This is a genomic window from Amycolatopsis sp., assembly GCF_036008905.1.
Lineage (GTDB): Bacteria > Actinomycetota > Actinomycetes > Mycobacteriales > Pseudonocardiaceae > Amycolatopsis.
Map to the genome: position 1 here is coordinate 1 of NZ_DASYMU010000143.1, position 57,671 is coordinate 57,671.

A 57,671-nucleotide genomic window follows, 5' to 3' on the forward strand; every position below is an offset into this window, starting at 1 on the left:
CGCCATCTGTCGACAGATGGCGGTAGTCGCGCACGCCGGGTAGCGAGGTTACCTGGCGACGAGTTTCCCCACTCGGGTGCGGATTTCTTCGGCGGTGCCCCGCATCAGGGACGAGCCGATCCCGCACGCGACGGCTCCGGCGGCGAGCCACTCCGGGACGTCTTCGGCGTCGATACCGCCGGTCGGGACCAGCGGCGCCTGGGGGAGCGCGGCGCGGACGTCGGAGATCCAGCGCGGGGTCAGGGCGGAGCCGGGGAACAGCTTGACGGCGTCCGCACCGGCTTCCAGGGCGTGCATGATCTCGGTGACGGTCCCGGCCGCGGGCAGTGACGCGGCGCCGTAGCGGTTGGCGGCGCGGACGACCTCGACGTTCAGGTTGGGGGACACCAGGAAGCGCGCCCCGGCCCGGATAGCGGCGACCGCGGAGGCTTCGTCCAGGACGGTCCCGGCGCCGATGGTCGCGGCCGGGTACTCGGCGACGAGTTGCTCGATGGCGCGCAGCGCGCCCGGGTTGGTCAGCGGGACCTCCACCGACAGGAGTCCGGCGTCGAGGAGCGTGCGCGCCCCGGCGACGGCGGTTTCGGCGGTCGGCGTCCGCACGATGCCGACGACACCCTGCCGCAGCATGGCTTGCGCGATTTCCCAGCGGTAGGTCACGAAATCTCCTTGTCGGTCAGCGGGCCACGGTTTCGTGGTCGCCGGTGAGTGAACGTAGTGCCCGTTCCTGTTCCGCGCTGTCGGGCAGGCCTTCGGTGTCGGTGACCGTGCCGACCACGAGGGCCGCGGACACCGCTCCGGCGCGCAGGGCGTCTTCCGGGGATGCGCCGCGTAGCCACGCCGAAAGGTAACCCGAGGTCAGCGCGTCGCCCGCGCCCACGGGGTCCAAAACGGTCCGCGCCAAGGTTTCCTGGCGCCAGCGGCCTTCCCGGGTGATGACTTCGGCGCTCTTGTCCGGGTGCTTCACCACCACGACGCGAGCCCGGCCGTCCAGCAGCGCGGCGCCGTCGGAGTGCCCGGTGACGAGCTCGAGTTCGTCGGTCCCGGTGAAGATCAGGTCGGCGTGGGCCAGCAAGGGCCCGACGGTGTCACGCCAGCGTTCGGGGGAGCCGAGCTTGTGCCGCACGTTCGGATCGAACGAGACGAGCGCGCCCTCGCGGTGCGCGAGTTCCATGAACTCCAGCACGGCCTCACGGGCGGACTCGGACAGCATCGCCGTGATCCCGGTGACGTGGACCAGCCGTGCGCCCGACAATCCGGTTCTGCGCACGTAGTCGGCCGAGAGCGCGGAAGCCGCCGACCCCACCCGGTGGTACTGGACGTCGATGGCCCGGCTCGCATGACAGTCCCGCATCAGCAACCCGGTGAAACCCGCCGGATCCACCTCGACCGCCGACACGTCGACGCCGTCGGCGCGCAGCAGCGCCAGCACCGCGGCACCGGAGGGATCCGCGCCGACTCGGCTGAGCCACCGAGTCCGATGACCCAGCCTGCTCAAGCCCACCGCGACGTTCGTTTCCGCCCCGGCGATCGAACTGCGGAACGTACCGGCGCGGCGCAGCGCGACGCCGTACTCGGCGAGCAGCAGGTGCATCGTTTCGCCGAGGGTCACGACTTCTGGGGTGTCCATGGCCGGGGTTCGTCTCCGTGCGGGTCGGCGTCGGGGCGGTTTTACCCTACACCTAAATGATAATTTAGTATTTATTATTGACAGGGAGATCTCCGGCCCGGCATGCTGCGGCGAGTCCGACGACGAAAGGTGAGCACTGATGCTCGACCGACCCGTACCGTCCACGCCGACGCGCACCCGTGGGCGAAGACTCCTCATCGCCGTACTCGCCGTGACGGCGACCGTGGCCTCCCTCTTCGTAGCCGCGGGCCCGGCCTCCGCCGGAGACGACCAAGGCGCCCCCGACTACTACTCCAGCGGCATCTCCGACACCCCGTACATGGGCTGGAACACCTACTTCGGCATCGGCGCGCCGAACGAGGCCGCGATCAAGTCCATCGCCGACCACCTGGTCGACACCGGCCTGCGCGACGCGGGCTACAAGTACGTCTGGATCGACGGCGGCTGGACCGCGCCGACGCCGCGTGACGCGCAGGGCAACCTCCTGGCCGACCCGGCGAAGTTCCCGTCCGGTATCCCCGCGCTGGTCAGCTACCTGCACAGCCGCAAGCTGCTCGCGGGTATCTACACCGACGCCGGTGCCTCCGACGGCAAGAACTGCGCGGCGGGCAGCGGCGGCGGGTACTACGACGCCGACGCGAAACGGTTCGCCAACTGGAAGTTCGACGCGATCAAGATCGACTTCCTGTGCGGTATCGCGCAGAACCTCAAGCCGGCCGAAGCGTTCGGCGCGTTCAGCAAGGCGGTCCAGAAGGCGGGCCGCCCGATGCTGCTCAACGTCTGCAACCCGGTGACCGGCGCGTGGGGCAACTATCCGGCGGATCAGCAGGCCGGGTTCTCCTACACCTTCGGCCCGACGACCGCCGACTCGTGGCGCACCGACACCGACGTCGCGTTCGGCACGCCGTACGAGGGCATCTGGAAGGACATGCTCCGGAACATGGACGACAACGCCGCCCATTCCGAAGCACACGGCCCCGGGCACTTCAACGACCCGGACTACCTGATCCCGATGCGCAAGGCGGAGAACGGGAACTACGAGCTCAACGAAGAGGAATCGACCACACAATTCGTCATGTGGTCGGAGATGGCCTCACCGCTGATCATCGGTTCGGACCCGCGCACGCTGCCGGCGTCGATGATCAACACGCTGAAGAACCCGGAAATCCTCGCCGTCAACCAGGATCCGCTGGTGATCCAGGGCGTGCGTGTCGCGAACTCCGGCAGCACCGACGTCTACAGCAAGGTGTTGTCCGGTAAGGGACAACGCGCGGTGGTCCTGCTCAACCGCGGCGAGACGGCCGCCCCGATGACGGTCACCTTCGCCGACGCCGGGCTGCAGGGTTCGGTATCCGTCCGTGACCTCCGGGCGCGGGCCGACCGTGGCACCGCGTCGGATTCCTACACCACCACGGTTCCCGCGCACGGCACCGCGTTCCTCCGCTTGCGTGGCACCGATCTGGTGCCCGGCGCCGACCTCGGCGGCAACGTCTCGGCGAGCCCGGCACTGGCGCGGATCGACGACACCCACGCGTCGGCGTTCGTCCGTGGCGCCAACGGGTCCCTGCAGCAGCAGGCCCTCGACGGCACGACCTGGTCGCAGCGCTGGAACGACCTCGGCGGCCCGACCCACGGCAAGATCCTCGGCCAGCCCTCGGCGTTCGCGAGTGCGGACGGCAGGTTGGACGTCTTCGTCCGTGGTCTGGACAACGCGGCGTACCAGCGCACGTTCCGCGACGGCCGCTGGGGCCAGTGGGTGAACCTCGGCGGACGGCTCACGGATTCGCCGTCGGTCGCCTTTACCAGCCCCGAATCGTGGTCGCTGTTCACCCGGGGTCAGGACGGCCTGGTGTGGACCCGCGCGCAGAGCGGTGACTGGTCCAGTGTGAGCGCGCCGGACGGCAAGGCGATCTACGGCAGGCCGGGCGCGGCCGACGACGGCACGGCGACGCATATCGCGATCCGCGCTGCTGACGACAGCGTGTGGACGCGGTCCAGGGACAACGCCACCGGTGTCTGGTCCGAGTGGTCGGGCATCGGTGGCGTGATCAGCGGCAGTCCGACGCTGGTCGCGACGCTCGGCCGGGTGTACCTCTTCGCCCGCGCCGGTGACTACACGCTGTGGCAGGTCAACCACACCGGCGGAGCCTGGCAGGGCTGGTTCAAGCGCGGCGAGTACGCCAGCAACAGCATGGTCGGCGCGGTCGGTGCCGCGGCGGGCGACAACGGTTCGGCCTGGCTGGCTGTCCGCGGTCCGGACAACCGGATCCACCAGGCCAAGTTGTAGTACGCAAGCTTTACTACTGTTCAACGTAACAACGGGAGGTACGGGTATGGCGTCGCGGTGCGCAGTGGTGTCCGGAGCCGCAGCGGGCATCGGTGCCGCGACGGCCCTCCGGCTCGCGGAAGACGGGTACGAGGTGATCGCCGTCGACGTCTCGGCGGCGGTCACCGAACTCCCCGGGGTCCACGCGGTCGTGGGGGACGTGACGGCCGACGCGACCTGGGCCGAGGTGCTGGCCACGGCCGAGCGGCTGGCCGGCGGGGTCGACGCGCTGGTCAGCAACGCCTACGCGGCCACGGTCAAGAAGCTGCACGAAACGAGCCGGGACGAGTGGTCCCGTCAGCTCGACGTCAATCTCACCGGGGCGTACCTCGGTCTCCGGGCGTGCCTGCCGACGATGACGAGCCGCGGCGGGTCCGTCGTGCTCGTCTCGTCGGTGCACGCGAAGTTCGGACTTCCCGGACATCCGGGGTACGCCGCGACCAAGGGCGGGCTCGTCTCGCTCTCGCGGCAGCTCGCCGTGGAGTACGGTCCGGCCGTGCGGGTCAACGCCGTGCTGCCGGGGCCGGTGCTCACCCGGGCCTGGGACAGGGTGAGCGAAGAAGATCGTCAACGCAGCGCGCGGGCCACGCCGGCGGGGCGGCTCGGCGAGCCCGGCGAGGTGGCCTCGGTGATCTCGTTCCTGCTGTCACCGGCGGCGTCCTTCGTCTCGGGCGCCGAGCTGGTGGTCGACGGCGGCTGGTCCGCCGCCAAGGATTCGGCATGAGGGGGCGCAGGTGAAGATCACCGGGATTGAAACGTTTCTGGTCGCGCCACGCTGGCTGTTCTTGAAGGTCAGCACGGACGAGGGCATCAGCGGCTGGGGTGAGCCGGTGGTCGAGGGGCGCGCCGAGACCGTCCGTGCCGCCGTGCACGAACTGGCCGACCTGGTGATCGGCCAGGACCCGTTGCGCATCGAGGACCACTGGCAGGTGCTGCGGCGCGGCGGTTTCTACCGCGGCGGCCCGGTGCTGTCCAGCGCGCTCGCCGGGTTCGACCACGCTTTTTGGGACATAGCCGGGAAAGCGCGGTCCGCTCCGGTGCACGAACTGCTCGGCGGGCCGGTCCGCGACAAGGTGCGGGTGTACTCGTGGGTCGGCGGAGACCGGCCGGCCGCCATCCGCGAAGCCGTGACCGCCCAGGTCGAAGCCGGGTTCACCGCGGTGAAGATGAACGTGTCCGGCCCGATGACCGCGATCGCGTCGCCCGCCGAGGCGGACGCGGCGCTCGCGCGGGCTTGGGAGGCGCGTGAGGCGCTGGGGCCGGATCGGGACCTGGCGATCGACTTCCACGGCCGCGCGTCCCCGGCGATGGCCAGGAGACTCGTAAGGATGCTCGAAGAGGTCCGCCCGATGTTCATCGAAGAACCGGTTCTGCCTGAGACACAAGGAAACGCGCTCGCCTCGGTGGTCGAAGCCAGTACCGCGCCGATCGCGATGGGGGAGCGGCTGTACTCACGTTGGGAGTTCAAACCGGTGCTGGACGCCGGAGTCGCGGTGGTGCAGCCCGATCCGTCGCACGCCGGTGGGATCTCCGAGGTCCGGCGGATCGCGTCGCTCGCCGAGATCTACGGCGCGAGCCTGGCACCGCATTGTCCGCTGGGCCCGATCTCGCTCGCCGCGAGCCTGCAGCTGGCGTTCGCGACACCGAACTTCCTTATCCAGGAACAAAGTGTGCGCCTGCATTACAACGGTGGCGCTGAGCTGACGAACTACCTCGTCGACACCTCTCCGTTCGATTTCGTCGACGGGTACGCGAACCGGCCGATGGGTCCCGGTCTCGGCATCGAGGTCGACGAGGACGCGGTGCGGCGCGCGGCGGAGATCGGGCACAGCTGGCGGAGCCCGATCTGGCGGCACGAAGACGGTGGTTTCGCCGAATGGTGAGCGCGGTCGTGGTAGACCGAGACCCTGCGGGGCCACTGTGGCTGGACAACGGGCTGCTGCGCCTGGGACTGGTCCCGGCGCTCGGCGGCCGGTTGCTGTCCGTGCGAGCCGGATCGGTGGAACTGTTGTGGCGCAACGCGTCGCTGCTGGACGAGTGGCTGCGGCCGGTGAACGGGCACGTGCCCTCGCCGGTCGCGGGCGCGATGGGGGACTGGGTCAACTACGGCGGTGACAAGACTTGGCCCGCGCCCCAGGGCTGGGACACCGACGCCCAGTGGGCGGGCCCGCCCGATCCGGTGCTCGACTCCGGCCCGTACACCGCGGCCGTCGAGTCCACATCGGACGGTGTCACCGTCACGATGACCAGTGGTGACGATCCGCGGACCGGGCTGCGGCTCACCCGCGCGATCACGCTGATGCCCGGTGAGACGTCGTATCGCCTCACGCTCACCGCGACCAACGTCAGCGAGCGCCCGGTGCGATGGGCGCTGTGGAACGTCACCCAACTGCCCGGCGGCGGCGATGTCCACATCGGACTCGATCCGGCGCTGGATCCGCGGGTCATCGGCCTGGTCGTGGGCACCGGAACGCCCGAATACCGTTACAACGCACCAGATCTGGTCGTCGTGCCGCGACAGGATGTCGTCGGCAAACTCGGTTTCCCGGGGAGCGTGGGCTGGGTGTCTTACGTGGGCTCCGAAGCCATGATGACCCAGGTCTTCACCGTCGACCCCGCGGCCGAGTATCCCGACTCGGGCTCGCCGCTCGAGGTCTGGCTGGAACATCCCCTTCCCGAGCCGCTCGCCGACCTGGGCGGCCTGAACCCGCCCGCGCACATCGTCGAGTGCGAGGTACTCGGCCCGCTGACCGACCTCGCCCCAGGCACCTCGACCTCCCTGCTCATCGACGTCGACGTCACCTAATACCCCGCGTCGAGCGCGACGCGAGATGTCGACATGTCGTGACGTCTCGCGCGCAAGAGATCGCCATCTGTCGACAGATGGCGTGGGTTTTTTGTCCGGCGGACAGTCCGTTGTTGTCTGTTGACAGGAGACGTCTGCGTCGTAACAATCAAGTTTCCAATATCCTATAGGATCTGTGGGGATGGCGATGAAGCCAAGTTCACGCGGTGCGTCTGTCCGCAAGGCCGACGCGTTCCTGGTGAACTTGGCCGTGGAGCAGGTCCGCAAGGACGCCGTCCAGCAGTTCCTGTCGCAGGAGACGATTTTCGTCGAGGTGACCACCGACGACGGCGCGGTCGGCCTCGGGTACTCCTACACGATCGGCACGGGCGGCACCGCCGTGCTGGCGCTGCTACGTGATCACCTGCTTCCCCGGCTCATTGGCCTCGACGCAGGGCTGATCGAGGCCGTCTGGCGCGATCTCTTCGCCTCCACCAGGTCGACCACGGTCGGGGCGATCACCTCACTCGCGCTGGCAGCGGTCGACACCGCGCTGTGGGACCTGAAATGCCTTCGCGCCGGCGAACCACTGTGGCGCGTCGCGGGCGGGTTCGCGCCCAAGGTCCCGTTGTACGACACCGAAGGCGGCTGGCTGCAGCTGTCCACCGAGGAGCTCGTCGCCGGGGCGGTGAAGGCGGTCGACGCCGGCTGGTGCGGTATCAAGCTCAAAGTGGGCAAGCCGACCGCGGTAGAGGACTTCGAACGCCTGCTCGCGGTCCGCGAAGCCGTCGGGCCGCGGTTCCCGATCATGGTCGACGCCAACCAGTCCATGACCTGCGCGGAAGCGATCCACCGCGCGGAGACCTTCAAACCGCTCGCGCTGACCTGGCTGGAGGAACCGCTGCCCGCCGACGACGTCAGCGGCCACGTCCGGCTTTCGCGCTCCACCACCATTCCCATCGCCGTCGGCGAATCGATGTACTCGGCCGGCCAGTTCCGCGAGTACCTCGAACGCGGCGCGGCGTCGATCGTCCAGGTCGACGTGGCGCGCATCGGCGGGATCACGCCGTGGCTGAAGGTCGCGCATCTCGCGGAAACGTTCAATGTGGACGTCTGCCCGCATTTCCTGATGGAGCTGCACGTCGGCCTGGCCGCGGCGATCCCGAACGGCCGCTACGTCGAACACATCCCGCAGCTGCGGGCGATCACCACCCGGGAGATGACCGTGGAGGACGGGCACGCCATCGCCCCGGAAAGCCCCGGCCTCGGTATCGCCTGGGATCGCGACGCCATGGACAACCTCCGCGTCGCCTGAAGTTTCCGCAAGCCATCACCAGGTCCCCACTAGAGATGGAGTAACCGTGGCAAGTTCCGCCAGATCCACCCGATGGAAAGCGCTTACCGCGCTTTTGGTCCCCCTGACCGCGCTCGCCGTCACGCAGGTGCCCGCGGCCGCGGCCGCCCCCGAGCAGACCCCCGCCGCGGTCGACGCGCACGCCGCACTGGCGCAGAAGCCTTACCTGGGCTGGAGCAGCTGGAGCCTGCAGTCGACGAACTTCCCCGGGGTCAACCCGGACGGTCCCGCGAGCTGGCTCAACCAGAAGAACGTGATCGCGCAGGCCGACGTCATGGCCGCGAAGCTGAAGAACCACGGCTACGAGTACGTCAACGTCGACGCGGGCTGGCTCGGTGGCTTCGACGAGTTCGGCCGTCCGCTGCCGGACCTCAAGAAGTTCCCGGACGGCATGAAGTTCCTCGCGGACTACGTGCACGGCAAGGGCCTCAAGTTCGGTGCGTACCTCGCCGTCGGCCTCGACCCGCTGGCCTACCGCGACGGCTCCACGCCGATCTTCGGCGCCGCGAACTGCACCACCAAGGACATCGTCTACCCGGACCTGCGCAAGACCAACGGCTGGGACAGCTCCTATAAGATCGACTACGCCAACCCGTGCGCGCAGTCGTATGCCAATTCCCTGGCGAACACCCTCGCGAGCTGGGGTGTCGACTTCCTCAAGATGGACGGCGTCGGCCCGGGTTCGTTCAAGGGCGGCGCGAACTACGACAACACCGCCGACGTCGCCGCGTGGTCGAAGGCACTCAAGGAGACCGGCAGGCCCATCCAGTACGTGATCTCCTGGGGCCTGAGCCACAAGCAGGCCGACGTCTGGAAGGCCAACACCAACGGCTGGCGGATCGACACCGACGTCGAGTGCTACTGCGACACCATCGTCACCTGGAACAACTCGGTGAAGCAGCGCTGGAACGACGTCGTGCAGTGGATCCCCGACGCGGGTCCCGGTCACTGGAACAACCTCGACTCGATCGTCGTCGGCAACGGCGTGATGGACGGCATCAACGAAGCCGAGCGCCAGAGCAAGATGACGCTGTGGGCGATTTCGGCCGCACCGCTGTACTCCGGTGACGATCTGACCAAATTGGACGCTTACGGTCTTTCGCTCCTGACCAACGACGAGGTCATCGCGATCGACCAGGCCGGCATCCCCGCCAGGCCGGTCAGCCAGGCGACCGAGCAGCAGACCTGGTTCGCCCGCAACGCCGACGGCAGCACCACGGTGGCGCTGTTCAACCTCGGTTCCGCGCCGGCGAAGGTCACCGCGGACTGGGCCGACGTCGGCCTGTCCGGCATGGCCGGCGTGCGGGACGTCTGGGGCCGCAAGGACCTGGGCACCTCGAACGGCAGCTTCGGCGCCGACCTGCCAGCCCACGGCTCGCGGCTGCTGCGCATCACCCCGAAGGACAACGCCACCGCCCCGGCCATGCCGGTGAGCGTGCACGGCATCGGCGCGACGCCGAACACCCTGTCGCTGGCTTGGGACGTCTCGCCCAGCAAGAAGCCGGTCAGCTGGTACGACGTCTACGACGGCTCCAAGAAGGTCGCTTCCGTGCGGGGGACCGCCGCGACCGTCTCCGGGCTCGCTCCGGCTTCGGCGCACAGCTTCTCGGTCGTCGCGGTGGACTCGTCCGGTAAGGGTTCGGCGCCCAGCAAGAGGATCCCGCTGAACACCCCGGCCAACAGTGGCCAGTCGATCTACGAGGCCGAGGCTTCGGGCAACACCCTTGTCGGCGGCGCGTCGGTGGGTGGCTGCTCGGGTTGCTCCGGTGGTCAGAAGGTCGGCAACGTCGGTGGCAGCGGCTCGCTGACCATCAACGGCGTCACCGCCCCCAAGGCCGGGACGTACGTGATGACCGTCGGCTACGTCGACGCGGACTCCAGCCGGACCGCCGTGGTCACGGTGAACGGCAAGTCGTTCAACCTGCCCTTCGCCGGATCCAACAACAACGACTGGGACACCGCCCAGACCGTGACGATCTCGGTGCCGCTCAACGCGGGGACCAACACCGTCCAGTTCGGCAACGCGAACGACTCCGTGGCGGACATCGACAAGCTCATCGTCTGAGTAACCGGCCCGCAACGGGCCACTATCCACAAAGGAGAGTGCCGTGGTGGCGATCTCGCACACCGAACATCGCAGCGGAACCGTCACCACGGCCCCTTCTGCCCGTACCACCAAGAAAAAGAGCGCGCATCGGGGTTCGGCCGCGGCCCACCGCGACGACGGCCGGATCGCCCTGCTGCTCATCGCCCCCGCCGTCGCCGGATTCCTCGTCTTCTTCGCCTATCCGACGCTGCGGGGCATCTACCTCAGCTTCACCGACTTCCACGTGCTGAGCGCGCCCAACTGGGTGGGCCTGGCCAACATCACGCAGATGCTGAACGACGAAGTGTTCTGGGGCTCGCTCTGGGCCACGCTCTACTTCGTCGTGCTGGCCGTGGTCATCGGGATCCTGATCTCGCTGGCGACAGCGGTCGTCCTGCACCGGCTCACGAAGTCGACGGTCATCCGCGGCCTGATCCTGGTGCCGTTCCTCATTTCCGCCGTTGTCGCCGCGGTCGTCTGGTCCTGGATGCTGGACCCGCAGCTCGGCATCGTCAACGTCCTGATCAGCAAGCTCACCGGCGACTCGATCAAGTTCTTCGGCTCGAGCGACTGGGCCATCCCGTCACTCGCGCTGATCAGCGTGTGGAAGTCCATGGGCTACAACGCGGTGCTCATCTTCGCCGGGCTCCAGACGATCCCGGTCACGGTGTACGAAGCCGGCCGGATCGACGGCGCCACGGAGTTCCAGATGTTCCGGCGGCTCACCCTCCCGTTGCTGCGGCCGATCCTGGTGATGGTGGTGATCCTGACGATCATCAGCTCCTTCCAGGTCTTCGACATCGTCGCGGTGACCACCCAGGGCGGCCCGGCGAACGCGTCGAACGTGCTGCAGATGTACATCTACAACAAGGCCTTCCGGCAGTTCGACTTCGGGTACGCCGCGACGATGTCGCTGGCCCTGTTCGTCATGTTGATCGCGATTACTTTTACCCAGCTGCGGCTCGCGAGGGCCAACGAATCCGACACCAACTGAGGAGGAGGCCTGTCATGAAGAAGATCCCCCTCGGCCGGATCGTCGCCTGGATCTACATCGCGCTCATCCTGCTCGTCACGCTGTTCCCGTTCTACTGGATCCTGCGGACGGCACTGTCCAACAACTTCGCCATGTCCACGGACCCGTCGTCGTTCCTGCCGGTCGATTTCACCCTCGGCGCGTTCAAACGCGCGCTCGGCCTGGCGACGACGGCGGAAGCGCAGGCCGAAGGCGGCTCGGGTGCCGCGCTCGACACCCCGCTGTTCCTCCGCAACTCGATCATCTACTCCTCGGTGCTCACCGCGCTGGTCGTGTTCTTCTCCGCGACGGCCGCGTATGCCTTCTCCCGCTTGCAGTGGAAGGGCCGCAACGTCGTCTTCTCGGTCCTGCTGACCGCGTTGATGGTGCCGACGATCCTGACCCTGCTGCCGAACTTCGTACTGGTGAAGGATCTCGGGCTGACGAACACCTTCGCCGGGATGATCCTGCCGGGCGCGTTCTTCTCCGCGTTCAACATCTTCTTCCTGCGGCAGTTCATGCTGGGCCTGAGTACGGAGATCGAGGAAGCCGCGATCATCGACGGCGCCGGCCCGCTGCGGATCTTCTTCCGGATCATCCTGCCGATGACCGCGGCGCCGATGGCCACGCTGTCCCTGCTGACGTTCATCAACAGCTGGAACGACTACTTCTGGCCGCTCTTGGTGACCAGTGACGAGACCGTGCGGCCGCTGACGCTCGCGCTCGCGGTGTTCAAACAGTCCTCGCCGCAGCAGTCGCCCGACTGGGCCGGGCTGATGGCGGCCACGCTCGTCTCCGCGCTGCCGATGCTCCTGCTGTTCATGGTCTTCGGCCGGCGCATCGTCAACTCCATCGGCTTCACGGGGCTCAAATGACACAGGATCTTCTGCTCGGCTGGGCCGAACCCGCGTCGGCGTGGGTCGAGGCGGCACCGGTCGGCAACGGCCGCCTCGGCGCCATGGTCTTCGGCGGCGTGCGGCGCAGCCGGTTCCAGCTCAACGACTCCACGGTGTGGTCGGGCACCCCGGACGGTCCCGCCGAGGGCCTCGCCGGAGTGCTCGCCGCCGGTGCGGGACCGGACCGGCTCGCCGAGGTCCGCGCGGCCATCCGGAACGAGGACTACCGGCGCGCCGAGTCGCTGCTGATGTCCTTCGAAGGCCCGTACAGCCAGGAATACCTGCCCTACGCGGATCTGTGGATGACGCTGAGCGCCGACGGTGAGGACGCCTACCACGGCCGGACGCTCAACCTCGACAACGGCGTCGTCCGCGAGGAACTGACCGTGGGTGGCCGCCGTGTCGAGCGGCTCACCTGGGTCAGCCGTCCCGCGCAGGCGATCTGCATCGCGCTGACGGTCGAGGACGGGACTGTCGACTTAGGACTGGAGCTGTCGTCGCCACTGCGGGTGGTCCACAAGACCGCGCTGTCGCTCGGCATCGAGATCCCGGTCGACGGCGCGCCCCGGCACGAGGAAGCCGTCGCCGAGCCGCTGCGGTACGCCGACGGGACGCCGGGGGAGTACGACCCGTTCGGCGCGCTGGTGGCGAAAGTCGAGACGGACGGCCGCCTCCTCACGAACGGCGTGGCGACCGTGCTGGGCATGACCCGCGCGCTCGTCACGCTTTCCAGCTCGACCACCGCGGCCGACGTCTGGTCCGGAGGCACGGCAGTGAACCGTCAGTCCCATGTGGACAGAGCGGCGGATACCGCGACGCAAGCGCTTGCGACCGGCCGGGACGAGCTGTTGCGAGAGCACGAAACCGATCTGCGCGGACTGCTCGGCTCGATGTCCCTCACGATCGGCTCCCGGCGCGGCGGCACGTACGACGTCGAGACCGAAATCCTGTCCGGAAAGGACGAACTCCTCACCGCCACGGTCATCTTCCAGCTGGGGCGGTACCTCCTGGCCTCGGCGTCCCGGCCCGACTCCGGCCCGCCCGCCAACCTCCAGGGCCTGTGGAACGAAGAGCTCCGCCCGGCCTGGTCGTCGAACTACACGACCAACATCAACGTCGAGATGAACTACTGGGCCGCCGAGACGGCCGGGCTGAGCGAGTGTCACACCCCGCTGTTCGATCTCTTGGACAAACTCGCGGTGACCGGTGGCCAAGTCGCCAAGGAGCTCTACGGCGCCCGTGGCTGGGTCACGCACCACAACACCGACGCCTGGGGCTGGTCGCTGCCGGTCGGTATGGGCCACGGCAACCCGTCGTGGGCGATCTGGATGATGGGTGGCGTCTGGCTGGCCCAGCACGTCTGGGACCACTACGAGTTCACCGTGGACACCGAGTTCCTCCGCGAGCGAGGCTGGCCGTTGCTCCGCGGCTGCGCGGAGTTCTGCCTCGACTGGCTCACCGAGGGCCCGGACGGCAGGCTCGACACGATCCCCGCCACCTCACCGGAAAACCTCTTCCTCTCCGCCGAGGGCAGGCCCGAGTCGCTCACTCACTCGCCGACCATGGACATGTCCCTGATCCGAGCGCTGTTCACCCACTGCCTCGCCGCCGCCGACGCACTCGGCATCGACGATCAAGTCTGCGCCGAGATCCGCGCCGCGCTGCCCCGGTTGCGCCCGCCGAAGGTGACGGCCGGTGGCTGGCTCCAGGAGTGGGCCGAGGACCTGACCGAAGAGGACCCGTCCCATCGGCACATGTCGCAGATGGTCGCGGTCTACCCGCTCGGCGAGATCGACCCGGCGCGGACACCGGAGCTGGCGGCGGCCGCGACCAAGTTGCTCAACCGCCGTGGCCCCGGAGCCATGGGCTGGTCGTGGGCGTGGAAGATCGCGCTGCGGGCCCGGCTTGGCGACGGCGAGACGGCCCGCGAACTGTTCCTCGAATCCAGCCGCCCGCTCACCGGCGACCTCACCCGGGACGCGCCGGTCGACGGTTCGGAGTGGGGCGGCCTGCTGCCCAACCTCTTCAGCTCGCACCCGCCGTTCCAGATCGACGGCAACTACGGTTTCACCGCCGCACTGCTGGAAATGGTGGTGCAGAGCCACAACGGCGTCGTCTCCCTGCTGCCGGCCTTGCCGAAGGCGTGGCCAGACGGCTCCGCGCTCGGCGTCCGGTGCCGGGGCGGGCTGTCGGTCGACCTGTACTGGGCCGAAGGGCGGCTGACCGACGCGATCATCCGGCGGATCACCGGCGATGAAAGGCTGCCGGTGAGGATCGACTACCGCGGGCGGGCCACCCAAGTCCGGCTCGCCGCGGGCCAGGAGATCCGGTTGGAGATCGAACGGATGGAGACGTCTTGCTGACCGACATGGACCGGACCGCCCTCTGGGAGTACCGCAGCGCGTACCGGAAGCCCGCTGATTTCGCCGAGTTCTGGACGTCCACACTGGACACCGCCCGCGAACACGAGCTCGCGGTACACCTGGAGCCGGTCGAGACCCCGCTGGCGACCCTCGACGTGTTCGACGTGACCTTCTCCGGGTTCGGCGGGCACCCGATCCGCGCCTGGCTGAAGCTGCCGCGTCACCGCACCGGCCCGCTGCCCGCGGTCGTGCAGTTCCACGGCTACTCGGCCGGGCGCGGTACCCCGCTCGACGAGCTGGTGTGGTCGTCCGCCGGGTTCGCGCATCTGCTGATGGACACCCGCGGCCAGGGCGGGAACACCTTCCCCGGCGCCACCGCGGACCCGGTCGGCGCCGGTCCGTCCTACCCGGGCTTCATGACCCGCGGTATCGAGAACAAGGACGACTACTACTACCGCCGGGTCTACACCGACGCCGTCCGCGCGGTGGAAGCCGTCCGCACGCTCGACTTCGTCGACCCGGCCCGCGTCGGCGTGGCCGGGGGAAGCCAGGGCGGCGGTATCGCGCTGGCGGTGGCCGGGCTGGTGCCGGACCTTGCCGCGGTGTACGCGCAGGCACCGTTCATGACCGACATCCGCCGCGCGACGCTCATCGCGGGCACCCGGCCGTACACGGAGATCGTCGGCTACCTCGCCGCGCGGCGAGGCGAGGTGGAGCAGGTCTTCGACACCCTGTCCTATTTCGACGGTGTCGGCTTTTCCGGCCAGGCCAACGCTCCCGCCTGGTTCTCCGCCGGGCTGATGGACGACATCTGCCCGCCGTCCACCGCGTTCGGCGCCTTCCACAACTACGGCGGGAAGAAACAGATCAACGTCTGGGACTACAACGCCCACGAAGCGGGCGGCTCGGCGGATCTGGCTGTCGTGCTGCCTGAATTCCGCACGCTGCTCGGCTTACAGATATAGAACCACGGAGGAACAATGAAGATCCGACGTTCAGTGAAGAGACTGTCCTTACTGGCCTTGGTTTCGGGCATGGTGGCGATCGTCTCGGGTTGCTCGGGCACCGACGCCGCCGCTTCGAGCACGGTCAACTGGTGGACCTGGGACGACAAACAGGCCGCCGCGTACAAGAGCTGCGCGACCGACTTCGAAAAGGCCAACCCCGGCACGACGGTGAAGATCTCGCAGTACGCCGTCGAGGACTACTTCACCAAGCTCACCGCGAGTTTCGTGGCGGGCAACGGCCCGGACGCCTTCCAGAACAGCGTCCAGTACTTCCAGGCGTACACCGCGCAGCACCAGCTGCTGGCGATGGACGACCTCATCGCGAAGAACAACTTCGACCTGAAGAAGTACTCGGTCGGGGTCGACGCGTGGAAGTACACCGACGGCAAGCAGTACGGCCTGCCGCTGGACTGGGCCGCGTCGGCGATCTACTACAACGCCGACGCGCTGGCCAAAGCCGGGTACAGCAAGGACGACGTCGACAAGCTGAACTGGAACCCCGAGGACGGCGGCACCTTCGACAAGATGGTCGCGCGGCTGACCATCGACAAGAAGGGCGTTCGCGGGGACGAACCGGGCTTCGACAAGTCCCAGGTCGCCACCTACGGCATGGGCGTGATGGCCACCGGTGACTTCATCGGGCAGACGACGTGGAGTTCCTTCGCCTCCACCCTCGGCTGGCGCCAGGGCGACAAACCGTCGTGGCCGACCAAGTTCGAGTACGCCGACCCGCGGTTCGTGAAGACACTGACCTATATGCGCGGCCTTTCCGACCGCGGTTTCGCGCCGAACTTCGGTGAGTTCACCAGCGGCAGCGGCAAGGCCACCGTCAGCACCACCGACCTCATCGGCTCGGGCAAGGTCGCCATGGCCACCGGTGGTTCGTGGGACGCGTCGACGTTCGCGAAGCTGCCTAACGTCAAGGTCGGGATCGCGCCGACCGTGCTCGGACCGGACAACAAGACCCGCGCGGTGCTGAGCAACTCCAACGGCAACAACATCTGGGCCGGTACCAAGAACCCGGAGCTGGCCTGGAAGTGGGTGTCCTACATGGGCACCGAGGCGTGCCAGTCGGTGGCGTCGGCCACGGGCTCGTTCTTCCCGTCGATCCCGGCTTCGATGGACGCCTCCGCGAAGGCGATGTCCGGCGAGGGCGTCGATCTCGCGGTGTTCACCGACGCGCTGAAGAACGGCGTGCTCTACCCGTCGGTGGTCTACGGCGGCGGCGCGGCGATCGAATCCGCGGTCAAACCGCTTCTCGAGGGGTACTTCTCGCACGCCAGGAACGACGATGTCTTCCCGGAAATGCAGCAGAAGACCCAAGAGATCTTCGCGAAGAAGTAGGAAGGGAATTCCATGACCGGCCCCAGGGTGGTCCAGTTGCGCGCGGCCGGGACGAGCCTGGTCGTGGAACTGACCGAACCCGTACCCCGGGTGCTGCATTGGGGCAAGGATCTCGGTGAGCTGTCCGGCGCGGAGCTGGCCGCGCTGGGCCTCACCGCCGAAGCGGCGGTGCTGAAGAACTCGCTCGACACACCGCGCCGGTTTTCGATCTGGCCGGCCGAAGCCGAGGGCTGGTCCGGAACCCCGGCGCTGCAAGGACATCAGGGCGGCACGGCGACCACACCGCGTCCGCGTCTGGTAGGCACCGAGGAGCGTGACCTGCCGGACGGTGGCGGCGAGCTCGTCGTCGAGCTCGAGGATTCGTTGTCGGGTCTCGACGTCGTCGTCGCGTACCGGCTGAGCGGTTCCGGAATCCTCGCCGTACAAGCGAAAGTGACTCGGCGGGACGAGAACGCCGAGCCGTATGACCTGGCCGACGTGTCCACGTTCCTGCCGTTGCCGTCCCGCGCCACCGAGGTGCTCGATTTCACCGGGAAGTGGTGCCGGGAACGGAGTCCGCAGCGCGGGACGCTCGGTTTCGGCGGCTATGTCAGGGAAGTACGCCGGGGCAAGCCGGGTCTCGACTCGCCGTACCTGGTGACGGTCGGGGTGCCGGGGTTCACCTTCCGGACCGGTGAGGTCTGGGCGGTGCACGTCGGCTGGAGCGGGAACCAGCGATACCTGGTCGAGCGGCTGCCGGAGGGTGCGGGGGTGCATGCCCGCACCCTTGGCGGCGGTGAACTGCTGAAGCCGGGGGAGATCCGGCTCGGTCCCGGCGAGACCTACGAGTCTCCGGTCTGCTACTTCGGCTGGTCCGGCGACGGCCTCGACGGCCTGGCCGATCGGTTCCACGGTTTCGTGCGCGCGGGGGCGCGGCATTCGTCCACGCCACGGCCGTTGCTCCTGAACACCTGGGAAGCGGTGTACTTCGACCACGATCTCGAGCGCCTGCTCGCGCTGACCGACCTCGCGGCGAAGGTCGGCGTCGAGCGGATCGTGCTGGACGACGGCTGGTTCCGCGGCCGTCGTGACGACACGGCGGGGCTCGGTGACTGGACGGTCGACGAAACCGTGTGGCCGCACGGGCTCGCCCCGCTGGCCGACCACGTGCACCGGCTCGGCCTGCAGTTCGGACTGTGGTTCGAACCGGAGATGGTCAACCTCGATTCGGACCTGGCACGCGCGAATCCCGAATGGATTCTCGGCCCGTCGGCCGGGCTCGGGCCGACGTCGAGGCACCAGTGCGTCCTGAACCTCGCGCACACCGGCGCGTGGGACTTCCTGCTCGAGTCGATCAGCGAACTCGTTTCGCGGTACCGGATCGACTACCTGAAATGGGACCACAACCGGGAGCTGCACGAGGGTGTCCACAGAGGAACCGGCGGCCGCGACCGGCCGGGTGTCCACGCTCAGACGCTGGCGCTCTACCGGCTTCTCGACGCGCTGAGGGAGCGGCATCCCGCGTTGGAGATCGAAAGCTGCGCGAGTGGCGGCGGCCGGGTCGACCTGGGCATCCTCGCCCGCACCGACCGGGTATGGGCGTCGGACTGCAACGACCCAGTGGAGCGGCAGTCGATCCAGCGCTGGACGGCCCAGCTGATCCCGCCCGAACTGATCGGCTCCCACGTCGGCGCGGAACGCAGTCACACGACCGGGCGGATCACCGCGGATTCCTTCCGCCTCATCACCGCGTTGTTCGGGCACGCCGGGATCGAACAGGACCTGACCCGGTGCTCGTCGGAGGAACTGGAGCGGATCACGGCTTGGGCCGCGCTGTACCGGGAATTCCGTGGTCTGCTGCACAGCGGCCGGGTCGTCCGGGCCGATCTGGACAACGACGCCACCGTGCTGCACGGCGTGGTTTCGGCGGACGCGACGAGCGGGCTGTACTGCTGGGCGCGGCTTTCGACGTCGGTTGAAGGACAGTCGGGGCGGGTGCGGATTCCCGGCCTGGACCCGAACTTCACTTACGAAGTACGGATCAGGAAGGACGTCGGATTACCGTCCACGCACCAGAACTCCGGTCCGGCGTGGACCGTGCCCGCGGTGAAGGGCTGGGTGACGATGCCCGGTGTGGTGCTGGCCGAAGCCGGAATTCCGCTGCCGACGCTGAATCCCGAGCAGGCCATGCTCCTCGAAGTCCGGCGCGCCCGCTGAGCTTCGCTAAGCTGAGCCAAGGGGATTTCGAGCGTCAACGCGGGGGAAGGTTCCACGAGTGAAGGGTTCGACAGTGCGGGACGCAGCGGCGCAGGACAAGGACCGCCGGCTGGCGGCGTTGCCGAACAGGCAGGTGCTCGCCGACGGGGTCTACGAGCAGATCCGCATGCTGATCATGAACCACGGCATCGCTCCGGGCGCCAGGGTCAACATCGACGAGATCGCGCGGGAACTCGACGTCTCCGGCACGCCGGTCCGGGAAGCGCTCGCGCGCCTGGAATCCGAAGAACTCGTGAGCCGGCTCCCGCTGCGCGGCTACCGCGTCACCGAGCTGCTGACGCTGCGCGAAGTCGACGATCTCTACGCGCTGCGGCTGATGCTGGAGCCACCGAGCGCGGCCAAGGCCGCGTCCGCGATGACGGACGCGCGGGCCGCCGCGCTCGAAACCGAACTCCAGACCTGCCCGTCCGCCCCGGCCGGTGCCGATTACGAGGCCTACAAGGCGTTGACGGCCCATGACACGCGGCTGCACGAGATGATCCTGAACTTCGCCGGCAACAGCGCCGTCGAGCAGGCTTTCGCCAGGACACACTGTCATCTGCACTGCTTCCGGCTGCTCTACAATCAGCCGTTCGGGGAGCAGACGATCATCGAACACCGTGAGGTCGTCGCGGCGCTGACCTCGGGCAAGCCCGGCTTGGCGAAGAAGGCGATGTCGAGCCATCTCGAAACCGCGCGCGACAGGCTTCTCTCGCGGTTCTGAAATGGGACTGTGAAACGTTTCATTTCAATGCTAGGGTTCGCTGATGGTCGGGATCAAGGACGTCGCCAGCAGGGCCGGGGTGTCGATCGGGACCGTGTCCAACGTGGTCAATCGCCCGCATGTGGTCTCTCCCGCGACGAGAGCCCGGGTCCAGGCCGTGATCCAGGAGCTGGGCTACGTCCGTGACGAGTCCGCGCGGCAGCTGCGCGCCGGGCACAGCCGGATGCTGGCGCTGCTCGTGCTGGACCTGGGAAACCCGTTCTTCGTGGACGTCTCCCGCGGCGCCGAGCAGGCCGCGCACGACGAAGGCCTCAACGTCATCACCTGCAACAGCAGTCAGCGGATGGACCGTGAGGCTTCGTACCTCGCGATGCTCGCCGAGCAGCGGGTGCGGGGCGTGCTGCTCAGCCCGGTGGACGCCTCGGGCAACAGTCTCACCGCGTTCCGGCGGAGTGGAATCCCTTACGTCTTCGTCGATCGCTCGGTGACCACCGACGAAGCGTGTTCGGTTTCGGTGGACGACGTCGTCGGCGGATCGCTCGCCGCGCAGCACCTGATCGACACCGGCCACCAGTCGATCGCCTTCGTCAACGGTCCCGCCGTGCTCGCGCAGTGCCGCGATCGTGAGGCGGGCGTACGCGCGGCGCTGTCCGGAGCTTCGGGCACACGGCTGTCGGTCCTGGAGGTGGAAGGGCTCGACGTCGCGTCCGGCCGCGACGCCGGCGCGCGCATCATCGGGCTCAGCCCGCGGCCGACAGCGGTGTTCTGCGCCAACGACCTGCTCGCGCTCGGCGTGCTCCAGGCGATGGTCGCGGGCGGGGTCCGGGTGCCGGAGGAAATGGCCATCGTCGGCTACGACGACATCGAATTCGCCGCCGCGGCCGCCGTTCCGCTCACCTCGGTGCGCCAGCCCGCGGTCAAGCTCGGGTATGCCGCCGCGCAGCTGCTCATCGCGGAAACGGGCCCGCAGAGCGAACCCCACGTGCACCAGGCCGTGGTGTACAAGCCCGAACTGGTCGTGCGGGACTCGAGCGCTAGAGGACGAGTGGCTTGACGGGCGCGGCGATCAGGCTGGGGTCGGTGCGCCAGTCCACGCCGGGCACGTCGATGTAGAGCTCGATCTCGTTGCCGTCGGGATCGGCCACGTACAGGCTGTGCGTGACGGTGTGATCGCTCGAGCCGAGCACCTTGGCGTCGGCTTCGTTCAGGCGCTGCAACGCTTCGCGGAGCTGGTCGTCGCTGTCGCCGATCTTCAGGCCGAAGTGGTAGAGCCCCACGTGGCGCCCGGTCGGCAGCCGCCCGGCGTCCTCGCCGACGTCGATGAGCAGCAGCTCGTGGTGGGTGCGGCCGGTGGGCGCGGAGAACAGCGCGACCTTGCCGCCGCCGTCGATTCCGGAGAGCTGGTTCCAGCCGAGCACGTCCCGGTAGAAGGCCACGGAACGGTCGAGATTGTGCACGTAGAGCACGATGTGCCCGAGTTCCTGGACCTGCATCCGCCACCATCCCGCTGTCACGTTGAAACTTCAATGATGACTGTACGCGGCGGGACGAGACAATGTCTCGCGAACGCCTCGCCGCGGACCTGCCGGAGCCCGGCAAGAGGCAAATAGGATGTCGCCATGGTGACACCGGTGAACCCGAGCGACGCCGTCGTCTATCTGTGGCAGCGTGACGCTGGCGCTGACCATCGCCGGAGCGGTGCTGGGAACGGCCGCCTCGCAGACGATCGGCTCGTATCCCACGCTCGGCAGGGTGCTCGCCGTCGCGGCCGCCGTGGCGCTGGTGCTCGTGCCCGTCGTCAGCCGGGGTGCTTCACGGGAGATCGTCCAGGACTGGACGCGGGCGCGGTCGGTGTCGGAGGCGCTCAAGGGCGAGGTCTACTCCTATCTCGCCGGCGTCGAGCCGTTTCGCGATGAGCAGCGGGACGAGCTACCGCTCCGCCGCTTCGAGAAACTGATGGGCGCGGCCGGTGACCTGATCAACGCTGTTCGGGAATTTCCGCCAGGACAAGGGAAATCCCCGCCGTACAGGACGTCGCCTCGTACGTGGCGATCCGGGTCCGCGGGCAGATCGACGACTACTACTCGCCCGGTGCGCGGCGGATGGGGATGCGGTGCACCCTCCTCAAGCGCGGCGAAACCGCGCTCGCCACGATCGCCGCGGTGCTCGCCGCTGTCGTGGGCATCTTTCCTTCAGAGGCACTGGCCGCGTGGATCGCCGTGCTCACCACCCTCGCCGCCGCCCTCGCGGCGGCCGGGCGGTACGAGTACCAGCAGATCGAATTCATGCGCACCGCCGACGAACTCGAACGGCTGCTGGCCTGGCAGGCCTCGACCGGTGCTTCCGGGGACGACGAGTTCGTCGCCGCGTGCGAGCGGGTCATCTCGATCCAGAACGAGGGCTGGATGGCCGCACTGACCACAGAGGACGAAAGCCGCGACCGTTCCTAGGTCGTGTCTGGCCGCTCGAATTCGGCCCGGACACCGAGCAGCCGCACCGGCCGCGTGTGGTCGAACCGGGCCAGCACGGTCAGCGCCGCGCGTTCGATCTCGTCGCCGTCGCTGGTCGGCGCGGGCAAGGTGAGGCTGCGGGTCTGGGTGAAGAACGGCGCGAACCGCACCTTCATCGCGACCCGCACGGCGGGCCGTCCGTCCGCGACGACGTCCTCGGTCACCCGTCTCGCGAGCACGGCCGTCTGCGCGGTGATCTCCGCGTAGTCGGTCAAGTCCTGCTGGAACGTGGTTTCCCGGCTGTGCGAGCGCGGTACGTACGGCGTGGTGGTCACCTCGGTGTCGCCGATGCCGTTGGCGAGCAGGCGATACCACGGCCCCATGGTCGGCCCGAACCGCGCGGCGAGCGGGGCCGGATCGGCGGCGGCCAGTTCGGACACCGTCGTCAGGCCGGCTTCGGCGAGCTTCTTCGCGGTCTTGCGGCCGATACCCCATAACGCGTCCGTGGGCCGCTCGCCCATGACCGCGGTCCAGTTTTCCCGGGTGAGGCGGTAGCTCCCGGCCGGTTTGGCGAACCCCGTGGCGAGTTTCGCGCGGAGCTTGTTGTCGCCGATGCCGACCGAAGAGTCCAGCCCGGTGGAGTCGGCGACACCCGATCGAATTTCGTCGGCCAGTGCTTCCGGGTCCTCGGTGCGGGCGCCGAGAAAGGCTTCGTCCCAGCCGAGCACCTCGACGTCCACCGGGAATTCGCGGATCGTGGCCATGACCCGTTCGGAGACTTCCGTGTACGCGGGCGGGTCGCTGGGCAGGAAAACGGCTTCCGGGCACCGTTTCGCGGCGATCCGCAGTGGCATCCCGGAGTGGACGCCGAATTCGCGCGCCTCGTAGGAGGCCGTGGCGACCACCGCTCGCTGGGTGGGATCACCAGAGCCCCCTACGACTACCGGCAGGCCGCGAAGTTCCGGATGCCGCGCGACCTCGACCGCGGCGATGAACTGGTCGAGGTCGAAATGCAGGATCCAGTCCGTGGTGGACACGGGTCCCATTGTGCGTCGCCGGTACCGCGCTGTCGACCCGGCTCAGGACCGGAGAAACCGCACCACGAGCTCGACGTCGACTTCCCGTGCGATGATCCCGCGTCCCGCGGTCACACCGAGCGCGGCCCGGTCGACCCTGGCGTGCGCGCGAACATCCACTGTGGACCCATCGACTCGGACTTCGTCGATGACGAGCTCGACGGACGCCTGCTGCCGCTGTCCGGAAAGGACACCGGCGACCGTCGTCGCGTCCGCGGAAAGCTTTCCCGTGAAACCGAGCGTCGGATACCGCCCGGTGTCGAGGAATTTCGGGCCGCGGATATCACGGTCACGGCGTTTGCTGGACGTCGTGAAACTCGCCGCGTCGATCTCGGCCGTGACGGTGACGCCGTCGGCCTTCGCTTCGACGTGTCCCGCCAGGACGGCGAAGGTGCCGCGGACGGTGAACAGGCCGAGTTCGCGGATCTTGAAGGAGACTTCGCTGCTGCTGGGCCGGATCTCGTAGACGCCGAGTGCCGGCAGCGCTGCCGTGGTGGTCATGACACCACCCGGAACAGCTCGACGTGGTCGGGGCCGGGCAGCAGGGCGACGTCCTCACCGGGCAGCAGGGGCAGCTCGCTGATCCGCCGCCCGCCCTCCTCCAGCGACTCCATCGACGTGGCCAGCACGACGATCACCTGCCGCCGATCCCGCGGCTCCCACAAGCTCAGCATCCGCACCGCGCCCGGATGTCCCGCCATCGCGGGGCCGATGCGTTCCCGGTCGGCGCGGGCACCGGCGTTCTTGACCGCCTCGCTCACCGGCGCGGCGAACGTGACCACACTGGCGACCGTCGGGGCCGAACCCGCTTCGGTGAGCGCTTTGTCGTCTTCCACCAGGTAACCGCCGTCGGCCGGCTCCTCGGCCCAGAGCCGCAGCAGCAGGTTCGCCGGCCCGCCGATCTGACTCAGCCGGTACTGCTCGGTGGCACCGCCGTCCGGTCCGGCCTTCTCCAGTGTCGCGTACATGTCGTTCTCCCGTCGTCGTTTCCGATGACGGCAACGATCGCCGACCGGTGGCGCGGGCGGATCCGGGGAATTACCGAGGTGACTACGTAATCTGGTTCCTGGCCGCCCACGCGGCGGCCTGCGAACGGTTGGCGAGACCGAGTTTGCCCAGCACGTTGGCCACATGCGTCTCGACGGTGCGTTCCGAAAGCACGAGTTCGCCCGCGATCTCCCGGTTCGACCTCCCGCCGGACAGCAGCCCGAGCACCTCACGTTCCCGGCGGGTCAGCCCGGGGGTGTGGCGACGGAGTTCGCCGAGGAGCTCCTTGGCGCGGAGCAGGGTGGGACGCATGCGCAGCCGCTCGGCCGTCGCCACCACCCGTTCGAGATAGCCGGCCGCGCGGGTGAGGTCGTTCCGGGTTCCGCGCTGGTGAAGGAGTTCCGCCAGCGAAAGCTCGGACAGCGTGCGATAGGGGAGTGCGCCCGTGCGGTCGTCGATGCCGATCGCTTCGGTGAAATGCCGTTCGGCGTCTTCGGGGCGGCCGAGTGCGGCGGCGAGCATGCCGAGACTGCGGGACACCGAACCGAGGCAGAGCACCGATCCGGAGCCACCCGCCACGCAGAATTCCTGGTACGGCAACAGGAGTTCGTAACACAGCGCCGCCGAATCGAGTTCGCCGAGAGCGATGGCCAGCTGCCCGCCGCCGGTGACCGTGCCGAGCCAGCGGCCGTCGAGATCGAGCCGCGGCAGTGCTCGCCGCAGGTCCTCGAAATGGTCACGAGCGACGTCGGAATCCCCCGCCTCCCAGAGGAACTTGCCCGCCAGCGCCCAGAAGATGGGTAACCGGACCACCGGGCCCATGGCCCGCATCAGCTCGACGTGCTCGCTGTGCCTGCCCTGCAACGCGAGTAATTCGATGCGAAACGCGCCGTCGATGCCGATCGCGCTCCAGTCTTCGGTGCGATTCGCCCACTCGAGGGCGAGGTCGCTTTCGGCTTCCGCGTCGGCGAAGCGGCCGGCCAGCAGCTGCCGCGCCGCGGACAGGCGATGCAGATGCCAGTGCGCGATCGGCCAGCCGTGCCGGTCGGCGAGAATGCCGAGGTTCGTCAGTTCGGTGTCGACGACGTCGAGCGCGCCGAGCTGGAGGGACGCGTCGATCCGCCACAGCCGTCCCCAGAGTTCGGCGTCTTCCGGGCCGCCTCGCCCAGCCAGCTCCAGGATGCGGCGCGCGAGTTCGAGCCGTTCTGTCACCCCGTCCGGACCGCTGGCGGCGTGCTGCCGGGCGCGGAACGCGTCGGCCAGCGCGAGCGGGTCGCCGCTCGATTCGGCCAGCCGCAACGCTTCCCGGCTGTCTTCGTCGACCTGCTCGAAGCCGAGCACCTCACCGAGGGCGATCGTGCGCTGCGCCAGCACCCTGGCGCGCCCGGCCACGGCGTCGGCGGGCAACGCGGCGAGCGCGCGATCGCACAGCGCGAGCACGCCGACGTTCGCCGGGCCGCCGATCCCGTGCACGACGAGTGCCGCCCGCACCAGTGCGTCGGCCGGGCCCACTCGCTCGGCGAGCGTCATCGCGGTGTCGCAGCGCCGCACCGCCGCGTCGGTCCGCCCGCCGGAGTATTCGGCTTCGGCGGCCATCAGCACCAGGTCGAGGCGATCCTCGTCCGCCACACCGGGCAGCGCGAGGGCCGCGTCGAGGATCCGCACCGCGCGATCGGGGGCGAACCGCACGGCCGTGGCGGCGGCTTGGCGGCAGGCGGCGACGGCGAGCGCGCGGCTGTCGTCGTCGGTGGCGCATCGCAGGCGATGGGTGGCGGGTTCCCCGGCGAGCTGCCCGTTTTCGATGGCTTCCGCCGCCTTGCGATGCCACTCCAGCCGCTGCTGGACGGTCAGGCGGGCATACACCGCGTCGCGCAACAACGCGTGGGTGAAGCGAAACCGCGCGGGAAGCCCGCCGACTTCGGTGAGCAGTCCCGCCGCGGCGGCTTCTTCGAGCGCCTCCATCGCTTGCTCGCCGTCGCCACCGAGCGCGGTGAGCTCGGCACACCCGCATTCGGTGCCGAGCACCCCGGCGACCGCGACCGCGCGCTGTCCGGCGTCGGACAACCCCGCCACCCGCGCGGCGGTGATCGACGCGAGGTTTTCCGGGACACCGAAGGGCCACCGGCCGTCAGCGGGCGCGGGTTCGGCGGCGAGCGCGGCCTCTCGCAGCGAACTCAGGAGCTCGAGGACGAACAGCGGATTGCCGCCGCTTTCCCGGTACAGCACGGGATGCCAGCTCGGATGCGCCGCCGCCGCGGCCAGCGCGACCTCCTCGGCGGACCACGCCCTTGGCCGGAGCAGGACCGCCGAGCCGGTCCTGTCGAGTGCCGTCAGCGCGTTGCGCAACGCCGCCGGACGCTCGTTGGTGCGGTACGTGCCGACCAGCGTCAGCCATGGTTTGCCGACGCCCTGGCACAGCAGCTTGAGCGTGGCTTCGTCCGCCCATTGCAGGTCTTCCAGCACCACGACCAGGCCTTGCCCGCAGGCCGACGAGCTCAACGTCGTGAGCACTTTCTCGAACGCCCTCAGCCGCGCGACGCTGTAGATCTCGTCGCCACCGGCGATGTCGTCGAGCAGATCGAGTTCGGGGCGGCCGAGCAGCGCCTCCCACCACGGCCACAACGCCGGCGCTGTCTCCTCCTGGAGTGTCCGCCCGACAAGCGTCGGTATCTCCCGCTCACCGGCCAGCCGGGTCAGTTCCGTGACGAGCCTCGTCTTGCCGATCCCCGGTTCGCCGCCGAGCATCAGCACCCGGCCCTCACCGCCGCGGACAGCGTCAAGGGCCGAGGTCAATACGACGAGCTCGCCCTCCCGGCCGACCAGCATTCCGACATGATGACCCTCCGACGCCGACTTGTCAGGTTTTACCGGTACGTCGCAAAGCCGAGCCGAAACTCAGCAATAGTACGAAAATCGCCAACGCCGTCACCATCTGTCGACAGATGGTGATCTCGGTGCGCTAGCGTGCGGCGTATGCCGATCTTCCCGCCCGTCACCACCGAGCCCGAGACCGACGCGTTGACGCGGGAGCAGTTGTTGCCCGCGGCGAAGGTGTTGTGCGGGGAGCTCGGGCTGGGTGGGCTCGAGGTGACGGCGTTCGCCGACGGGTCGCTGCCGGTTTACGCGGTCGGCGACAAGCTGGTTCTGAAGCTTTATCCGCCTATCTACCGGCATGAGCTGGACATCGAGAGTTCGGTGCTGAGGGCGGTCCACGGGCGGTTGCCGATTCCGACGCCGGGGGTGGAGCGGGCGGGCGGGTTCGAGGGCTGGGGTTACGTCGTCATGGAGCGGCTGGCGGGGGAGACCTTGAAGGAGGTCTGGCCTCGACTGTCCACTGAGGACAAGCAACGGCTCGCGCCACAGCTGGGGGCGGTGATGGCCGCGTTGCACGCCATCGAGGATCCGGCGTTGGACGTGCTGGGGCCGGGCGACTGGGCGGGGTTCGTCGCGAAGCAGAAGGCGGTGGCTGTCGAGCGGCACCGGCGGCTGCGGCTGGACGAGGTGTGGGTGGCGCAGATCCCGGAGTTCTTGGACAGTGTGGACTTTGGCGAGCCCGAACCTGTTTTGCTGCACACGGAGTTCGGCCGCGAGCATCTCATGATGGTTCAGGACGACGACGGCTGGCGGGTGTCCGGGCTGTTCGACTTCGAGCCCGCGTTGCGGGGCGCGGCGGAGTACGAGTGGGTCGGTGTCGGCATGTTCGTTTCGGGTGGTGACGCGGATTTCCTGCGGCGGATGCTGCTCGGGTACGGCTATGTCCCCGAGCAGCTCGACGAAGCGCTGTCCCGGCGTTTCCTGGCGTACGCGTTGCTGCATGTGTACAGCAACTTCCGGTGGTACCTGGCGATTCTCCCGCCGCCGGCGGAACCGACGTTCGACTCCCTCGCCAAGGCTTGGTGGGGCACATCGGTGACTCAGGCGTTGACAACGTCCGAAGGTTCCGGCGATTCCGTCTCGCGTCCGGCGGGCTCGGGGTGACCGAGTGTGGTCAGCCAGCCGCGGAACAGCTTATGCAGCGACTCGGCGCCGACAGGCTCGCCGTCTGTGCCGAGTTCTCGCGGGTGCAGGATGAAGCCCCGCGCCTGCGGCCCGCCCATGCCGCCGTGGGAACCGACGTGTGGCTCGAACGGCGACGCCTGGTCGGACTCCGGGTCGTAGTTGCTGTTGATCATGATGTCGGCGCAGTGCGGGAAAGTGTCGACGCGTTGGATGAGGTCGGCGGCGTGCGGGCCGTAGCCGGTCAGTGGGTCGTCACCGATGACGACGTCGGTCGCGAGCCGACGCAGCCCGTCGCGGCCGAAGACGACCGGCCCGAACTCCGCGCTGCGCACCAGCAGGAAGCCCACACCGGGATGGTCCACGAGCGCCGGCAGCAGCTCGGGGAATTCGCGCTCGATCGTCTCGAGTTCCACGCGGCCTTCGTGATCGGTGAACGAGACCATCGCGACGTGGCCCGACACCACGACGACCACGCCGGGCGCCACCCTGGTGACTTCGCCGGGCTTGCCGCTGCTGGTGCGTGGATGGTCTCCGGAGCACTCGGCCTGTTCGACGCGGCTACGCAGGCGTCGCGCGATGAGCCCGCCGCCGGAGGTGGCTTCCGCGAGGGCGGCGTTGATCTGCCAGCCTTCGGCCTGACGTCGTTTGCCGTGCCCGACCATGTCGGCCTCGCTCGTGCCGCACAGCCGGCCGACGAGCGCTTCGATGGTCTCGCCGAAGCGGTCCGCGAACGCCCAGCCCTGTGTCTGGCCGTGGTCGGACAGCGCGACGATCCGGTACGGGCGCGGGCCCAGTTTGCTGGCGCGGTGCAGGCGGGCGATCTGCTGGTCGATCGTGCGGAGCACGGCGAGGGTGTCGAAGCGCTCGATACCGGAGTGGTGCGCGACCTCGTCGTAGCCGAGGAAGTCCGCGTACACCACGGGCCTGCCGGCCAGGATGTCCTCGATGATCGCGGAGACCACGACGTCCCGCGCGATGACGGTGGTTCCGGGGCGCGCCAGGGGATAGAGGCCGCCACGGTTGATCCGGGGCCGGACGTCGGCGCGACGCTGCTTCGACGCGGCCGACAGTTCGCGGCCGACGTCGATCAGCGCGACGACCAGTGTGCGCAGCGCGTTGACCGGATTCGCGAAGTAGGCGTAATACCCCGCGCCGACTCGATCGCGTCCGCGGCGTTTTCCGCGCAGCCCCTTGGGCACCAGCATCGGAATGGAGCTCATCGTGAGGCTGACGTGCGGCGCGTCCCCGCTGAACAGGTTGCCGCGGCTCGCGCCGTCACCGGACAGCAGGCCGCGGCCGTCGGAGTGCCGCCGCTCGATCTCGGCCGCGTCCGACGGGTGCGCGCACGCCATGACGTGGTCGCGATCCTTTTCGTACCACCGGAAACCGAGGATGTCGTGGTTCGAGCCGTGCAGGATCGCGCAGACGCTCGCGCCGGTCTGCGAGCTCCAGTCGGTGTGCCACCTGGTCAGCGTGTGCGTGCCGTTTTCCAGCCAGGCCGCGAAAGTGGGCATGTCGCCGTCGCGGACCGCGCGCCGGACGGTGTCGTAACCGAGGCCGTCGATCTGCAGGAACAGCACGCCCGGGGTGTCGTCGGCGTCGGCCTGGTCGCGTTTGCGGCGGCGCCTCACCGCGCGGCGGAAGAAGATCTCGTCCTCGTCGACCGCCAGCAGGCTGCTGATCAGTGCGCCGACCCCGGCCATCGCGATCGCGACGACCACGGCCGTCTCGAAGTTGTCGATCTCCACCCCGGGAATGGTCTTGAAGATCGCGAGCACCCCGGCGCCGAGCAGCAGGAAGCTGCCGACGCCGAGGGTGAAGAACGCGACCGCCCAGGCGATCCGCATCACCAGCGGCCACACCACCGCGGTCAGCACGCCGAGCATCAGCGCGCAGACCGTCGGCTGCCACCACCTGGTCAGCGCGAACCCGTCGAGCCAGACGTCGAGCAGCCGCAGTGCCCCGGTGGCCACGGCCCAGACGAGCACGGCCCGCGCCAGCGTGCGGCCGCCGCGAAGCAGCCTGCCGTTACGGGAAGTCGTGGTCATGATCGCTCTCCGGTCTTCGGGCGTTGCCGGTACTTGCTCACCAAGGTCGTCACGACGGTGACCACGAGTACCAGCACGGTGGCGAGCAGCGTGGCGACCAGTGGCGAGTCGAACAGACCGCCGCTGACGATGCCGAGCAAGGCGTAGGCGACGGCCCAGATCAGTGAAGCTGCCAGCGCGGCGGGAAGCAACCGGCGCCACGGATACGCCAGTGCCCCGGCCGCGAGCAGCACCGGGATCCGGCCCGCGGGGACGAGCCTGCCGATGACGATGAGCTGCCAGCCGCGGCGGGTGAACTGGGCGCGGGCCTTCTCCAGCCGTTCGGCCTGCTGCCGCCTCGCGACCCAGCGGACGGCGGCTTCACTGCCCAGGCGCGGGACGGCGAACGTGATCACGTCACCGACGAACGCGCCGAGGGTCGCCAGCACGATGACCAGCGGCAGGGACAGGTGATCGGTGGTCATCGCGACGGCGGCGCCCGCGCCCACGATGGCGCCGGTGGGCACGATCGGGATGACCGAGCCGAGCAGCACCCCGCCGAACAGCACGGGATAGCCGATGGCGGCGGGGTCGGTCCAGTCGGTCACGAGTGGTCCTTCGGAGCGGGGAACGGAACTGCCTCACCGGGTTGCGCGACGACCACTTCGGTGTCGTGTCCCGCGGCGAGCACCCCGGCGGCGAACTCCAGCGGCGGGTCGACCAGCAGGCGGCTCATCCGCGCGCTCCGGGACAGGCCGGGGACCACCAAAGTGCCCCAGTGCACGGGAACCGCGACGCGGGGACGCAGCAGGCCGACGGCGAGGGCGGCGCGGACGGGGTCGAGATGGCCGGGCCCGAGATTCGGCCCCCAGCCCCAGACCGGCAAGAGCGCGACGTCCACCGGGGCCAGCTTGGCCATGTCGGGGAACAAGTCGGTGTCCCCGGCGAAGTAGACGGAACTGTCCGGCGTCGTCAGCAGGTAGCCCATCGCCTCGGACTGCGGGCCGTGCGTGAGCCGCGGTCCCCAGCGGTGCCCGGAGTGCAGGGCGCGGGTCGCGCGGACGTGCAGGTCACCGTCGGTGAACTCGCCGTCGACGTCGAGCTCTTCGACGCGGGTGAAGCCGCGCTGACGCAGCCACGCCCCGGCGCCGCGCGGCACGACCACGCGGACGTGCCGCCCGATGAGCCGCAGTGACGGCAGGTGCAGGTGGTCGCCGTGGAGATGGGAGATGAGGACGAGATCGGTGTCACGCCACTGGGCCGGGTCGGGGAGCGGGACCACCCGGGACAATCCACCCACGCGGCGCGTGAGCACCGGATCGGTGAGGACCACCCGGCCGGCCAGTTCGAGGCGGGCCGTCGAATGCCCCAGGAAACGCATGCTCGGGCCGTTCACGGGTCCGAGTATGGCCCGTGAACGGGTGAAATGCCCTGAAAGGCGGGCGGGGAGTGGTGAGAAACGCACCGATCGGTTGAACCGGAATCGACCTATGCTGGGTTCATGTGCCGCAACATCACCACGCTGCGTGGCCTCGAACCTTCGGCGACGGCCGAGGAGATCGAAGCCGCCTCACGTCAGTATGTCCGGAAGGTCACCGGTATTCAGAGTCTGTCCGACCAGACCCGGGAGCCGTTCGAAACCGCGGTGGCCGAGATAACGGCGATCACCACCAGGCTGTTGTCGGAGCTGCCCGCCCGCCGTCAGCCGCCGCCCACGGTGCCGCCGCTGCGCCGCCCCGAGGTGCAGGCCCGGATCGCGGCGAAAGCCGCGCGCGCTCAGTAGACCTGCGGGGCGAAGCGCCTCCTTGAGGGGTGGCGGTCGGGCGACGGGTGGGCGAAGCGCCCATTGGGCTCTTCGGGTCGAGCTTCCGGGTGAATCTGGACAGCGTCGCGCCGACGTGATGTGATTTCCGACAGTAAGTTTTACAACGTTGGAAAAATGGCGGCGCGGCCATTCAGGGTCTTGGACGCTGCCTTCACGGAGGAGCTCCTCGTGCCGCTCAACCGACGCCAGTTCACCACCGCGGCCTTCGCCACGGCCCTCGCCGCGACGCTCCGACCCGGGAGCGCCGCCGCTGTCCCGCCTGCCGCGGGCGGGCTCTACTCGCCGAACCGGGCGCCGCTGCGGCCGATGGCGTTCCTCAAACTTCCCCCGGGCAGCGTCACCGCCCGCGGCTGGCTGGCGGGGCAGCTGCGGTTGCAGCTCGACGGCCTGTGCGGCCGCTACCCGGAGGCGTCGCATTTCCTCGACTTCTCCACCAGCGGCTGGGTCCATCCGGAACGCGGCGGCTGGGAAGAGGTGCCCTACTGGCTGCGCGGCTACGTCGACCTCGCGGCCGTCACCGGCGACGCGGCCGCGCTGGCGACGTCGAAGAAGTGGATCGACGCCATCCTCGCGACCCAGCAGTCCGACGGCTTCTTCGGCCCGGTCACGTTGCGCACCGCGCAGAACGGCGGCCCCGACTTCTGGCCGTATCTCCCGCTGCTGCAGGCGTTGCGCTCCTGGCAGGAGTACGCCGCCGACAGCCGGGTCGTGCCGTTCCTGACGCGGTTCCTGCGCTACATGAACGCCCAAGGCCCCGGCGCGTTCAACACCGGCTGGGTCGCCACGCGCTGGGGTGACGGGCTGGACACGGTGTTCTGGCTGTTCAACCGCACCGGCGAGCCGTTCCTGCTCGATCTCGCCGACAAGATCCACACCTACAGCGCGAGCTGGGTCGGCGCGCTGCCCAGTCTCCACAACGTCAACATCGCCCAGGGCTTCCGCGAACCCGCGCAATACGCGCTGCGCAACGGATCCGCGTCGCTGACCCAGGCGACCTACGGCGTCTACGACACCGTGATGCGCGACTACGGGCAGTTCCCCGGCGGCGGGTTCGCCGGGGACGAGAACGCCAGGCCCGGGTTCGGCGATCCGCGTCAAGGCTTCGAGACCTGCGGGATCGTCGAGTTCATGGCCAGCCACCAGTTGCTGACCCGCATGACCGGGGATCCGGTGTGGGCCGACCGGTGCGAGGACCTGGCGTTCAACTCGCTGCCCGCGTCGCTCGACCCGTCGGGCAAGGCCGTCCACTACGTCACGAGCGCGAACAGCGTCGATCTCGACAACAGTCCCAAAACCGAGGGACAGTTCCAGAACGGCTTCGCGATGCAGGCGTACCTGCCCGGCGTCGAACAGTACCGCTGCTGCCCGCACAACTACGGCATGGGCTGGCCGTACTTCACCGAAGAACTCTGGCTCGCCACCCCGGATCACGGGCTGGCCGCCGCGATGTACGCCGCGAGCAAGGTCAAGGCCAAGGTCGCCGACGGCACCACGGTGACCGTGACCGAGGACACGGACTACCCGTTCCGCGACACCATCACCTTGACGATCAGCACGCCCAAGCGCCTGTCGTTTCCCTTGTACCTCCGCATTCCCGCCTGGTGCGCCAACCCCGAGCTGCGGGTCGCCGGGCGGCCGGTGGCGGCGCCGGCGGGCCCGGATTTCGTTCGGGTGGAACGGATGTGGGCCAACGGCGACACCGTCACGTTACGGCTGCCGCAACGCACGACCGTGCGTACCTGGGGCGCCAACCACGACTCCGTCTCCGTCGACCACGGCCCGCTGACGTACTCGCTGCGTATCGGTGAGCGGTACAGCCGGCTGGGTGGCACGGACCAGTTTCCCGAATATGCCGTGCATCCCACGACTCCGTGGAACTATGGGCTGGCGGCGTCCTCCTTCGGCTTCGAGGCGGCCGGTGGCCCGCTGGCCGCCAACCCGTTCACCCACGAAGGGAACCCGGTGAAGCTGACCGCGTCCGCGCGCCGGATCGACGCGTGGACGGCCGACCGCCAGCAGGTCGTCACCCCGTTGCAGGCCAGTCCCGCGCGCAGTGACGCCCCGGTGGAGACGGTCACCCTGATCCCGATGGGCGCCGCGCGGCTGCGGATCACCTCATTCCCCATGGCGTCCCCCGACGGCCATCCGTGGACCCCGCCCGCCCCCTATTCCCGGATCCAGAACCGCAACTCCGGCAAGGTACTGGGAGTCGACCTGATGTCGACAGCGGATAGTGCGCGCGTGGTGCAGTTCGCGGACAACGGCACCGCGGACCATCTGTGGCAGCTGGTCGACAACGGCGATGGCTGGTACCGCATCAGGAACCAGAACTCCGGCAAGGTGCTCGGCGTCGACCGGATGTCCACCGCGGACAGTGCGATCGTCGTGCAGTTCGCCGACAACGGCACCGCGGACCACCTCTGGCAGCTGATCGACAACGGCGACGGCTGGTCCCGGATCAAGAACCTCAACTCCGGCAAGGTGCTCGGCGTCGATCAGATGTCCACAGCGGACAGTGCGCAGGTCGTCCAGTTCGCCGACAACGGCACGGCCGACCACCTGTGGCGCCTGCTCTGAACTTGAACTTTTCAGCTCATCAACGAGGGGAATCGCCGATGACCAGACCCAGAACCGCGCACCGCCTCACCGTGGTGGCCGCACTGCTCGCGCTCGTCGCTTCCGCGTTGCCGGCAGGCACCGCCAACGCGGCCATGGCGGCTTGGACGCCGAAGCCGTCACCGATGACCACGCCGTGGACCAACCAGGTCCCGGTCGACAACCCGCTGCCGGAGTATCCGCGGCCCCAGCTCACCCGCCCGGACTGGGCGAACCTCAACGGTATCTGGAACTTCGCCGTCACCGGCGCGAACGCCGGGCAGCCGTCGAGCTTCACCGAGCAGATCCGCGTCCCGTTCCCCGCCGAGTCCGCGTTGTCGGGCATCCAGCGCAAGGTCACCCAGAACGACAAGCTCTGGTACCAGCGCACCTTCACCGTCCCGGCGGGATGGAACGGCCGCCGTGTCCAGCTGAACTTCGGCGCTTCCGACTGGAAGACCACCGTGTGGGTCAACGGGCAGCAGGCCGGTGGTGTCCACAATGGAGGGTTCGACTCCTTCGGGTTCGACATCACCCCGTTGCTCAACGGCGGCACGAACTCCATCGTCGTCTCGGTGTTCGACCCCACCGAGACCGGCGGTCAGGCGGTCGGCAAACAGCGGATCCGGGACGTCCCGCCGCACTCGGGCGGTGGCATCTTCTACACCGCCGCGTCCGGCATCTGGCAGACCGTGTGGCTGGAGCCGACCGCCCCGGCGCACATCACCCGGCTCGACCTGGTGCCGAACCTGGGCGACAACACCTTGCGGGCCACCGTTCTCGGTGCCGGCGTCAGCGGCCAGACCGCGAAGGTCACCGTGTCGACCGGCGGCACCACCGTGGGCACCGCCACCGGCGCGGTCGGCAGCGCGATTCCGGTTCCCGTGCCCAACGCGCACCGCTGGAGCCCGGAGGATCCGTTCCTCTACGACGTCAAGGCGGAGCTGGTTTCCGGCGAGAGCACCGTCGACGCCGTGAGCAGTTACGCGGGCATGCGCTCGATCGGTATCGCCAAGGTCGGTAACGTGCTGCGGCCCGTCCTCAATGGACAGTTCGTCTTCCAGACCGGCACGCTGGACCAGGGCTACTGGCCGGACGGCATCTACACCGCGCCCACCGACGAAGCGCTGAAGTTCGACCTGCAGAAGCACAAGGACCTCGGTTTCAACATGGTCCGCAAGCACATCAAGGTCGAGCCGCAGCGATGGTTCTACTGGGCCGACAAGCTGGGTCTGCTGGTGTGGCAGGACATGCCCGCGATGGACACCCGCACCCCCGACGGTCCCGCCCGGGTCCAATGGGAGGCGGAGTACCACGCCATCATCGACCAGCACCGCAGCTCGCCGTCGGTGGTCATGTGGGTCAACCAGAACGAGGGCTGGGGCCAGTACGACCAGGCGCGGATCGCCAACGAGGTCAAGGCGGCCGATCCGTCGCGGCTGGTCAACAACATGAGCGGCGTCAACTGCTGTGGCTCGGTCGACGGCGGCAACGGCGACGTGATCGACAACCACGTCTACGTCGGCCCCGGCAACACCGCGCCGACGGCGACCCGCGCCGCGGTGCTCGGCGAGTTCGGCGGGCTGGGCTACAAAGTGCCGGGGCACGAATGGTTCCCCGGCGGTGGGTTCAGCTACGAGAACCAGACGACGGTCGCGCGGTTGAACGACCGGTTCGTCGGCCTGCTCGACGGCATCCGTACCAGTCAGCTGAGGTTGGGGCTTTCGGCGTCGGTGTACACCGAGATCACCGACGTGGAGAACGAGGTCAACGGCCTGCTGACCTACGACCGGCAGGTGCTGAAGGTCGACACCAACCGGGTCAAGGCGGCGAACCTGGCACTGATCGACGCGTCCCGCAACCCGCCGCCACCGGTCGCGCTGCCGCTGAACCAGTACCGGTCGCTGCGGGTCGTCACTCCCGGGTGGACGAACAGGTACCTGCGCCATCGGGACGGCCTGGGCTTCACCGAGGTCGTCGACGGCGGCAGCAACGCGCTGCTGAAGGCGGACGCGACCTGGAAGGTCGTCCCCGGGCTCTCCAACTCGGCGTGCTACTCGTTCGAGTCGCGGAACTTCCCCGGCGGCTTCCTGCGCCACCGGGATTACCGGACGCGTATGGAGGGCAACGACGGTTCGGCGGTCTTCAAGGCCGACGCCACTTTCTGTGCCTCACAGGGCAACGGCGGCGTCCGGCTGGCCGCGGCCAACTTCCCCGAGCAGTACCTGAGGCATATCAACTCCGAGGTCTACCTGGCGACTCCGGGCGGTTCGCGCGCCTGGGACAACCCGGCCACCTTCACCGAGGACACCACGTGGTCCGTGGACGGACCCTGGGCTCCTTAGTGGACGGTGAACGGGGTCCTGCCGTACGAGACCCCGTTCACCTGGAGTTCGATGGTGTGCTCGCCGGGGTGGTAGACGCGGGTCGTGATCACCTTGAAGGAGTGGCCGCGCTCGAAGGTGACGTCCTCGCCGGGCTGCAGGGTTTTGGTGGCCAGCTTGAAGACCTTGGGCGTCAGGGTGCCGTTGGCCTTGCGGTGGTGGATGACGTAGTCGACGGCGAGGCGGGCGGGCTCGGTGCCCCCGTTCGTCAGGGTGCAGGAAAAGCGCAGTACCTCGCCGATGGTCACCGCGGTGCCGGTCAGCGTCGGGCCGTCGACGGCGAGCCCGTCGGCCGGGGCGAAGCCGAGCAGCGCGAGCGCGCCGGGGTTGCCCTTCTTGATCAGCGTCCGGAGGCCGTGCCGGACCAGCTGCTGCGTCTGCGCGTCCGGCTCTCCGCTCAGCCATTCGGCGGCGACGGCGTTGACCAGGTCCGGATCGGCGCGGCTGAGGTCGTTGAGGTGGTTGGCGACCGATCGGCGCACGTACGCCGACTCGTCGCGGTACAGCGCGCGCAGGATGTCCACTGTGGACTCCGGGCGGGTGACGATCGCGCGGACGCGTTTGGCCCACGGCAGCAGCGGCCGGGTGCCTTCGCTGGCGAGGCGCCGGACGTGCTCGTCCGGATGGTTGGTCCAGGTCGTCACGATCGCCAGCGCGCGGTCGAGGTCGGCTTCGAGCATCGCGCGGATGGCGAACTCGGCGGTCAGCCGCGGGGTGAGGTCGGCCAGCAGGGCGAGCCCGGCGTCGAACGAGTCGTTGCCCAGGGCGCGTGCGGTGACGGTCTCGCTGACCGGCCAGATCATCCACCCGGTGAACCGAGGGTCCTCCAGCGCCGTCCGGACCAGGGTTTCGATCGGCTCGTAGCCGGCGGGCAGGTCGCTCAGCAACGCGTCGCGGACGACGTCCTTGCGCTCGCTGAGGCTCAGGCCGTCCAAGGCTTTCGCGCTCTTCCGCAGTGCGCCGAGATCCTGCCCTGGCGAGGCCTTGGCCAGGCACTTGATGAGGCCCTGGACCGCGGTGGCGTTGAGCAATTCGTCTGCCGTCGGCACGAAAGCCGCTCCTTAGTGGTTGCGATCGCACTACAAGTGGGACTGTAGCAAATGTAGCGCTACACTCGGGGCATGGCCAAGCGTGCGGGGGAAGCGGATCGGCCCAAGGTCAGCGCCACGCGCGACCGCCTTCTGCTCGCCGCCGCGCAGTTGCTGCACGAGTCCGAGGACAAACAGGTTTCCACCCGGGCCATCTGTGAGCGCGCCGGGGTCCAGGCGCCCACGCTCTACCACCACTTCGGCAGCAAACAGGGCTTGCTCGACGCCGTCGTCAACTACGGTTTCACCCAGTACGTCCAGGAGAACGCCACCGCCTCCACTGCGGACGACCCGGTCGCGGCGATCCGTGAGGGCTGGGACAACCATGTCCGGTACGGCCTGGAACACCCGTCGTTCTACGTCCTGCTGTACGGGCAGATCGAACCCGGGGTGCCCTGCACGCTGACCGCCCGCGCCGAAGCCATGCTCCTCGACCTGCTCACCGCTGTGGCCCGCCAGGGCAGGCTGCGGGTCAGCCCGCCGGAGGCCGCGCGTCAGATCGTGGCCGCCAACGTCGGCGTGACGCTGAGCCTCATCGCCCAGCCCGTCGGCGACGTCGACACCGCGATGTCGCATCAGGTCCGAGACGCCGTCGTCGACTCCTTGATCACTGGTGAGTCGTCCGCTGGGGAGCGCTCTGTCGGCACGCTTGCCGTCGCGTTGTCCGCCGCCCTCGGCGACGACGTCACCGCGCTGAGCTCGAGTGAGCAGATCATGCTCCGCGAGTGGCTCCAGCGCCTCGCGGCTCGTGTGCCACGAGATGCCGACATGGCGTGATACCCCGCGTCCGCAACTACCGCCATCTGTCGACAGATGGCGAAGGTTGTTGGCAGCTGTTTCCAGTCCTGTTCGCCTGAGGGCACTGCTGTGGCGTTGACTATCTACATAACCTTGACGATTGTGGGATGTTGTGTAGACAATTAGTCTCCCATCGCAACGAGGAGGCGTTCGACATGACGGTCGCCACGAAGCCCGCACCGGTCGCGGTGCCCACGGGTACGCCGGAGGTGACCTTCGACCGGCATCCGGACGCGTACCGGCACTGGAAGCTCCGGATCGAGGGTCCGGTGGCGTGGCTGGAGATGGACGTCGACGAGCAGGGTGGCCTGGTCCCCGGCTACGAGCTGAAGCTCAACTCCTACGACCTCGGCGTGGACATCGAGCTCTACGACGCCGTGCAGCGCTTGCGGTTCGAGCACCCCGGCGTGCGGTCGGTCGTGATGACGAGCGCCAAGGACAACGTCTTCTGCGCCGGCGCCAACATCCGGATGCTGGCCGGGTCTTCGCACGCCTGGAAGGTGAACTTCTGCAAGTTCACCAACGAGACCCGCAACGGGATGGAGGACGCCACCGAGAACTCGGGGCAGACCTACCTCGCCGCGGTGAACGGCGCCTGTGCCGGTGGTGGCTACGAGCTCGCCCTGGCATGCGACAGAATCATCCTGATCGACGACAATTCGTCGACTGTGGCGCTGCCCGAGGTCCCGTTACTGGGCGTGCTGCCCGGGACCGGCGGCCTGACCCGGGTCGTCGACAAGCGCCGCGTCCGCAAGGACCGGGCAGACATCTTCGCCACCCGCTCGGATGGCATCAAGGGCAAGACCGCGGTCGACTGGAAGCTGGTCGACGAACTCGCGCCGCGCCGGGGGTTCACCGAAGCGGTCCAGGAGCGGGCGCTGGAAATCGCGTGGAACAGCAGCCGCCCGGTGGACGCCGTGGGCGTCGAACTCACCCCGCTCGACCGGGACGCGACCGCTGACGGCATCGCGTATTCGCATGTCACCGCCACTTTCGACCGCCCGGCCGGCACCGTCGAGATCACCGTCCGCGGGCCCCGCGACGACGCCCCGGCGAACGTCGGCGAGATCCACGCCCAGGGTGCGGAGAACTGGCTGCTCGCGCTCACCCGCGAACTCGACGACCTGATCCTGCGCCTGCGGACCAACGAAACCGAGCTCGGCACCTGGCTGATCCGCACCGAGGGCGACGCCGGAAAGGTGCTCGCGCACGAACGGGCCGTGCTCGGCAACGCCGCCGACGACTGGCTCTGCAACGAGATCGTGCACTACTACAAACGCACCCTCAAACGGCTCGACGTCACCAGCCGCAGTCTCATCGCGCGGATCGAACCGGGCAGCTGCTTCGCCGGTGTCCTCTTCGAACTCGTCGTGGCCGCCGATCGGCAGTACATTTTGGACGGACCGCCCATCGACGACGAGGACAGCGACGAGCGGGCGTCGATCACGTTGTCCGACGCCAACTTCGGGCCCTTCCCGATGGGCAACGGCCTCACCCGGCTGCAGTCCCGGTTCTACGGCGAGGACGAGCACATCGAGTGGCTCCAGCGAGAGAAGGATCGCGCGATCTCACCCGGCGAAGCCAACGAACTAGGACTCGTCACCGACGCGCCGGACGACATCGACTGGGAAGACGAGATCCGGATCGTCGTCGAGAGCCGGGCCGCGCTGAGCCCGGACGCGCTCACCGGCATGGAGGCGAACCACCGGTTCGTCGGGCCGGAAACCATGGAAACCAAGATCTTCGGCCGGCTCACCGCCTGGCAGAACTGGATCTTCATCCGGCCGAACGCTTCCGGTCCCGAGGGCGCGCTGCGCCGCTACGGCACCGGGCAGAAGGCCGTCTTCGACAGGAAGCGGGTGTAAGCCGTGCCGGAAAAGATCGACTACGACGCCAAGATCCCCAACAACGTCAACCTCGCCGGGGACCGCCGCCTGCAGCGCGCGCTGGAAGGCTGGCAGCCGAAATTCCTCAACTGGTGGGGCGAAATGGGTCCCACCCTGGAAACCCAAGGCGTCTACCTGCGCACCGCGGTCAGCGTCGGACGGGAAGGCTGGGCCCACTTCGGGCACGTCAACGTGCCGGACTACCGCTGGGGCATCTTCCTGGCCGAGCGCGACGCCGACCGCACGATCGCGTTCGGCGAGCACGCGGGACAGCCGGTGTGGCAACAGGTTCCGGGGGAGTACCGGGCGGATCTGCAGCGCCTGATCGTCATCCAGGGCGACACCGAGCCCGCGTCGGTGGAGCAGCAGAAGCTGCTGGGGCTCACCGCGCCGAGCCTCTACGACCTCCGGAACCTGTTCCAGGTCAACGTCGAAGAGGGCCGGCATCTCTGGGCGATGGTGTATCTGCTCCAGGCGTACTTCGGCAAGGAAGGCCGCGACGAAGCGGAAGGCTTGCTGCTGCGCAACTCCGGCAGCCCGGACACCCCGCGGATCCTGGGCGCGTTCAACGAGGAGACCGCCGACTGGCTGGCGTTCTACATGTTCACCTACTTCACCGATCGTGACGGCAAGTACCAGCTCGGCACCTTGAAGGAATCGGCGTTCGACCCGCTCTCGCGGACGTGCGAGTTCATGCTCAAGGAAGAAGCGCACCACATGTTCGTCGGCACCACCGGTGTCGACCGCGTGGTGACCCGCAGCGCGCAGCTCATTCGCGAGCACGACACCACCGATATCGCCGCCCACGGCGGAATCCCGCTCGAAATCATCCAGAAGTACATCAATTTCCACTACACCGTCTCGCTCGACCTCTTCGGCAGCGAGACGTCCACCAACGCGGCGAACTACTACACCGCCGGACTCAAGGGACGCTGGAAGGAAACCCGCCGCAAGGACGATCACCAGCTCACCAGCGGCAGTACCTTCCTCGACAAGCCCACCGCCGACGGCACCTGGAGCCAGGAGGAGGTCCAGACGCTGCTCGCGCTGAACCTCGACCTGCGCAGCGAGTACATCGCCGACTGCCAGAACGGGCTCAACCGGTGGAACAAGATCCTGGGCGACAACGACATCTCGTTCCGGTTCAAGCTGCCGCACCCGGGGTTCAACCGCAGTGTCGGCCTCAACGCCGGGCACCACGTGACCCCGGACGGCACGATCGTCGACGAGAAGACGTGGGAGACCAACCGGAAGAACTGGCTGCCCACCGGTGAGGATCTCGCCTTCGTCCGTTCGCTGATGCACCCGGTGTACGAGCGCGGGAAGATCGCGAGCTGGGTCGCACCGCCGAGCAACGGGATCGACAGCAAGCCGTTCGACTACGAGTACGTCTACCTCCCGTAAAGGCCGGTGTCGCGATGCCCACCACATTCAACGCGGCCGACTACCTGGTCGACAGGCGATGCCGGGCCGGCGACGGCGACCGGACCGCCGTCGTCTCGGTTTCCCGGACATTGACTTATAGCGAGCTTTCCGACGAGGTCCGCCGCGTCGCGGCGGGATTGCACGCGCTGGACGTCCGCCCCGAAGAGCGGGTGCTGATGTGCATGGTGGACGAGGTGGAGCTGTTCACCGCCATCCTCGCCACGATGTACCTCGGCGCGGTCGCGGTGCCGTCGTCGACCATGCTCACCGGTCCGGAGCTGCGCAAACTCGTGATCGATTCGCGAGCGAGGGTGGTGCTCGGTTCGAGTGAGTACGCGCCTGTCGTGCGCCACGCCGTCGAGGACGCGCCCGATGTCGGGCACGTGGTGATGGCGGGGGAGCCGGGGGCCGCCCACACCTGGGAGCAGCTTCTTCGGGGCGGTGAAACGAAAAGTCTCGACGGTCCTTATCCGACTTGGCCCGATTCGCCCGCGCTGTGGCTGTACACCTCGGGAACGACCGGCGCGCCGAAGGCCGCGATGCATCGGCATGCCGACATCGAGCTGGTGTCGGAGAACTACGGGCAGCGTGTGCTCGGCGTGACACGCGATGACCGATGTCTGTCGGTGGCGAAGCTGTTTTTCGCTTACGGTATCGGTAATTCGATGTTCTTCCCGCTTTCCGTCGGTGGCACGGCGTTGCTCGAACCCGCCCGCCCGACACCCGCGCTGTTCGCCGAACGGGCGGTGAAGGACCAGGCGACGCTGTTGTTCGGGACGCCGAGTTTCTGGGGGCCGATGGTCGCCAGTGGCCTACCGGCGGACGCGCTTTCCTCGGTACGCCAAGGTGTTTCGGCGGGAGAGGCGCTTCCGGCGAAGATGTTCCACGGCATGGTCGAGAAGTACGGTGTCGAGGTGCTCGACGGCATCGGTTCGACCGAGCTGCTGCACATCTTCATGTCCAACCGACCCGGCCGGGTCCATCCCGGATCCTCCGGGACACCGGTACCTGGCTACGACGTCGAGCTGCGCGACGAGCACGGCGCGATCATCGAGGCCACCGGGAAACCCGGCGAACTTTACGTGCGCGGCGAGTCGGCGGCGACCGGCTACTGGTGCCGGGCGGACGTCTCGCGCAGCGTGTTCCTCGGCGACTGGATCCGCACCGGTGACACCTACGTGCGCAACGCCGACGCGACCTTCACCTGCTTGGGGCGCTTGGGAGACATGCTCAAGGCGGGCGGAATCTGGGTCACGCCCAGCGAAGTCGAAGACCGGTTGCTCGATCATCCCGACGTCGCGGAGGTCGTGGTGGTCGGCGTGCCCGACTCCGATCAGCTCGACAAACCCGTCGCCTGCGTGGTCGCCATCCCCGGACACCGCATCGACGCCGACGAGCTGATCCAGTGGTGCCGCGACGGGCTCGCGACGTTCAAACGACCCCGCGCGGTCGTCGAACTCGCCGAGCTGCCGAAGACGGCCACCGGCAAGATCCGCCGCAACGTCCTGCGCGAGCTCGTCCGCGCGGAACTGCAAACCGTGCCCAGCTAAGGAGAGCGGTATGTCCACATCGGACCAGGTGGTGGTCGACATCCTCATCGTCGGCGCCGGCCCCACTGGGCTCTACGGCGCTTACTACGCGGGTTTCCGCGGCCTGTCGGTCGCCGTGGTCGACTCCCTGCCCGAGCCGGGCGGGCAGATCAACGCGATGTACCCAGAGAAGCAGATCTTCGACATCGCGGGCTTCCCGTCGGTGCGCGGCCGGGAACTGGTCGACAGACTGCTGGAGCAGGCCGCGCCCTTCAATCCGAGTTACCTGCTCGGACATCGTGCCGAGGTACTGGAACGGCACGCGACGGGGTTCGCCGTCACCACGCACGAAGGAGTCCGGATCGAAGCGGGCGCGGTGATCGTCACCGGTGGCATCGGCACCTTCACCCCGCGGCCGCTGCCCGCCGCGGCCGGATTCGAAGGCAACGGGCTGGCGTACTTCGTGCGCAGGCTCGACGACTACCGCGGCTCGGACGTGGTCATCGTCGGCGGTGGCGACAGCGCGTTCGACTGGGCGCAGGCGTTGCATCCGCTGGCGAAGTCGGTCACCTTGGTGCACCGCCGTGACTCCTTCCGGGCTCATCCCTCCACTGTGGACTCCGTGCGCGCGGCGGGGATCGAGGTGCTCACCAACGCACAGCTCTCGACTGTTTTCGGCGACGGCATCATCGAAGGCGTCGAGGTGACCCACGGCGACAACCAGGTGAAAACCTTGCCGTGCCAGAAGATCATCGCCGCGCTGGGTTTCACCGCGAACCTCGGGCCGCTGCTGCGCTGGGGGATCGACGTCGAGAACAAGCGGCACATCCCCGTCGCGGCGTCCATGCAGACGTCGGTCCCGGGGATTTTCGCCGCCGGGGACATCAACGACTACCCGGGCAAGGTCCGGCTGATCGCCGTCGGCTTCGGTGAGGCCGCGACCGCGGTCAACAACGCCGCGCACCACCTCGACCCCGCCCAGCCGGTGTTCCCCGGCCACTCCACCGACGTGCCCCTCGCCGTCGTTTGAAGCTCTTGGAGGACGAATGCCTTACGTCATCGCGGAACCGTGCATCGACATCACCGATCGGTCCTGCATGGAGGAGTGCCCGGTCGACTGCATCTACGAAGGCGAGCGCAAGCTCTACATCAATCCGTTCGAGTGCATCGACTGCGGCAACTGCGAACCCGCCTGCCCGGTGGAAGCCATCACGCAGGATCGGCGCGTCCCCGAGGAGTTCGCCGCGTTCGCCGAAGACAACAAGCGCTTCTTCACCGACCCGCTGCCCGGCCGCGACGAGCCGATCGGGCAGCCGGGCGGGGCGATGGGTTTCGGTCCCGCGGGCACCGACACCGAACTCGTCGCCGCCTACGACCCGCGCGCCTAAGCCACCTTCCCTGTACGACTTCGCCATCTGTCGACAGATGGCGATCTCTTAGCTCCTAAGCGGCTTGCTCGGTGTCGACGACGTCGTCCCAGTGCCGCTGGGCGGCTCCGCGCCACTCGTCGTGCTTGCGGTGGAACAGTTCCGCGGCCTTCGCGCCGCTCCAGTTCGGCGGCAGCAGCCGGGACGGCAGGCCCGGGTCGAGGAACGGGAACCGCCGCCACTCGTGCACCAGCCGGGTCTGCGCGTGGAGCACGGCTTGGCCGGTGGCCGGGCGCAGGCCGGTGAACTCGTCGATGAAGTGCTCGTAGTGCTTTTCGACTTCGCTGAGGTCCCAGGAGCGGGTGACCATGTCGTCCTCGTCGCCGATTTCGCCGTAGCTGGCGATGAACGACATCGCCGGCGAGCCGACCTTCAGTTCGGCCACGATCTTGTCCGCTTCGGTTTGCCTGCCGGTGTTCGGGCTGACCCAGACGCCGGGGACCGGCGAGCCGAAGCCCGCCCACGTCAGCCGGGTGCGCACCCGGTGGCGTAGATCCCGCTGGGACTCGGGCACGGAGACGAGCAGCATCAGCCACTTGCCGTCCCAGCTGACCTCGTCGCGGCCGAATTCGTAGATCCGTTGCGCGCCTTCGGAGAGCAGACGCCGTCCGGGCGGGGTCAGCGACCATCGCACCCGCCGCCCGACACGCTCGGAAATCACCCAGCCCTCACCGGAGGCGCGGGCGAGTGCCTGCCGCGCGGACTTTTCTTCGATCCCGAACAGGCCCAGGACGTCGACGAGCGTCGACGTCCACACCGGGACCTGGCGAGGCAGCACGAATTCGCCCAGCACGGTCATCAGTACCGAGCGCGCGCTGGTGTGACTCACCTCGCGCCGCCTGGTGACGCTGGGGCGCGGTTTGCCACCCGCCATTGTCTTTCACCGGCCTTGATCGAAAAGCATTGTCTCGTTCTGTCAACTAACGCAGCGTACCCATGCGTGTCGTGCCAGTGGGACCCGGTCGGCACATGGATATACAACCTATTGACTCGCCGCAAATAAACTGAAGATGATTGAGCGATCAATCGATTACTGTCCCGTTGGGCGGTGGCGACCCAGCGGAGGGCTCCTGTCAGGGAAGAGTGGCTCTTCCGGCGGAGCACCGACTACACAGTGATATCGGACCCGCTTGTCAGTTCCGCGTCCGCGCTTCCGGAGGTCTGACCGTTCCCCGCCGCGCCGCCGTTCTCCTGTCGCCGCGACCGCGCCCGCCAGATGGCGGGTCATTCCCGCCGCGTGGCACTGTCGAGGTCGTCTCGCCCGCACCGAGGATGGTGTCCAGCGGTCACGACGCAGTGACCAGGAGTCTCAGGGAGCACCGATGACGACCACCATTCCGGCCCGGCCTCCGTTCGACCCGGAACTCGCCGCCGCACTCGCCGTCATCAACGAGAACCTCCCGCCGGCGTTCACCGCCGAGATGCTTCCCGCGCTGCGGGAGGGCATGGCCGAGCGGCGGGCGACCGGCGAGGAGCTGTCCCTCGGCGGGGCGTTCGTCGTCGAGGAACGCTTGGTGCCCGGGCCCGCGGGCGCACCGGACATCTCATTGGTGATCGCCCGACCGGCCGCGGCGAAGACCCCGGTGGGTGTCCTCTACACCATCCACGGCGGCGGCATGATCCTCGGCCACAACCGCAGCCAGGAGCTGCCCGAACTGCTCGGCTGGGCGCGGGAACTCGAGCTCGCCGTGGTTTCGGTGGACTACCGGCTCGCCCCCGAACATCCGCATCCGGCACCGGTCGAAGACTGCTACGCCGGTCTGGTGTGGGTCGTCGAAAACGCCGCCGAGCTGGGGCTCGACCCCGAACGTGTGGTCATCGTCGGCGGCAGCGCCGGTGGTGGGCTCGCCGCGTCGACCGTGCTGCTGGCCAGGGACCGGGGCGGTCCGGCACTGGCCGGGCAGATGCTGCTGTGCCCGATGATCGACGACCGCAACGACACGCCGTCGGCCCATCAGATGGTCGGCGTCGGCGTCTGGGACCAGGCTTCCAACGAACTCGGCTGGACGTCGTTGCTCGGGGACGCGCGGGGTGGCCCGGACGTTTCGCCGTACGCGGCCGCCGCGCGGGCCACCGACCTTTCCGGACTGCCTCCGGCGTTCCTCGACGTCGGCTCCGCGGAGACGTTCCGGGACGAGGTCGTCACCTACGCCTCACGGCTGTGGCAGGCCGGGGGACAGGCCGAGCTGCACGTGTGGCCCGGCGGTTTCCACGGGTTCGACATGCTCGCCTCCCATGCCGCGCTCTCGCAGGCGGCCAAGGCGCAGCGCCTGCCGTGGCTGCGGCGGTTGCTCGGTTCCTGACACGATGAGCTGATGAAGGATCTCGTCGGCAGGCTCTCGGCGCTCGACCCGGACGCCGGGGCCGCGGTCAAGGTGATCGCGTACTTCGACCAGCTCGTCGAGGGACGGTCCGGGCTCGAGCCGATCGTGCGCGGCGCGGCCGTCCTCTCCGGGTGCACCGCCCGCCTGGTCGACGACGAACGCCATGTGCGCGTCCGCGTCGACCCGGAGGGCCGCGCGCTCGACGAGTTCGGGCCGCCCGAACCGGAGTGGCTCAGCGCGGCGCTCATGCCCGGCGGGCCGCCGGTGCTGTGGCTGGAACGGCCGGGGCCTGCCGGTCCGGTCGACGCGATGGTGCTCGAACGGGCCGTTTCCGCGGCGCGCGGAGTACTGGACCGGACGCGCGGCCGGGCTTCGGGCGACCCGGCCCTGGTGGAGGTCGTGCTCGACGCCTCCGCCGAGGAACCCGCCCGGGCCCGCGCAGGCCGGCGGCTCGGCTTGCCCGACACCGCACGGGTATTGGCGCTCGACGGTGGTTCCGTGCGGATCGAAGCGACCGGCGCGGTGCCCGAACGCGGGCGTGTCGGCGTCGGGCCGCTGGTCCCCGTGCTCGAACTGCCTTCGTCATGGGAGGCGGCGCAGACGGCGTTGCGGTTCGCCGCGGACGGGACCGAGCAGGATCCCGGGCCGCGAGTGGTGCGCGCGGACGAACTCGGCGGGCTCGCCGTCCTCGCCGCGTCCGTGGGGCCCGGGACCAAACCGGTGGCGGACGTCCTCGCGTTGGATCGGGCCGGGTCCGCCGCGCCGTGGGTGCTCGGCACACTGGTCACATTCGCGTCCAGCCCGAGCCTGCGCACGGCGGCGACGGCGCTGGTCGTGCACCACTCGACGCTCCAGGACCGCATCGCGCACGTCGAACAGCTGCTGGGCTGGCCGGTGCGGGATCCGCTGGGGCGGTTACGGCTCCAGCTCGCGCTCGCGCTGCGCCGCCTGCATCTGCATCCCTAGGGCTTTCTGGGCGCCGTAAAGCTTCGCGACGGTGTGGAAGGCGACTTTCGGTTCCCAGCGGTACGGCCCGTCCGGAGTGTCGTGGATGATCTTCACCAGTGAATACCCGGCCATGTCGATGTCGTGGTGCGGTTCGGCGGAGTGCGGATGCGCCGGTTCGATGAACTCGAACACGAACGCCCCGTGGACGCCCTCTTCGTCGTAGATGCCGATCAGGTCGGCGAGCTGGTCGGCCTGGACCTGCTCGTTCCGCGTGTAGGGCCCGTCGATCCGGGGCACCGGCCCGCTGTGGTCGATGATCTCGTGCGCGCTCGGACCGGCTTCGGCAGCTCCGTCGAAAGCCGCGCAGCCGAATTCGACAATGACCACCGGCTTGTCCTGCCGGGTGAATTTCCGCAGTTTCGTGACGTATTTGGCGCGGTTGTAGCGCATTCGGTAGTAGTCCAGGCCGATGATGTCGAACGGTTTCCAGTCGACGAGTTCCCACAACCCGGCGCCGTAGGTGAGCTGGCCGTGGAATTCCGCCCTGGCGACGTCGGCGGCTTGGCGGAGGAACCGGTTCAATCGCTTGCTGTACAACGGGGTCAGCGGCCAGCCCCTCAGCGTCGCCAGCCGGGCGGCGCGCTCGGCGTAGCCCGCCCCGGGCATCATCCCCTCGGAGAACACCGTGAGCTCGCAGCCCACGTTGAGGTGGATCGCGGAGTTCCGGGTCCGCAGGCGTTCGGCCAGCTCGGCGGCCTTTGCCAAGTGCGCCAAGGTATCCCGCGGTCCGGCGTCGACCAGCCGGGGCTGGAGCCAGACCTGGAGGCCGCCCTCCAGCGCGGCCTCCGCGGTCTGGCCCAGCCGATCGAGGTCGGTCCCGAAGACGCCGATCGACGTGCAGTGCAGCTCGTCGCGGATGGCGCGTAGTTCCCCGCGCATGACGTCGGCGTCCCAGTTCTGGCGGGACAGCCCGCCGTCGGCCATGTAGTTCGTACCGGTGTCGTAGTTGACGCCTCGATGGGTCAAGGGCATGAGTGGCGCTCCTGCTTTCGGGTGGCGTGGTCGAAGAGGACGGCGAGTTCGGCGGCATACGCGTCCAGATCGGCGCCGGGGTTCATCGCCCATTCGCCGAGCACGCCGACAAGGGCTTGGCCCACGGTCACCGCGACCACACGCGGATCGAGGTCGCGGAATTCGCCGTTGCGGCGGCCGTCTTCGAGGATTTCGGTCAGTAGCGTGATCACCGAGTCGTCGGAGCTCGGGGGGAAGCGCATCGAACCGTCGGCCGCGCGGAGGTTGCCGACGATGGTGATGACCGCGAGCAAGCGCTCCCGGTGCGTTTTCATGTACTGGAGATTCGCCTCGATATACGCCCGGAGCCTGCCCGCGGCGCTGGTCTCGGTCTCCAGCCTGGGCCCGATGTAGGCCCAGGCGTCTTCGTAGATCTGTTCGACGACCTGCGCGAGCAGCTCGTCCTTGCCGGAAAAGTGATACGAGATCACGCTTTTGCTGATCTCGGCGTTCTGCGCGATCTGTGCGAGTGAGGCCTGCGCGAACCCGGCTGCCGCGACCGTCTCGATGGTCGCGGCGATGATCTGGGCACGGCGGGCTTCCTCGATGATCGGGTTTCGTTTTCGTCCGCTTGGACTGTCATCAGGCCGCATGGACTGATAGTAGGCCGGTTGGCCTGATCGCGCAACAAGGTCGCGAAACCGGTCAAACGGCTCGAATTACTCGGCTAGGACTCGTACAGCGGACTCACAGCTACCGTGGGTAGGTTGGGCCGCATGGCACTTCAGGGTTCCGTGGTGGTCACCGGTGGTTCGGGTTTTATCGGGCGCGCCGTGGTCCGCGCGTTCCGTGAGCGGGGCGCGCCCGTGACGGTGGTCGACCGGATTCCTTATCCCGCAGGCGATGACGGCGTCACCTGCGTTGTCGGTGAACTCGGAGACGCGAAGGTCCGTGAGGCCGCGGTGACGGCGGAAACAGTGGGCATTGTGCATCTCGCGGCGTTGACCTCGGTGCTGAAATCGGTGGAGGTGCCGCTACAGACCTATTCGGACAACGTGGCCGTCACCCAGGAACTGCTGGAGCTCGCCCGGCGCCACGAGATCGGCCGGTTCGTCTTCGCCTCCACCAACGCCGTGATCGGCGATGTGAAGACGGAAACGATCACCGTCGACCTGCCGTCGCGGCCGCTGACTCCTTACGGGGCCACGAAAGCGGCCTGCGAGATGCTGATGTCGGGTTACTCCGGCGCGTACGGGCTGACGACGTGCGCCCTGCGGTTCACCAACGTCTACGGACCGGGAATGTCCCATAAGGACAGTTTCGTTCCGCGCCTGATGCGCGCGGCACTCGCGGGCACCGGCGTGCGGATCTACGGCGACGGAAGCCAGCGGCGTGACCTCGTCCATGTCGACGACGTCGTGCGTGCCGTGCTGCTGGCGTTCGGCAGTGGCTACTCGGGACGCGCGATCGTCGGTGCCGGGCGGTCGGTTTCGGTGCTGGAACTGGTGGAAACGGTCCGCGGGGTGACCGGCGCGGAACTGCCCGCCGAGCATGTCGAGGCGCCCGCGGGGGAGATGCCCGCCGTCGTCGTGGATCTTTCCGCCAGTGCGGCGACGATCGGCTACTGGCCAACGGTGTCGCTGGCTGATGGACTCGCCACCGCGTGGAAATACTTTCTGGAGGTAGAGGGTTTCGCCTGGTGAAGTTGTTCGCGAGGCGCCACGCCTTCCTGCTCGTGTTGCTCGCCGCCGGACTGACGCTGCGAGTGCTGGTGTGGCTCGCGTACCGGCCCGCGCTGCTGTTCATCGACGGGTTCCGGTACCTCGGCAACCTGGGCCCGCTCGCGCCGGACCAGCTCAACCCGATCGGCTACGACCTCGTGCTGAGGCCGCTGCTCGCGATCGGCGGGCTCGGGTTCGTCACGGCCGTGCAGCACCTCGCGGGGCTCGGCATCGCTGTCGGCATCTATGCGCTGGTCCTGAAACTCGGTGCGCGCCGGTGGGTCGGCGCGCTCGCCGCCGCCCCGATCCTGCTCGACGCCTACCAGTTGCAGATCGAGCAGAACATCATGTCGGAAGTGACCTTCGAGGTTTTGCTGCTCGGGTTGCTCTGGTTGCTGCTTGGCCGCGGTGAACCCGGCTGGCGGCGCGTGGCCGGCGCCGGAGTGCTGCTCGGTGCGGCGGTGCTGGTGCGGGTCATCGGGATCGCTTTGGTGGTCCCGTTCGCCGTTTATCTCGTGGCGGCCGGTGGCGCTTGGCGCACGCGCGCGGGCTGGAAGCGCGTCGGTGTCCGGTGCGGAGTCGCGGTCGCCGGTCTCGGTGTCGTGCTCGTGCCTTATGCCGCCTATTTCCATTCCGTCACCGGTGGCTGGGGATTGTCGGTTTCTTCGGGAAACGCGCTGTACGGGCGGACCGCCGTGGTCGCCGATTGTTCCCGGCTCGATCTCAACGCCGAGCAGAGTCTTTTCTGCCCGCGCGAACCGCTCGGGCAGCGCTTGGGTGTCGATTCCTACGCACATATGGACACGGATCCGAATTGGCCCGGACCGCTTCCGCCGGGAGCGAGCAGATCGGAATTGGCGCACCAATTCGGGCTGAAGGTCCTGAGCGCGCAGCCTTGGGACGTGGCGGGCGCGGTACTGACTGATTTCTTCAAGAGTTTCGCTTTCACCAGGACGACCGCGCCGAACGACGTGCCGCTCGACCGGTGGCAGTTCCAGCTGACCTATCCGCTGTTCAACTATCCCGATCAGGTCGAGCAGATCACGCGGCAGTACGACGGCATCGCGCCGTACGTCAACCCTGATCTGGCGCCGATCCTGCGGGGCTATCAGCTCGGCGGCGGTTATGTCCCGGGTGCGGTGCTCGGGTTCGGCGCGGTGCTGGGGCTGCTCGGGGGTTTCCGGCGTGGGCGGGCTCGCGCGGGTGGGCTGCTGGCCGCGTCGAGCGGGCTGGTTCTCCTGCTGGGTTCGGCGGCCTTCGAGTTCTCGTGGCGGTATCAGCTACCGGCGCTGGTCCTGCTGCCGGTGGCGGGAGCACTCGGGTTCACCGCGCTGACGGCCGCGAGCAGACGTCGTCTCAGCGCTTATCCGGACGACACCGATTCCGGCGCACGCAAAGACTTCAGTGATCGCTACGGCAACGTCGAGCTGGCCCCGCTGGTGGTCGTGATCGCCGCGTACAACGAAGCCGGCGGCATCGGCCCGGTCCTCGAGAAGATGCCCGACGAGTGCCTCGGCCTGCCCGTGGACGTCCTGGTCGTGGTCGACGGCGGCACCGACGACACCGCCGGGATCGCCGCCGGCCACGGTGCCTACGTGTGCGTGGCGCCCCGCAACCGCGGCCAGGGCGCGGCACTGCGGCTCGGCTACCACCTGGCGGCGGAATCCGGCGCGAAGTACATCCTCACCACCGACGCCGACGGCCAGTACGACAACAGCGAGATGGCCGAGCTCGTCCACCCCCTGCTCGACGGGTCGGCGGACTTCGTCACCGGTTCCCGCAGGCTCGGTTACGAAGAGGCGGACAGCAGGGTGCGCTGGCTGGGCGTCCGATGCTTCGCGCTACTGGCGTCGGTGCTGACCTGGCGGCGGATCACCGACACGTCGTTCGGCTTCCGGGCGATGCGCGCGGAGCTTGCCTGTGCGGTGCCGCTGAACGAGCCCCAGTACCAGTCCTCGGAGCTGCTGCTCGGCGTGACCGCTCGCGGCGTGCGGGTGGTGGAGCGCCCGATGTCGATGCGGCTGCGCGGCGCCGGCAAGAGTAAGAAGGGCGGCAGTCTCGTGTACGGCGCCAACTACGCGCGGGTCATGACCGGGACATGGTGGCGGGGGTACGTGCTGCGTCGCGGCCGAAAACCAGCCGGTCGAGCAGGGTGAACTTGAGAACGAACACGAGCGCGTAGCTGCTCACGTAGGCGCCGTCGAGCAGCACGACCCGCAACGCGTGCGACATCGTCAGCGGCGTCAGCAGCCAGCCCACGAGACTGGTCAGGCCCACCGCGGCCAGTCCGCCGAGCGCGATCACGAGCAGGTACGGCACGACCTCGGACCGCACCTGCGGCTTGTCCCGGCGTCCCCATACCCAGCGCCGCGTCATGAGGTAGTTCGGCACCGCGCCCGCGACGAACGCGGCCGCGCTCGCCACCGTCGGATGACCACCCCACCACAGGATCAGGAGCAGCGTGACCTGGCTGATCGCCGTGGCGGTCACCGAGCTGGCGGCCGCGCGGACGAACCGCACGAACCCCCGTGGGCGCGTGCTGTCCGTACCGGACACTGAAGCCATATGTCCAGTCTTCCGTCATTTCCTCCTGCCTGCCGGAGAACGCCTGAACGCATAGGGAATTCACAGCTCGCGCTCAGCTCGCGATCAGTGGTCGCTGGCTAACGTCGGATTCATCATGGTCAGCCGGGTGCGAATCGGGAATCAGTTCGCTGTTCGGGCAAACATGCGGAAAGGTAGAACAATGCGAGTACTGGTCCTCGGCGGCGACGGATATCTGGGGTGGCCGACTGCCCTGCATCTCTCGGACAACGGGCACGAAATCGCTATAGTGGACAATTTTGCCCGACGGCGATACGACGAGGAATTGGGTGTCGAGAGCCTGATTCCCATCGAAGACATGGACACCAGGGTCGAAGCCTGGCAGGAGATCTCCGGAAAACGGATCACCGCCTACCAGGGCGATCTTCTCGATGACGAATTCGCCTTTCAGGTACTGCGTGAGTTCGCGCCGGAAGCCGTTGTCCACTTTGCCGAACAGCGGTCTGCGCCGTACTCCATGATCGACCGGCGGCACGCCGTCTACACCCAGCACAACAACGTCGTCGGCACGCTCAACCTGCTGTACGCCATCGCGAAGATCGATCCCGACATCCACCTGGTGAAGCTGGGGACGATGGGGGAGTACGGCACGCCCAACATCGACATCGAAGAGGGCTGGCTCGACGTCGAGCACAACGGCCGCACCGACAGGATGCTCTTCCCGAAGCGGCCGGGCTCGTTCTACCACCTGAGCAAGGTGCACGACTCGCACAACATCGAGTTCGCCTGCCGGGCGTGGGGCCTGCGCGCGACCGACCTCAACCAGGGTGTCGTCTACGGGCAGGAGACCCCGCAGACCGCACGCGATCCCCGCCTGGCCACGAGGTTCGACTACGACGCCGTGTTCGGCACGGTGCTGAACCGGTTCGTGATCCAGGCCGTGCTCGGGCAGCCGCTCACCGTGTACGGGCGCGGCGGGCAGCAGCGCGGCCTGATCGACATCCGGGACACGGTGGAATGTATCCGGCTCGCGGTCGAGAACCGGGCCGACCGTGGCGAATTCCGGGTGTTCAACCAGATGACGGAAAGCTTTTCCGTGCAGGGGATCGCCGAGCTCGTGGCCGAGCGGTTCCCCGGGCCGGTGCAGATCGAGCATCTCGACAACCCGCGCGTGGAAGCGGCGGAGCACTACTACAACGTGAAGCACACCGGTCTGGTGGAGCTCGGCCTGAAGCCGCACCTGCTGTCGGACACGCTGATCGAGTCCATGTTCGACATCGTGGGCGCGAACAAGCACCGGGCGGACACCGAAAAGCTGCACCCGCAGATCCGGTGGACCGAGGTCACCGAGCCCGCCCGGGTTTGAGCGGCTGACCGCTTCGCCGAGCCGGACGGCCGGGGGATTCCTAGACTGGGGGACCGGCCCGGCGAAAGGAAGGATCACCGATGAACGTCGCCGAACTGCTGTCCGACGGATTCGACCGTATCCAGGAGGTCGTGTACGAGGCAGTCGAAGGGTTGACGCCGGAGCAGCTTGCGTGGCAGGTCAAACCCGGCGCGAACAGCATCGCGTGGCTGGTGTGGCACCTGACGCGGGTCCAGGACGACCATGTCGCCGAGGTCGCGGGCACCGACCAGGTGTGGACCTCCGGCGGGTGGAGCGGCCGGTTCGACCTGCCGCTGCCGGAGTATTCGACCGGTTACGGCCACAGCGAGGCCGACGTCGCCGCTGTGCGCGTCAAGGACCCGGCGCTGCTGACCGGCTACTACGACGCCGTGCACGAGCAGACCAAGAAGTTCCTCTCCGGGTTGACCGGGACCCACCTGGACCGGGTCGTCGACGAGCGGTGGGATCCGCCGGTGACCCTCGGTGTCCGGCTGACGAGTGTGATCGGTGACGACCTGCAGCACGCGGGACAGGCTGTTTACCTGCGCGGACTCCTGTAAGACCACTATTAGGACCGCATCATCAGAGACATGGTGATGCGGTCCTAATAGTGGTCTTGGCATTTCCGCGAAAGCATCGTGGCTCTTTTCTCGCGCCAAGAAAATAATCGCGGACTAACTCTGCGTCGTTACCGTGTCACTCGGTTCGGCGTACGCACAGTCATGTCCGGATAACGGTGGGTCGCTATCGAGATTCGGTTACGAGAGCGCAAGGCTCTGACCTGCTACGACGGATTAGATTGGTAACGGAACGGTAACGAACGGGTCGCGTTTTAAACCCTTTGGCACGTGGCCCGCGTATCAACCAGTGCCGGAGAGAAGCGGCAGGCGAACTCGGATCATTTGCCACCGGGTGCCTTCATTTACGTATAGACCAAATGCAACTCATGCCTGGGTAGTCGCCAGAGTTCCCCCCTGCCCAGAACACGAACGAGGTGAGCAGTCAATGGCTCGAAACCAAGGGCGCCATCGGATCGCACGCAGAACGAAGATTGCGACCGGTGCCATCGGACTGGCCATCGCGGTCGCCGGAATCGTCGTGACGACCACGACAGGCGATCCAGGTCAGGCCAAGGCCGATGAGGTGGACAAGTCGCTGTTCGTCGACATCACCACTATTCAGCCGAACGTGAAGGCCCCGCGGCCCAACGGAAAGGCGTCCAAGGGGACGTTCACCGTCAACTGCGGGAAGAACGAGAACGGCCATTTCAACCCCGACAACTTCATCGCCGCTCCCGGCGTGAAGAACGGTGCCGAGCACCTGCACGACTACGTAGGAAACCTTTCCACCAACGCGGATTCCAACAACAAGAGCCTGGAAGCGGCCGGTACCACCTGCAAGAACGGTGACAAGTCCGCCTACTTCTGGCCGGTCGTCCGCATCGACACCGGCGAGGAAAAAGCGGCGGCGAACAACCCCGAAGTGAAACCGCCGGACGCCGAGCGCAAGCAGGCAGCCAAGGCCGCGGAGGTGCCCACCGTCGAATGCCCCGACGTCGCGAGCCAGTTGCCCGAAGATGTGCCGGACGCAGCTGCCGGCGAGGTGGAGAAGGAACTACTGGCGCTCGACGCCCAGAACGCCGAGGCGGACAAAAAACTTGAGGCAGCGCCCGAAAAAGCCAAGTCCGACGCGGTTGTAGCCCCGCTGGCCGAACAGCGGAAGGCCTCGCTCGGCAAGATCGAAGACGCGGTGAAGAAGAACGGCGGCCAGGCCCCGAACATGGACGAACTCGCCCAGTGCGCGGTCAAGGACCAGGACAGCGAAGGTATCCAGAACGGGGACGAGAACAGCAAAGCCGACGCGAAGCCGGCGACTCTCCCCGCAGCCGACGAGAATGCCGAACTTCCCGGCAACGACGGCGAAATCCAGCAGCCCGACAGTGTTCAGCTGACCTTCCGCGGCAGCGCCGTCGGCAAGGTAAGGGCGATGCCCAAGTTCCTCCGCGTGCTCTACGGCGACGCCAAGGTCTCGGTCAACGGCGTCGCCAACACCAAGGCCAGCTGGACCTGCACCGGGTTCGAGAACCGCCTGATCGACAAGTACACGATCTGCCCCGAGGGCAGCAAGGTCAAGCGGGTCCACACCTTCCCGAGCTGCTGGGACGGCAAGAACATCGACAGCGCGAACCACCGCACCCACATCGTCTTCCCTGACGCTGCCGGACGCTGTGGCAAGGGCTTCAGTGCCGTGCCGGAACTTCAGATCTCCCTGACCTACAACATCCCCCGCGACATCCAGGCCAACGGACAGTACAAAGTGGACTCATTCCCCAACGAAAACCACAACCCGTTGTCCGATCACGACGACTTCGCCAACGTCATGTCGCAGTGCATCATGAACCGGCTCGTCAACTGCGTGAACAAGGGCCGCACGTGCCGTGAGTGATGCCCATCGGCCGTCCATCCTCGTCTCGAATCGGTA

General features: G+C 68.2%; 47 protein-coding genes and 1 pseudogene. 33 read left to right on the plus strand and 15 right to left on the minus strand.

All coding sequences use genetic code 11. From position 1 onward, the window contains the following. Positions 1 to 48: 48 nt before the first annotated feature. Complete coding sequence (locus VGP60_RS24770; RefSeq protein WP_327550475.1) at positions 49 to 657, minus strand: bifunctional 4-hydroxy-2-oxoglutarate aldolase/2-dehydro-3-deoxy-phosphogluconate aldolase; 609 nt, start codon at positions 655 to 657, stop codon at positions 49 to 51. A 16-nt stretch (positions 658 to 673) separates the two neighbouring features. Then, positions 674 to 1,627 carry a sugar kinase gene (locus VGP60_RS24775; RefSeq protein ID WP_327550476.1) on the minus strand — a complete coding sequence of 318 codons (954 nt, stop codon included), beginning with the start codon at positions 1,625 to 1,627 and terminating at the stop codon, positions 674 to 676. Between the two features lie 139 nt (positions 1,628 to 1,766). Between VGP60_RS24775 and VGP60_RS24780 the strand changes: the two genes are divergently transcribed. The 14 genes from VGP60_RS24780 (at position 1,767) to VGP60_RS24845 (ending at position 20,813) form a co-directional block, all read left to right on the plus strand. Beyond that, on the plus strand, positions 1,767 to 3,914 hold the full coding sequence (locus VGP60_RS24780; protein ID WP_327550477.1) for a hypothetical protein: 2,148 nt from the start codon (positions 1,767 to 1,769) through the stop codon (positions 3,912 to 3,914). A gap of 46 nt (positions 3,915 to 3,960) precedes the next feature. Then, positions 3,961 to 4,677, plus strand: a complete 717-nt coding sequence (locus tag VGP60_RS24785; protein ID WP_327550478.1) for an SDR family oxidoreductase — start codon at positions 3,961 to 3,963, stop codon at positions 4,675 to 4,677. Positions 4,678 to 4,687: 10 nt separating this feature from the next. Beyond that, complete coding sequence (dgoD, locus tag VGP60_RS24790) at positions 4,688 to 5,836, plus strand: galactonate dehydratase (RefSeq protein WP_327550479.1); 1,149 nt, start codon at positions 4,688 to 4,690, stop codon at positions 5,834 to 5,836. Between the two features lie 8 nt (positions 5,837 to 5,844). Beyond that, a complete protein-coding gene (locus tag VGP60_RS24795) occupies positions 5,845 to 6,759 on the plus strand; it encodes a DUF4380 domain-containing protein (protein ID WP_327550480.1) in 915 nt (304 codons plus the stop codon). A 181-nt stretch (positions 6,760 to 6,940) separates the two neighbouring features. Continuing rightward, positions 6,941 to 8,053 (plus strand): mandelate racemase/muconate lactonizing enzyme family protein, encoded by a 1,113-nt coding sequence (locus VGP60_RS24800; RefSeq protein ID WP_327550481.1) that lies wholly within the window; start codon positions 6,941 to 6,943, stop codon positions 8,051 to 8,053. A gap of 46 nt (positions 8,054 to 8,099) precedes the next feature. Then, positions 8,100 to 10,157: an alpha-galactosidase D gene (locus VGP60_RS24805; protein ID WP_327550482.1), complete on the plus strand. Its 2,058-nt coding sequence runs from the start codon at positions 8,100 to 8,102 to the stop codon at positions 10,155 to 10,157. A gap of 43 nt (positions 10,158 to 10,200) precedes the next feature. Continuing rightward, positions 10,201 to 11,172 carry a sugar ABC transporter permease gene (locus tag VGP60_RS24810; protein WP_327550483.1) on the plus strand — a complete coding sequence of 324 codons (972 nt, stop codon included), beginning with the start codon at positions 10,201 to 10,203 and terminating at the stop codon, positions 11,170 to 11,172. Between the two features lie 14 nt (positions 11,173 to 11,186). Continuing rightward, positions 11,187 to 12,065: a carbohydrate ABC transporter permease gene (locus tag VGP60_RS24815; RefSeq protein WP_327550484.1), complete on the plus strand. Its 879-nt coding sequence runs from the start codon at positions 11,187 to 11,189 to the stop codon at positions 12,063 to 12,065. Then, a complete protein-coding gene (locus tag VGP60_RS24820; RefSeq protein WP_327550485.1) occupies positions 12,062 to 14,449 on the plus strand; it encodes a glycosyl hydrolase family 95 catalytic domain-containing protein in 2,388 nt (795 codons plus the stop codon). The genes VGP60_RS24815 and VGP60_RS24820 overlap by 4 nt, the downstream gene beginning before the upstream one ends. Beyond that, on the plus strand, positions 14,443 to 15,414 hold the full coding sequence (locus VGP60_RS24825; protein WP_327550486.1) for an acetylxylan esterase: 972 nt from the start codon (positions 14,443 to 14,445) through the stop codon (positions 15,412 to 15,414). The genes VGP60_RS24820 and VGP60_RS24825 overlap by 7 nt, the downstream gene beginning before the upstream one ends. Positions 15,415 to 15,429: 15 nt before the next feature. Beyond that, positions 15,430 to 16,800, plus strand: a complete 1,371-nt coding sequence (locus VGP60_RS24830; RefSeq protein ID WP_327550487.1) for a sugar ABC transporter substrate-binding protein — start codon at positions 15,430 to 15,432, stop codon at positions 16,798 to 16,800. Between the two features lie 12 nt (positions 16,801 to 16,812). Beyond that, on the plus strand, positions 16,813 to 18,996 hold the full coding sequence (locus VGP60_RS24835; protein ID WP_327550488.1) for an alpha-galactosidase: 2,184 nt from the start codon (positions 16,813 to 16,815) through the stop codon (positions 18,994 to 18,996). Positions 18,997 to 19,054: 58 nt separating this feature from the next. Continuing rightward, positions 19,055 to 19,759, plus strand: a complete 705-nt coding sequence (locus tag VGP60_RS24840; protein ID WP_327550489.1) for a GntR family transcriptional regulator — start codon at positions 19,055 to 19,057, stop codon at positions 19,757 to 19,759. 43 nt (positions 19,760 to 19,802) lie between these two features. After that, a complete protein-coding gene (locus VGP60_RS24845) occupies positions 19,803 to 20,813 on the plus strand; it encodes a LacI family DNA-binding transcriptional regulator (protein ID WP_327550490.1) in 1,011 nt (336 codons plus the stop codon). Here VGP60_RS24845 and VGP60_RS24850 read toward each other — a convergent pair. Further along, positions 20,794 to 21,273 (minus strand): VOC family protein, encoded by a 480-nt coding sequence (locus VGP60_RS24850; protein ID WP_327550491.1) that lies wholly within the window; start codon positions 21,271 to 21,273, stop codon positions 20,794 to 20,796. The two genes, VGP60_RS24845 and VGP60_RS24850, sit on opposite strands and share 20 nt — an antisense overlap. 154 nt (positions 21,274 to 21,427) lie before the next feature. On the opposite strand from VGP60_RS24850, the pseudogene VGP60_RS41785 reads away from it, so the two are divergent. Continuing rightward, positions 21,428 to 21,709 (plus strand): annotated as a pseudogene (locus tag VGP60_RS41785) (DUF4231 domain-containing protein); the annotation flags it as partial. Positions 21,710 to 21,804: 95 nt separating this feature from the next. After that, entirely contained in the window at positions 21,805 to 22,209 is a 405-nt protein-coding gene (locus VGP60_RS24855) for an SLATT domain-containing protein (RefSeq protein ID WP_327550492.1), read from the plus strand. Here VGP60_RS24855 and VGP60_RS24860 read toward each other — a convergent pair. From VGP60_RS24860 to VGP60_RS24875, 4 genes are all read right to left on the minus strand, one after another. Continuing rightward, positions 22,206 to 23,255, minus strand: coding sequence for a DNA polymerase IV (locus tag VGP60_RS24860; RefSeq protein ID WP_414640401.1), 1,050 nt, complete (start codon positions 23,253 to 23,255; stop codon positions 22,206 to 22,208). The two genes, VGP60_RS24855 and VGP60_RS24860, sit on opposite strands and share 4 nt — an antisense overlap. A gap of 33 nt (positions 23,256 to 23,288) precedes the next feature. After that, positions 23,289 to 23,786 (minus strand): YceI family protein, encoded by a 498-nt coding sequence (locus tag VGP60_RS24865; protein ID WP_327550494.1) that lies wholly within the window; start codon positions 23,784 to 23,786, stop codon positions 23,289 to 23,291. After that, positions 23,783 to 24,253 carry a hypothetical protein gene (locus tag VGP60_RS24870; protein ID WP_327550495.1) on the minus strand — a complete coding sequence of 157 codons (471 nt, stop codon included), beginning with the start codon at positions 24,251 to 24,253 and terminating at the stop codon, positions 23,783 to 23,785. Before VGP60_RS24870 ends, VGP60_RS24865 begins: the two co-directional genes overlap by 4 nt. An 82-nt stretch (positions 24,254 to 24,335) precedes the next feature. Next, positions 24,336 to 27,098 carry an ATP-binding protein gene (locus VGP60_RS24875; RefSeq protein WP_327550496.1) on the minus strand — a complete coding sequence of 921 codons (2,763 nt, stop codon included), beginning with the start codon at positions 27,096 to 27,098 and terminating at the stop codon, positions 24,336 to 24,338. 147 nt (positions 27,099 to 27,245) lie between these two features. Between VGP60_RS24875 and VGP60_RS24880 the strand changes: the two genes are divergently transcribed. After that, complete coding sequence (locus VGP60_RS24880; RefSeq protein WP_327550497.1) at positions 27,246 to 28,250, plus strand: aminoglycoside 3'-phosphotransferase/choline kinase family protein; 1,005 nt, start codon at positions 27,246 to 27,248, stop codon at positions 28,248 to 28,250. Here VGP60_RS24880 and VGP60_RS24885 read toward each other — a convergent pair. The 3 genes from VGP60_RS24885 to VGP60_RS24895 are packed head-to-tail and all read right to left on the minus strand — an operon-like array spanning position 28,187 to position 31,694. Then, on the minus strand, positions 28,187 to 30,319 hold the full coding sequence (locus VGP60_RS24885) for a phage holin family protein (protein ID WP_327550498.1): 2,133 nt from the start codon (positions 30,317 to 30,319) through the stop codon (positions 28,187 to 28,189). The two genes, VGP60_RS24880 and VGP60_RS24885, sit on opposite strands and share 64 nt — an antisense overlap. Continuing rightward, positions 30,316 to 30,906 (minus strand): DedA family protein, encoded by a 591-nt coding sequence (locus VGP60_RS24890; protein WP_327550499.1) that lies wholly within the window; start codon positions 30,904 to 30,906, stop codon positions 30,316 to 30,318. Before VGP60_RS24890 ends, VGP60_RS24885 begins: the two co-directional genes overlap by 4 nt. After that, positions 30,903 to 31,694, minus strand: a complete 792-nt coding sequence (locus VGP60_RS24895) for an MBL fold metallo-hydrolase (RefSeq protein WP_327550500.1) — start codon at positions 31,692 to 31,694, stop codon at positions 30,903 to 30,905. The genes VGP60_RS24890 and VGP60_RS24895 overlap by 4 nt, the downstream gene beginning before the upstream one ends. Before the next feature lie 105 nt (positions 31,695 to 31,799). Between VGP60_RS24895 and VGP60_RS24900 the strand changes: the two genes are divergently transcribed. The 3 genes from VGP60_RS24900 (at position 31,800) to VGP60_RS24910 (ending at position 37,063) form a co-directional block, all read left to right on the plus strand. Next, on the plus strand, positions 31,800 to 32,081 hold the full coding sequence (locus VGP60_RS24900) for a DUF2277 domain-containing protein (protein WP_327550501.1): 282 nt from the start codon (positions 31,800 to 31,802) through the stop codon (positions 32,079 to 32,081). Between the two features lie 210 nt (positions 32,082 to 32,291). Continuing rightward, positions 32,292 to 34,700 (plus strand): beta-L-arabinofuranosidase domain-containing protein, encoded by a 2,409-nt coding sequence (locus VGP60_RS24905; protein ID WP_327550502.1) that lies wholly within the window; start codon positions 32,292 to 32,294, stop codon positions 34,698 to 34,700. 38 nt (positions 34,701 to 34,738) lie between these two features. Next, a complete protein-coding gene (locus VGP60_RS24910) occupies positions 34,739 to 37,063 on the plus strand; it encodes an AbfB domain-containing protein (protein WP_327550503.1) in 2,325 nt (774 codons plus the stop codon). Here the strand turns inward: VGP60_RS24910 and VGP60_RS24915 are convergent. Next, positions 37,060 to 38,151 carry a DNA alkylation repair protein gene (locus VGP60_RS24915; protein ID WP_327550504.1) on the minus strand — a complete coding sequence of 364 codons (1,092 nt, stop codon included), beginning with the start codon at positions 38,149 to 38,151 and terminating at the stop codon, positions 37,060 to 37,062. The two genes, VGP60_RS24910 and VGP60_RS24915, sit on opposite strands and share 4 nt — an antisense overlap. 72 nt (positions 38,152 to 38,223) lie before the next feature. Between VGP60_RS24915 and VGP60_RS24920 the strand changes: the two genes are divergently transcribed. From VGP60_RS24920 to fdxA, 6 genes are all read left to right on the plus strand, one after another. Then, on the plus strand, positions 38,224 to 38,967 hold the full coding sequence (locus VGP60_RS24920; protein ID WP_327550505.1) for a TetR/AcrR family transcriptional regulator: 744 nt from the start codon (positions 38,224 to 38,226) through the stop codon (positions 38,965 to 38,967). A 176-nt stretch (positions 38,968 to 39,143) separates the two neighbouring features. Then, positions 39,144 to 40,853, plus strand: coding sequence for a 2,3-epoxybenzoyl-CoA dihydrolase (boxC, locus tag VGP60_RS24925; protein WP_327550506.1), 1,710 nt, complete (start codon positions 39,144 to 39,146; stop codon positions 40,851 to 40,853). Between the two features lie 3 nt (positions 40,854 to 40,856). Further along, positions 40,857 to 42,278 carry a benzoyl-CoA 2,3-epoxidase subunit BoxB gene (gene boxB, locus VGP60_RS24930; RefSeq protein WP_327550507.1) on the plus strand — a complete coding sequence of 474 codons (1,422 nt, stop codon included), beginning with the start codon at positions 40,857 to 40,859 and terminating at the stop codon, positions 42,276 to 42,278. Between the two features lie 14 nt (positions 42,279 to 42,292). After that, a complete protein-coding gene (locus VGP60_RS24935) occupies positions 42,293 to 43,849 on the plus strand; it encodes a benzoate-CoA ligase family protein (protein ID WP_327550508.1) in 1,557 nt (518 codons plus the stop codon). A 10-nt stretch (positions 43,850 to 43,859) separates the two neighbouring features. Then, positions 43,860 to 44,858 carry an NAD(P)/FAD-dependent oxidoreductase gene (locus tag VGP60_RS24940; RefSeq protein WP_327550509.1) on the plus strand — a complete coding sequence of 333 codons (999 nt, stop codon included), beginning with the start codon at positions 43,860 to 43,862 and terminating at the stop codon, positions 44,856 to 44,858. A gap of 16 nt (positions 44,859 to 44,874) precedes the next feature. Next, positions 44,875 to 45,216, plus strand: coding sequence for a ferredoxin (fdxA, locus tag VGP60_RS24945; protein ID WP_327550510.1), 342 nt, complete (start codon positions 44,875 to 44,877; stop codon positions 45,214 to 45,216). Positions 45,217 to 45,271: 55 nt separating this feature from the next. Here the strand turns inward: fdxA and VGP60_RS24950 are convergent, their stop codons facing one another. After that, the gene (locus VGP60_RS24950) at positions 45,272 to 46,129 is read right to left on the minus strand and encodes a PaaX family transcriptional regulator C-terminal domain-containing protein (protein ID WP_327550511.1); all 858 of its coding nucleotides are present in this window, start codon (positions 46,127 to 46,129) and stop codon (positions 45,272 to 45,274) included. Between the two features lie 448 nt (positions 46,130 to 46,577). Between VGP60_RS24950 and VGP60_RS24955 the strand changes: the two genes are divergently transcribed. Both VGP60_RS24955 and VGP60_RS24960 read left to right on the plus strand, forming a co-directional pair. Next, complete coding sequence (locus VGP60_RS24955) at positions 46,578 to 47,558, plus strand: alpha/beta hydrolase (protein WP_327550512.1); 981 nt, start codon at positions 46,578 to 46,580, stop codon at positions 47,556 to 47,558. Between the two features lie 12 nt (positions 47,559 to 47,570). Beyond that, positions 47,571 to 48,545, plus strand: a complete 975-nt coding sequence (locus VGP60_RS24960; protein ID WP_327550513.1) for a helix-turn-helix domain-containing protein — start codon at positions 47,571 to 47,573, stop codon at positions 48,543 to 48,545. Here VGP60_RS24960 and VGP60_RS24965 read toward each other — a convergent pair. Together VGP60_RS24965 and VGP60_RS24970 are read right to left on the minus strand one after the other, a co-directional pair. Beyond that, positions 48,495 to 49,559, minus strand: coding sequence for an abortive phage infection protein (locus VGP60_RS24965; protein ID WP_327550514.1), 1,065 nt, complete (start codon positions 49,557 to 49,559; stop codon positions 48,495 to 48,497). The two genes, VGP60_RS24960 and VGP60_RS24965, sit on opposite strands and share 51 nt — an antisense overlap. Then, positions 49,550 to 50,191, minus strand: coding sequence for a TetR/AcrR family transcriptional regulator (locus VGP60_RS24970; RefSeq protein ID WP_327550515.1), 642 nt, complete (start codon positions 50,189 to 50,191; stop codon positions 49,550 to 49,552). The genes VGP60_RS24965 and VGP60_RS24970 overlap by 10 nt, the downstream gene beginning before the upstream one ends. A gap of 123 nt (positions 50,192 to 50,314) precedes the next feature. Between VGP60_RS24970 and VGP60_RS24975 the strand changes: the two genes are divergently transcribed. After that, positions 50,315 to 51,241: an NAD-dependent epimerase/dehydratase family protein gene (locus VGP60_RS24975; RefSeq protein ID WP_327550516.1), complete on the plus strand. Its 927-nt coding sequence runs from the start codon at positions 50,315 to 50,317 to the stop codon at positions 51,239 to 51,241. Further along, positions 51,238 to 53,415 (plus strand): glycosyltransferase family 2 protein, encoded by a 2,178-nt coding sequence (locus VGP60_RS24980; protein WP_327550517.1) that lies wholly within the window; start codon positions 51,238 to 51,240, stop codon positions 53,413 to 53,415. The genes VGP60_RS24975 and VGP60_RS24980 overlap by 4 nt, the downstream gene beginning before the upstream one ends. Here the strand turns inward: VGP60_RS24980 and VGP60_RS24985 are convergent. Next, entirely contained in the window at positions 53,345 to 53,824 is a 480-nt protein-coding gene (locus VGP60_RS24985) for a GtrA family protein (protein WP_327550518.1), read from the minus strand. The two genes, VGP60_RS24980 and VGP60_RS24985, sit on opposite strands and share 71 nt — an antisense overlap. Before the next feature lie 181 nt (positions 53,825 to 54,005). On the opposite strand from VGP60_RS24985, the gene VGP60_RS24990 reads away from it, so the two are divergent. From VGP60_RS24990 to VGP60_RS25000, 3 genes are all read left to right on the plus strand, one after another. Further along, complete coding sequence (locus VGP60_RS24990) at positions 54,006 to 55,169, plus strand: NAD-dependent epimerase/dehydratase family protein (RefSeq protein WP_327550519.1); 1,164 nt, start codon at positions 54,006 to 54,008, stop codon at positions 55,167 to 55,169. Between the two features lie 80 nt (positions 55,170 to 55,249). Further along, on the plus strand, positions 55,250 to 55,750 hold the full coding sequence (locus VGP60_RS24995) for a mycothiol transferase (RefSeq protein WP_327550520.1): 501 nt from the start codon (positions 55,250 to 55,252) through the stop codon (positions 55,748 to 55,750). Positions 55,751 to 56,195: 445 nt separating this feature from the next. Continuing rightward, on the plus strand, positions 56,196 to 57,635 hold the full coding sequence (locus VGP60_RS25000; RefSeq protein WP_327550521.1) for a DUF1996 domain-containing protein: 1,440 nt from the start codon (positions 56,196 to 56,198) through the stop codon (positions 57,633 to 57,635). The last annotated feature ends 36 nt before the right edge of the window (positions 57,636 to 57,671 follow it).

Excerpts from the sequence above, each read along its gene's own strand:
- VGP60_RS24775 (WP_327550476.1), bottom strand. The coding sequence starts at position 1,627 with ATGGACACCCCAGAAGTCGTGACCCTCGGCGAAACGATGCACCTGCTG.
- VGP60_RS24780 (WP_327550477.1), top strand. The coding sequence starts at position 1,767 with ATGCTCGACCGACCCGTACCGTCCACGCCGACGCGCACCCGTGGGCGA.
- VGP60_RS24785 (WP_327550478.1), top strand. The coding sequence starts at position 3,961 with ATGGCGTCGCGGTGCGCAGTGGTGTCCGGAGCCGCAGCGGGCATCGGT.
- VGP60_RS24800 (WP_327550481.1), top strand. The coding sequence starts at position 6,941 with ATGGCGATGAAGCCAAGTTCACGCGGTGCGTCTGTCCGCAAGGCCGAC.
- VGP60_RS24815 (WP_327550484.1), top strand. The coding sequence starts at position 11,187 with ATGAAGAAGATCCCCCTCGGCCGGATCGTCGCCTGGATCTACATCGCG.
- VGP60_RS24820 (WP_327550485.1), top strand. The coding sequence starts at position 12,062 with ATGACACAGGATCTTCTGCTCGGCTGGGCCGAACCCGCGTCGGCGTGG.
- VGP60_RS24830 (WP_327550487.1), top strand. The coding sequence starts at position 15,430 with ATGAAGATCCGACGTTCAGTGAAGAGACTGTCCTTACTGGCCTTGGTT.
- VGP60_RS24835 (WP_327550488.1), top strand. The coding sequence starts at position 16,813 with ATGACCGGCCCCAGGGTGGTCCAGTTGCGCGCGGCCGGGACGAGCCTG.
- VGP60_RS24845 (WP_327550490.1), top strand. The coding sequence starts at position 19,803 with ATGGTCGGGATCAAGGACGTCGCCAGCAGGGCCGGGGTGTCGATCGGG.
- VGP60_RS24860 (WP_414640401.1), bottom strand. The coding sequence starts at position 23,255 with ATGGGACCCGTGTCCACCACGGACTGGATCCTGCATTTCGACCTCGAC.
- VGP60_RS24865 (WP_327550494.1), bottom strand. The coding sequence starts at position 23,786 with ATGACCACCACGGCAGCGCTGCCGGCACTCGGCGTCTACGAGATCCGG.
- VGP60_RS24870 (WP_327550495.1), bottom strand. The coding sequence starts at position 24,253 with ATGTACGCGACACTGGAGAAGGCCGGACCGGACGGCGGTGCCACCGAG.
- VGP60_RS24875 (WP_327550496.1), bottom strand. The coding sequence starts at position 27,098 with ATGCTGGTCGGCCGGGAGGGCGAGCTCGTCGTATTGACCTCGGCCCTT.
- VGP60_RS24880 (WP_327550497.1), top strand. The coding sequence starts at position 27,246 with ATGCCGATCTTCCCGCCCGTCACCACCGAGCCCGAGACCGACGCGTTG.
- VGP60_RS24885 (WP_327550498.1), bottom strand. The coding sequence starts at position 30,319 with ATGACCACGACTTCCCGTAACGGCAGGCTGCTTCGCGGCGGCCGCACG.
- VGP60_RS24900 (WP_327550501.1), top strand. The coding sequence starts at position 31,800 with ATGTGCCGCAACATCACCACGCTGCGTGGCCTCGAACCTTCGGCGACG.
- VGP60_RS24910 (WP_327550503.1), top strand. The coding sequence starts at position 34,739 with ATGACCAGACCCAGAACCGCGCACCGCCTCACCGTGGTGGCCGCACTG.
- VGP60_RS24920 (WP_327550505.1), top strand. The coding sequence starts at position 38,224 with ATGGCCAAGCGTGCGGGGGAAGCGGATCGGCCCAAGGTCAGCGCCACG.
- boxC (WP_327550506.1), top strand. The coding sequence starts at position 39,144 with ATGACGGTCGCCACGAAGCCCGCACCGGTCGCGGTGCCCACGGGTACG.
- VGP60_RS24935 (WP_327550508.1), top strand. The coding sequence starts at position 42,293 with ATGCCCACCACATTCAACGCGGCCGACTACCTGGTCGACAGGCGATGC.
- VGP60_RS24940 (WP_327550509.1), top strand. The coding sequence starts at position 43,860 with ATGTCCACATCGGACCAGGTGGTGGTCGACATCCTCATCGTCGGCGCC.
- fdxA (WP_327550510.1), top strand. The coding sequence starts at position 44,875 with ATGCCTTACGTCATCGCGGAACCGTGCATCGACATCACCGATCGGTCC.
- VGP60_RS24950 (WP_327550511.1), bottom strand. The coding sequence starts at position 46,129 with ATGGCGGGTGGCAAACCGCGCCCCAGCGTCACCAGGCGGCGCGAGGTG.
- VGP60_RS24955 (WP_327550512.1), top strand. The coding sequence starts at position 46,578 with ATGACGACCACCATTCCGGCCCGGCCTCCGTTCGACCCGGAACTCGCC.
- VGP60_RS24960 (WP_327550513.1), top strand. The coding sequence starts at position 47,571 with ATGAAGGATCTCGTCGGCAGGCTCTCGGCGCTCGACCCGGACGCCGGG.
- VGP60_RS24965 (WP_327550514.1), bottom strand. The coding sequence starts at position 49,559 with ATGCCCTTGACCCATCGAGGCGTCAACTACGACACCGGTACGAACTAC.
- VGP60_RS24970 (WP_327550515.1), bottom strand. The coding sequence starts at position 50,191 with ATGCGGCCTGATGACAGTCCAAGCGGACGAAAACGAAACCCGATCATC.
- VGP60_RS24975 (WP_327550516.1), top strand. The coding sequence starts at position 50,315 with ATGGCACTTCAGGGTTCCGTGGTGGTCACCGGTGGTTCGGGTTTTATC.
- VGP60_RS24985 (WP_327550518.1), bottom strand. The coding sequence starts at position 53,824 with ATGGCTTCAGTGTCCGGTACGGACAGCACGCGCCCACGGGGGTTCGTG.
- VGP60_RS24990 (WP_327550519.1), top strand. The coding sequence starts at position 54,006 with ATGCGAGTACTGGTCCTCGGCGGCGACGGATATCTGGGGTGGCCGACT.
- VGP60_RS24995 (WP_327550520.1), top strand. The coding sequence starts at position 55,250 with ATGAACGTCGCCGAACTGCTGTCCGACGGATTCGACCGTATCCAGGAG.
- VGP60_RS25000 (WP_327550521.1), top strand. The coding sequence starts at position 56,196 with ATGGCTCGAAACCAAGGGCGCCATCGGATCGCACGCAGAACGAAGATT.